The following is a 57671-nucleotide window of genomic DNA, read 5'->3' as shown; positions in this document are numbered from 1 at the left end:
ACGATACGGACAACTGGTTTGAACGCGCAAAAGGGATGGAATGGGAGCCTGAGCGTGGGATCCGCTGCACCATGTGTTTCGATATGCGTTTCGAACGCACGGCGTTATTTGCGGCGGAAAATGGTTTCAGTGTGATCAGCAGCTCCCTTGGCATCTCGCGCTGGAAGAATATGCAGCAGATTAACGACTGCGGTCAGCGCGCGGCAGCCCACTATCCGGGCATGGTCTACTGGGATTATAACTGGCGCAAGCAAGGCGGATCGTCGCGGATGATTGAGATCAGCAAGCGCGAACAGTTCTATCAGCAGGAGTACTGCGGGTGCGTATATTCCCTACGTGACAGCAACCTTCACCGCAAGTCTCAGGGGCGTCCTCTCATCAAAATTGGCAAACTATTTTACGGCAAAGACGAGTCTGACGAGTAAGGCGGCGCGAAGGGAGACATATCCTAAAACGCGCCAGAATCCGCATTACGGCTCTCAGATGTTGAAATAGCGGCTATCCTTTAATTATCCACAAAAGGAGGTAACAATGTCTGATTTCGACGCTGATAAAAACGCACAGTATGCTGGTGATAAAGCCAAAAATAAACTCGACGAACTGACGGGCTCTGCTCAGCAGCAGTTTGGTGAATTCGTTGACTCCCCTAAACATCAGGTGAAAGGGGCAGCACGAAAATATGCTGCGCAGGCCAGTGATGCCGTTTCTGATGTCACTGAGGCAGTCAGAAATAACCCGTTAACCGGCCTGATTGCGGCTGGTGCTGTGGGTATTGTTCTGGGCCTGTTACTCGGCCGTAAATAATCTCAGGCCCCACGGGGCCTTATTTTATTAGCTAAACAATCTTACCATGCGATCTAACTCCTCTTCCTTCACAGCGCGGGAAAGATAATATCCCTGGAAACTTTTTACGCCTAACGCCACCAGCTTTTCAAATTTCTCTTCGCTATCCACCCCCTCTGCAATACATTCGCTGCCGGTCATGTCACTGTATATCTGAATCGCTTTGATAAGCTTGTAATCATTGTCATTAGCGACAAACTTTCCGACAATATCCCGGTCAAGCTTTAAACCATCAAAATGAACCTGCCTCACCGGAAACATGGTTTGATGGCTGGAGAAGCAATCATCCAGGAATAACCGACACCCCGTACTGCGCAGGCGACGCATGGTTTCTGGGATGGTTTTATCTTTGGTCACATCAATATCTTCAGCAAATTCAAAGACCAGGTTCGCGGCCCACTGGGGTTTGAGCAGCATCTTGATGGCTTTTTTGGCCATCTCGGGCAAGGCATTTCCGGCCGCGAGTTCCGGCGGTATATTCACCGAAAAATAATATTTCCCGTTATATTTGTTGATGCCAGAAACAGCGGCATGAAGCACCAGCGCCGTGATATTCAACCATAGTTCACGATTTTTCACCCCGGTAAGAAAATGGGCAGGCTTGATAATTTTACCGTTCTTGTTCCAGCGTAATAAAATCTCAAACCCCACACCCTTTTTATTTTCATCGGTGATGATTTGATACGCAGGAAATATCTCCCTTTTAAGCAGCGCATTAAAGACATCCACCTCAGTACTGGACAGTGATTATATTTTGCCCTGCCGTTCCCCACTCCCTGACGCAGAAAAACCCTGAGAATTTTTATACCACAACTGGATTAATTGCAGCTTTCTTAAACCGGCCTTGCGATGTGTATATACCGTTTTATTCGTCAGCCCAAATTTTTTGCACTGTTTATTTACCGACATGCCCCGGTAGAAATGTAATAAGACATCAAGTTCTCTGTTTGTGAGCCCTTTTTGACGGTCTTTAAAGCTACAGTCCGCCTGATGATCCTGCAATGAGCGAGATCTGTCCCTGCATGCGTCGTTTTTTTTCTGAACACGCGCAATAATATCGCCGCTGTTGGCGATGCGGATCAGAGATAATTTTTGATTGTTATTCAATAAACTACGCAAGGTCCCGTACAGCCAACTGTCAGGTATATTGCCATACAGAGTGACCGGGCGGATGACGGGAAGCGTGTTAAGAAGATCGGCAAGGTGCCTGAGGCTCTGCAAAAGATCCACGATCTCTTCCCCGAGAAAGACCGTAATTTTAGCGTCCTGATTTTTGATAATAGTGTAGACATCTTCCCGATTTGCGACGTCATCCTCAAAACGCACCTGTGACGCCACCCCTCCCTGCTCTTTCAGTAACAGACGGTACCCCTGGAACGTAAAACTGCAGGCTGAAATAACAAATTCCTGTGCATGACAATCATGATTATTGTGAGAATTGTTTTGAATCATAATGCGCTCCTGGGTACAAAAACACCGTTGCCCTGGTCAATAATGACCAGCACATCGAGACTAAAAACATGCGGAAATGTCACAAGCCTGAATATAACCTGCGTAACAGGTTAATTTTATCTTACCCCCGTAGGTTAATAAACCGTTATCAACGTCTCGCCCTGCAACATCTTTGCGTTAATCACCGCCTGGATCCATATGCTGTGCAAATATAACAATCTTTGCAAATAACGACGGAAAATATTTTCCCCGCAAGGTATAATGAAAATTCCGAAAAAGAAGTCTGGACACTTCATTACGTCGGCTTGCTCAAAAAGAGAAAATGCTATGGATAATCATATCTCATCCAGGGCCTTGCTACATCGAAGGGATGTTATTAAGAACAACCCGCGGTTTAGCGAGGCAATAATAGAACACTACAAAATCAATGACAGCATCTATAAAAAACAACCCTTGTTCTACAAAACAATGCTCCAGGAATCACGGTTCAATATTATTCTTGCCATGTGTTGTTTTATATTCGGTAATCAGGCCGAATCTGTTTCAGAGATAAAAGCATTATGTTCGCGATACAAAATCGCCAGTCCCAACAGCGTTATTGCTATCATCACCTTACTGAGAACTACCGGGCGGATTAAGACCTGGCGCTGTATGGAGGATCGCCGAAAGACGCGCATCGCCCCCACGCAAAAAGGACTGGATGAACTAAAACGTTACATGAGCGGCGCATTTATACCCGTCAGTATTCTTTACCCGACATTTAACATCGACCTTAACCTGTTAGATAACGATATTCTGAGAAATAACTTTTTCCGTCGGGCGGCTGAGTATCTGTTTCGCGGATTAACCTTCAAAGCCGTGTTACCGGAAGTGGGGTTATTTATTGATAAAGATGGAGGGCGAATGATTATGCTGTATTTATATTTGCAGGCTATTAAAAACAAAACCGCACATGGCGCGATAATTGATTATTCGCCCGGTACGCTGGCGAAAGCGTTTTTTGTCTCACGTATCCACGTGGCGCGCATAATTAAATCCGCGCAAGAGGCAGGTTATCTTAAAGACAGAGGGGATGGCCGCATGACCATTTATCCTGCATTTATGCAGCTCGTCGAAAATTATGCCGGGTTATATTTTGCCTATGTCACGCATTACATCAACGTGGTTCCGAAGGAGCGACGCCAGGGGGGTGACGTAACCTCCCCGGTATAATCCTGGGGCGTTCGGTTTCCCGAGCGCCCTTTTCTGTTCGTCAGCGTTCCCGCAACGCCTCTTTCGCCTTGTTCAGCGGTTTCAGCAGATAATCCAGAATGGATTTACTGCCCGTTTTAATATCCACCGTCGCAATCATCCCCGGAAACACCGGAAATTCCTTGCCCTGTTTATTGGTCAGGTGGTTACTGTCAGTACGGATATAGACGCGGTAGTAGTACACGTCTCTTTTGACCTCATCCTGAAGGGTATCGGGTGAAATCATGGTCACCTCACCCGTCAGTCCACCATAAATCGAGTAGTCATAGGCGGTGATTTTCACCAGCGCTTTTTGTCCGGGATGGATAAACGCCACATCACGCGGTGAAATTTTCGCTTCTACCACCATCTGATCGTCAAGAGGCACCAGGCTCATCAGTTTCCCATTGGGCGGGATAACCCCGCCGACGGTGGTGACGTCGATGTCCTTCACAATCCCGCGCACCGGCGCGTTGAAGGTCAAACGGGTCAGGGAATCCTCGCGCCCTTTCATGACCGAGCGCTGGGCTTCGATCTCCGCATTCGCTTTCGCCAGCTCTTCACGGGCGCGCACGTAATACTGGTTTTTCATTTCGGTGATTTTGTTCTCTAGCTCGTTTTTTTGCCGCTCCAGACGTAACACCTCCACCTTGCTCGCCGCCCCCTGAGTGACCAGCGGACGGGTTAACGACAGCTCTCGCTGGACCAGTTCAGCCCCCTGACGCAAACCGGCCAGCCCTTTTTCCAGGCTTTCGCGACGGGACTGGAAGAGCGCCGTTTCCTGTTTGACCAGTTCAACGTCGTCATCCAGCTCTTGCGGAAACGTCAGTTCCGTGTCGTTGACTTCCGCTTTCAGGCGCGCAGCCGTGGCCAGCGCGGCATTCAGACGAGACTCACTCTCCAGCACGCTGGATTCTGTTTTGGTGCGGTCAAGCTGAGCCAGCCGCTGCCCACGTTCAACGATGTCACCTTCGCGCACCAGCAGGCTATGGATAATGCCCCCCTCCAGCGACTGAATGACCTGCTCGTGAGAAGACGGGATCACTTTGCCGTTGCCGGTGGTGACTTCATCAAGCTGGAACAGACTCGCCCAGGCGATAAACGCCGCAAGCAGCGCGAACAGCGACCAGGCCACCCACGTTGAGCGCGGCAGGCGCGGCTCTTTCAGGCGGCTGTTATAGCGGGATAGATCATTCATGCCATTCCCTCCTCGGCCACGGCCGCCGGTTTCATGGTCACGGTACGCTGCGCTGCCTTTTGCGGCGCCATACCGTGCTGACGCAGGATCGCGTCGCGCGGGCCATCCATCACCACCTTGCCGTTTTCCAGCACGATGATGCGGTCAACCAGATCCAGAATCGGCAGCCGGTGTGTTGCCACCACCAGCGTCCGGCGCTTGCCCAGCCATTGCTGTAAGTGCTGAATGAACTGCTTTTCGCTCATCTCATCCAGCCAGGCGGTAGGCTCGTCCAGCAGAAGAATATTGGGCGACGTGATCAGGGCGCGCGCCAGCAACAGCGCCTGTCGCTGGCCGCCGGATAACCCGGCCCCCCCTTCATTGATGAGGTAGTTCAGCCCCATTTTCTGCTTACGCACGAACTCCAGCGCACCGCTGTTAACCAGCGCCTGATGGATCTCCTCGTCGGTAGCAAGCGGGTTGCCCATCACAATATTGTCGCGCACGGAACCAAAGAACAGCCGCGCCTGCTGGCTGAGCAACTGCATATCCCGGCGCACATCGGCGGTGTCGAGATGATTTAAGGCAATGTCATCCAGCAGAATGCTTCCCTGCTGCGGTTCCTGCATCCCGGCCAGAAGCTGCAGCAAGGTACTTTTGCCGGAGCCGTTGCGCCCCAGAACCGCCACCCGTTCGCCGGCGCGGATCTGCAATTTGCTGATGTGCAGCACGGTCAGTTTTTCCTCGTCGTCGTACCAGAATCCCACGTCGTCGAGGGTATAGTTCCCGCGCAGATGGGCTTTATGCACCTTTTTACCCTGCTGAGGATCGTCAATCGGGCGCTGCATCAGGTCGTCCAGACCCTTTCTCGCCACCTTCGCCGACTGCCAGCGGGACAGCACGCCCGAAATCTGTGAGAGCGGCGCGATGGTGCGCGAGGCCAGAATCGAGGTCCCCACCAGCGCACCGGTGGTCATGTCACCGCTGATGACCAGATAGCACCCCACCAGCAACACTACCGCGTAAACAATCGACTGCACCTCCTGGGTCCAGGTCAGGAGCAGCCCGGTCAGCCAGCGCTGTTTCATTCCGACGGTGGCCGCCACATCGTTGGTGTTGTTCCACTGATTCTGAAAACGCTGTTCGGCGCGCATCAGCTTGATGTCCTCAATGCCCTGTACCGCCTCCACCAGGGTGGCGTTACGAATGGCGGATTCGCGCATCCCTTCGCTGGAGAGTTTTCCCAGCGGGCGCTGTACCAGCAGGCCCGGGATCAGCAGCAGCGGCACGGCAAGCAGAACCACCAGCACCAGCGGGCCGCCAATCATCCAAAGAATGAACACAAACAGCAGGAAGAACGGCAGATCGGAAATCGCCGCAATGGTGGTGGAGGTAATCAGCTCGCGCACCGACTCCAGCTCGCGGATCTGGGCGATAAACGACCCGGTCGATTTAGAGCGGGCGCCGTTTTTGATCCGCAGCGCGTGAGCAAACACCCGCTCGGAGATCCGCAGATCCGCCCGCTTACCTACCACATCCGAAATATGCACGCGCAGCATACGCATAATGAATTCGAACACGATGGCGAGCATGACGCCGCCAAACAGCACCCACAGCGTGGCTTCAGACTGCGAGGGCACCACCCTGTCGTACACCTGCATGGAGAAGACCATACCGGAGAGCGCCAGCACGTTCGCGACCAGCGCCACCAGCATGATGTCGCTGTAGCGTCGCCAGTCTTTCAGCGCCAGCTGCCAGAACCAGTTTTTCTCATAGGGTTTGATGTAATCATCCACGCGGGCATCCGGCGTGGATTCGAGCGGGCGCAACACCAGCAGTGTTTTCAGCCGTGCGCCGAGCGCTTCCCGCGTTAATGTTGTCTCCAGCCCGCCATCGCCGCTGAACTGCAGGCTGACGTTGCCGTCGTTGTCCATGCGGTTAATAACCGCGATCTGTCCACCGGTGAACTCCGCCAGCAGCGGCAGACGCCACGGGTCGAGGGATACCGCTTCAGCCGCCACCACACGCATCCCGAGCCCAAGCTGGCGCGCCATCTCCTCCAGCACCAGCTGGCGCGGAGACTGACTTTCATGGTTAATCGTGACCCGAACGTGCTCCGCCGAAAAGTCCAGCCGATAGTGCTTCGCGATGGTGAGCATGCCCTGCAGCCAGGGTTCGTACTGTGGATGTGTCTTCATAATGCTACGTCCTGTTCAGGGCGATAATTTCGCACTGAAATGATACCTTCACGGGATGGTTAAGAATCGAACACTTTCTAAACGAGCCCGCAAAATAATCTTGTGAAATATAGGGTTATGGCTATTCATGTAAAGAAACGCAAAAGGCCGCGAGGATCGCTCCCCGCGGCGTAGTTTTACGCAATTAACAGCTGATGGTTCGCCAGCAGCGTCGCCAGATCCGTCTGCACGCCGTTCAGCGTCACCAGGGCGGTTGGCGAGAACTGGCCGCCCGTCCCATCGAGGTCCACCTGGATCTCGGTGTTGCTGCCGTTCTGCACCACGCGGATGTAATCGCTGATATTGCCCGCGCTGCTGTCCAGCGTGGCCACGCCGTTCACGTAGCTCGCCGAGCCGGTGCCGGTATAGCCGCTGCCGGAGAGCAGGTCGCGCAGGTCAATACGATCCGTGTCCGCCGTCCCTTCCCAGGTGCCGACCGTAAAGCCGTTCACCACGTCGTGACCGTTACCGCCCGTCGCATCCGTTGCGTTGATCAGCTTGTAGAGCAACGTATCGTGACCGCCGCTGCCGATGTTGAAGGTGTCGTTCCCGCCGCGGCCTTCGAACTGGTTATCACCGCTGTTGCCGGTAATGACGTCGTCGAAGTTCGAGCCGTTAATTCCCTCAATGTTGAGCAGTCGTGACGTCCCGAACCCGGTGTCCTGCGCGGTAGAGAGGCGCAGGTCAACGGTCACGCCGGAGGTCGCATTGCGGTAATCCACCACGTCCATCCCGCCGGTGTTGCTCCAGGTGTCGTAGTCGGAATGGGTATTCCAGCCGCCGGAACCGTTATAGGTATAGGTGCCATCCTCTGCGATAAAGGTGTCGTTATACCCGGTGCCGGTAATCGTTCCGCTGTGGCCGCCGGTGGCCGCTTCGGCAGTGAGCACGTAGCCCTCCTTACCGTTGCCCGCCTCAAGGCCGCTCCAGGTGACGTTATCCGACACGCCGTTAGTGATCTTGACGATCTCGGCCGAGTAGGACTCATTCGGATCCAGTCCGTAGAAACTCACCAGCGCAGAGGTATCGTTCGAGCCGATACCGGACTGGGCGTTGATGATCTGCGAGGCCACCAGCACACCCGCGGCGTTATACAGATTGACCGTGTTGCCGTAGTAAGCGTTGATACCCTCACTGTCGACAATGTGCAGGTGCATCGCGGTGCCGTCGGCAATGGTTTTGCTGTTTTGCACCAGCACCACCTTGCCGTTTTGCTGCGACACCAGCAGATCCTGTGCGCCGTCCCAGTTGTAATCCACCGCGGCCACGCCAGTGACGTTGGCAAGCCCAGACGCCAGCTGGCTCGAGGTCCAGGTGGAACCGTAACCGTTGTTGGTGAACAGGGTTGCGGTTTGTGACGCGCCGTAGGTGCTGAGCTTGATGATGTCCATCTGCCCGTCACCGTTCCAGTCCACCGCCACGGACAGATACCCCGCCGTGGCGTTAGAAGCTTCTACCGCGCTCTTGGTCGTGGACAGCTGCCCTGCACCGTTGTTGTAGTAGATCACCCCGCCGGTGTTGTTGTAGCTGCTGCCCAGATACAGATCCATGTAGCCATCGCCGTTGAAGTCCGCCCACGTCATGGAGGCTGCCGTGGTGGTATTCGCCGCGTTAACCACAAACACGTTGGTCAGGTTCTGGCCGATGGAGAGCGTGCCGTTGCCGTTGTTATTAATCACCGTTAACGAGTACGCGCCGCTGCGGTTGGTGTGCTGCACAATGTCTACGGTGCCGTCGTTGTTCAGGTCGACGCCGGAGATTTCACGTCCAGAGTCAAACTGACCGTAGAACCCACCTTCACCGCCGGTGCCATCCGGCGACAGGACGCCGTTGTTGTTCACCAGATAGGTCAATGAGTCCATACCCGCATCGCCGTACGCCAGATCCAGGTAACCATCCCCGTTTTTGTCGTACGCCACCACGCCGCCGTACCAGATGGTGGTCCCCATCGCCAGCTGGCTGGCGTTATAGGTGCTGCCATCGTAGGTCCACATCACCTGCGTAGAACCCGCGTAGGTGTTCTCCGTCGCAAAGATATCCTGCGTGCCGTTACGGTCAAAGTCAGCGGCGGTCTGGCTCACCACGTAATAGCCACGGGTGTTGCTCAGCGTATTGCCGGCATAGGTCGAGCTATCGCTGCTGGAGTAAGACTGGCCGTTAGCAATGATATTCCACAGGCCGCTGCTGTTCGTGCCGACGGTCATGGTCGAGTTATTCAGGTTACCCGCCGTGGTCGCCCAGTCGGTATTCACGGTGGTGGTATCAATCACCAGGCTGCCGTTGGCAATACCGGTGGTATTACCGTTGCCCGCACTGCTTTTCACCTGAGCGGTGACGTTATAGCTCGCCACGCCCAGCGCATCGCTGTCCGGGATCTGCAGGTACCAGGTGTTGTGATCCGGGTCGACCACTACCGCACCGCCGGTCTGGGAGGTGTAGGTTTTCCCGTTCACCGTCACCACCAGATATTCACCGTTAACCAGGTCTGCGGATACCGTACCGCTGACAATCGGCGTGGTATCGGAGGTGGTCTGGGCGGTAATTGCCGCCGTGGTGGTCGGCACGCTGGTATCGACGTTCAGCACAAACCCGTCCGATTCCGTGTAGTTACCGGCTTTATCGGTGACGCGCACAATGTAGGTGTGGTTGCCATCGCTCAGGCCGTTGTCCTGGAAGGACCAGCTGGCGCTGCCGTTCATGGTTACCTGACCAAGCAGAATGCCGTCGCGATAGAGCTGCACAATTTCACCGTCGTCCGGGGCGCGGTTCAGCGTGCCGTTGATCAGCGGTGAGGTATCATCCGTCGCCACCGACGTACCGTAAGTGCCCTGACGCTCGCCTTCACCGTCGGTGTAGCTCACCACGGTACCCACGGTGGTTGGCGGCGTAGTATCGACCGTCACCACCTGCGACGCGGTGGAGCCAACGTTACCCGCCTGGTCGATAATCCGCACCTGGTAGGTGTAGTCCCCGTCATCCAGATCGCGGGTATCGGTGTAGCTCCAGCGCTGGTTGGTGACCGTGGTGTCAACCCACGTATTCCCGCCGTCCAGACTGATCTGCACGCGCTCGTCGCCTGCCAGCGCGCTACCGAGCGAACCGTTAATGGTCAGCGTGGTGTCCATGGTGATGAAATCACTGCCGGACTGTCCGGTATCGTCGCTGATGCTGTCGATAGTGACGCCGTACTGCGGCGCCTGCGTATCCACCGTTACCACCTGCGACGAGGTAGCCCCGACGTTCCCCGCCTGGTCGACAACACGTACCTGGTAGCTGTAGCTATCGTCGGTCAGCGTGCGCGTGTCGTTATAGCTCCACTGCGTGCCGCTCACGGTGGCGTAGACCCAGGTGGTGCCGCCATCCATGCTCACCTGAACGTACTCACCCGCTCCCAGTTCAGCACCGAGCGTGCCGTGCAGGGTGTAGGATGTCGAGCTGGTCAGGAAGTCATTATTGTCGAAGCCGGTATCCACGGTGATGTTATCCACGCTCACCGTAATCGCCGCATCCGGGGCCACCGTGTCAACGGTGACCTGCTGATGGGCGCTGGCACCCACGTTACCTGCGGCATCCACCACGCGAACGTAGTAGTCGTAGGTCTGGTTAGCCAGCGTGCGGCCATCCACGTAGTACCAGCTGTTGCCGGTGACAATCACGTTCTGCCAGGTTACGCCGCCGTCAATACTGATCTGGGCATATTCCCCGTCGGCCAGCGTCGCGCCGAGCGAGCCGTGCAGCGTCAGCGAGGTATCGCTGGTGATAAAGTCGCTGCTGCTCAGGCCGGTGTCATCGCTGATGCTGTCGATGGCGATCGTTTTGCTGGCGTCCGGCACAACGGTATCGATGGTCACTACCTGGCTTACGGTAGCGCTGATATTCCCCGCATCATCAATGACGCGCAGCTGGTAGTTGTAATCCCCGTCGGCCAGCGTACGGCCATCCACATAGGTCCAGCTCAAACCGCTGACGCTAACATCGGTCCAGTTCTGGCCGCCGTCGAGGCTGATCTGGACGTGGTCACCGCTGCCCAGCGCCGCGCCCAGCGTCCCTTTCAGGCTGATCTGCGTATCGCTGGTAATAAAGTCGCTGTCGGACAGACCGGTATCCTGGGAGATGGAGTCAACCGTAATGCTCGTTGCCACAGGCGCGGTCAGATCAATCACCACGTCCTGGCTGTCCGTTGCCCCCACGTTGCCCGCGTTATCGATCACCCGCACCTGGTACTGGTACGTATCGTCCGTCAGAGTGCGGCTATCGGTGTAGCGCCAGGTCGTGCCAGTGACGCTCAGATCACTCCACGTGGCCCCGCCGTCCAGGCTGATCTGCGCCTTCTCGTTGTTGCCGAGCTGCGCGGTCAGGGAACCGTTGATGATAATCTGGCTGTCGTTGGTGATGAAATCACTCGCGCTCAGACCGGTGTCGTTTTGCAGGGAATCAATGCTGATCCCCATCGACGGCGCAGTCAGATCCACGGTAACGGTGTGGTTGTCACTGGCGCTGTTGCCGATGGTGTTGCTCACCTGCGCGTTAATGACATACGCGCCGCCGTCTGCCAGCGCGGAAACATCTGCGCTGCCGAGCGTATAGCTCCAGCTGCCGTCATTCTGCACGGTCGTCGTATAGGACTTGCCGTTCAGGGTCACCGTCACCGTCTGGCCTGCTGGCGCGTCGGTAGTACCGCTGATCACCAGCGGCGTACCGTGTTCGGCGGCGCTGACGATGTCGTCCTGGGCAAAGGTGTTAATAACGATCGTCGGTACTTCGCCGTTCAGCGTCACGTCGTGCGTGGCGCTGCCCGGGTTGCCCGCCTTATCGCTCACCGAGGCGGTAAGGGTGTAATCCCCGTCGCTCAGGCCAAGGAAATCTCGGCCCGGTACGAAGACCGACCACGTACCGTCTGCCGCGACGGTCGCCTGATAGCTGTGGCCGTTAAAGGAGACGGTCACTGTCTGGCCCTGTTCCGCCGTAGTGGTGCCGCGGATGGTCTGGCCGGCCAGCTGCTCGGCGTTGTTGACAATATCGTCATCGGCCACGGTGCTGATGGTGACGGCCGGCGCGACGGTGTCCACCGTTAAGGTGTGCGTGGTCTGGCCGTGATTACCGGCTTTGTCATTGACCGACGCGGTCACCGTCAGCGCGCCCTGGCTGAGTGCAGCCAGGTCAGTGGCCGGAACATCCAGCGTCCAGGTGCCGTCATTCGCCACGGTGGCAGTGTAGGTTTTGCCGCCCAGCGTCACGGTGACGGTCTGGCCCGCCTCTGCACTGGAGGAGCCGTGGACGGTCAGCGGCTGCTGCGCTTCCGCTGCGTTCAGCACGTCATCGCCCGACAGCGTTGCAATGCTCACCACTGGCGCAGTGGTGTCCACGCTGATGCTGTGCGTTGCCGAAGCGCTGTTGCCCGCGCTGTCCTGCGCAGAAACCGCTACCTGATAGTTCGCGCCATCGGCCAGCGCACCCACATCGGCCGCCGGTACGGTGGTGCTCCAGCTGCCGTCACTCTGAATGGTGGCCGTATAGCTCTTGCCGTTCAGGGTCACGGTCACCACCGTGCCGCTGGCAAACTGGGCACTGGAGCCGTTAATCACCAGAGACGTAGCGGCTTCTGCTGCGTTGATCACGTCATCGCCGCTGAGGGTATTAACCGTCAGCGCCACGGAGGCGGTATTGACCACCACGTCGTGGGTCTGGGTGCTGCTGTTGCCCGCGCTGTCGGTGATGGTTGCGCTGAGGGTCACGGTGCCGTCATTGAGCGCAGAAATCACGCTCGCCGGTACGCCCACGCTCCAGTTACCGCTGGCATCAACGGTGGTGGTGTACTGGTTTGAACCCAAGGTGATGACGACCTTATCGCCTACGTTCGCGCCGGTGGACGTGCCGCTGACAATCTGCGCCTGCGCATGTTCCACGCTGTTGATGACATCATCGCCCGCCACCACGTTAAAGCTGACGGTCGGCGGTGTGGTATCCAGCGTAATCGCTTTACTCGCGCTGCCCGGGTTACCCGCCGTATCGCTGACGCTCACCTGCACCGTATAGCCATTATCAGCCAGTGCGGACAGATCGGCGGAAGGTACGTTGACGCTCCAGGTGCCATCCGGTTGTACCTGGGCGGTATAGCTGTTGCCGCCCAGCGTCACGGTGACCGTCTGCCCGGCTTCTGCCGTGGTCGTGCCGGAGACAGTCACACCAGCGGATGCTTCGCTGCCGTTTATGACGTTATCGCCAGCAACCGTATCAATGGTGACGCCTGGCGCGGTGGCATCTACGCTGTACTCACGCCCTGCGGACGCGCTGTTGCCGTGCGCGTTGGTGACGCTCACCTGCACGCTGGCATCGCCGTCTTTCAGGCCCGCGAGATCCGCGGATGGCACGGTGGCGGTCCAGTTGCCGTCGGCATCGACGGTGGCGGTATAAGACTTGCCGCCAAAGGTGACGGTAACGGTCTGGTTTTCTTCCACGTTGCTGGTGCTACCGGAGAGCACCAGATCCGCACCTTTCTCCGCCGCGTTAATCACGTCGTCGGTGGCGATGGTGTCAATGCTGATGGCGACCGCGGTCAGATCGACCGTGACGTCATGGCTGATGGTCACCGGGTTGCCTGCTGCGCTCTGGCCTGCAACGGTGACGGTGACCGTACCAGCAGCCAGCGCCCCGACGTCTGCAGCCGGGATCGCCGCGCTCCAGGTACCATCTGCCAGCACGGAAGCCGCATAAGTTTTGCCATTCAGGGTCACGGTGAGCGTTGTGCCCGCCGCCAGCCCGTCGCTGGAGCCGGTGACGATCAGGTTCTGACCATGTTCGATGCTATTGATCACATCGTCGCCCGCCACGGTGTCCACACGCAGACCCGGCAGGTTGGCGTCGATGGTGATATCGCGTTCGCCCGTACCGGTGTTGCCGTGGCCGTTGGTGACGGTCGCTGATACCGTTAAATCGCCGTTGCCCAGCGCGGTCAGGACCGACTCCGGCACGCTCACGGACCAGCTCAGATCGCTCTGCACCGTCGCGGTGTAGCTGTTGCCGCCAATCGTCACGGTTACGGTGTTGCCCGCTTCGGCATTCGCCACGGTACCGCTGATGGTCTGGCCCGCCGCCACTTCCGCCGCGTTAATCACGTTGTCGCCCGCCACGGTATTAATGGTGACGGTCGGCAGTGCGGTGTCGACCAGCAGGTTCGCCGTATTGCTCACGCTGTTGCCCACGCCGTTGGTGGCGGTCGCGTTCAGGGTGTAGTTCGCCTGACCCAGACCGGCCAGATCGGCGGCCGGAACCGTCAGGCTCCAGGTACCGTCTGCCGCCGTGGTGGCCGTGTAGTTTTTACCGTTCAGGGTCACGGTCACCACGGTGCCTTCTGCCAGGTTGGCGCTGGTGCCGCTGACGTTCAGATCCTGGCCTTTCTCCACCGCGTTCAGGACGTTGTCATCGCTGATAGTATTGAAATTAACCGAAGGCAGACCGGTATCCACGGTCACGCTATGGGTGCCGGTGCCGGTATTGCCCGCCGCGTCAGTGACGGACGCCGTGACGGTCACGCTGCCGTCGCTGAGGCCGGAAATGACGCTGGCCGGGACCCCCACGCTCCAGTTGCCCGCCGCGTCCAGCACGGTGGTGTAGCTCTGGCCGCCAATCGTCACGGTGACCTTATCGCCCGCCGCCGCGCCGGTGGCTATGCCGCTGATGATTTGCGCCTGAGCGTGTTCTGCGATGTTAATGACGTCATCGCCCGCGATGGTGCTGATGGTCACCGTCGGAACTGTCACGTCCACCGTCAGATTATGATCAACCGACGCCGGGTTACCCGCCTTGTCGCTGACCGATGCGGTGACGGTCACGCTGCCATCGCTGAGCGCCGCCAGATCCGCCGCCGGGACGTTCAGCGTCCAGTGACCGTCTGAACCGACCGTTGCGGTGTAGTCCTTGCCGTTCAGGCTCACGGTCACCGTCTGGCCCGCTTCCGCGGTGCTGGTGCCGGAGACGGTCAGGTCGGCCTGTGCTTCTGCCGCATTAAGAATGTCGTCCGTCGCGAGGGTGTTGATGGTCACGGATGGCGCGGTGGCGTCCACGCTGTACTCACGCCCTGCGGACGCGCTGTTGCCGTTGACGTTGGTGACGCTCACCTGCACGCTGGCATCGCCGTCTTTCAGACCGGCAAGATCCGCCGCTGGCACGGTAGCGGTCCAGTTGCCATCGGCATCGACCTGCGCAGTATAGATTTTACCGCCCATGCTCAGGGTGACGGTCTGCCCGGCTTCCACGTTGGTGGTGGCACCAGAGAGCACCAGATCCAGGCCCTTCTCCGCCGCGTTAATCACGTCGTCGGAGGCAATGGCATTGATGCTGATGGCCACCGTTGCCAGATCCACGGTGACATCATGGCTGATGGTAATTGGGTTACCCGCCGTACTGTCGCCGGTGACGCTGATCTTCACGGTGCCTTCCGGCCACGTGCTCACGTCCGCCGCCGGGACCGCCGCGCTCCAGGTGCCGTCTGCCAGCACCGTTGCGGAATAGTCTTTCCCGTTGACGGTCACGGTCAGCGCGGTGCCTGGGGTCAGCCCGTCGCTGGAGCCGGTGATAATCAGATTCTGGTTGTGCTCAATGGTGTTGATCACATCATCGCCCGCCACGGTGTTCACACGCAGGCCCGGCAGGTTGGCGTCGATGGTGATGTCACGTTCGCCCGTACCGGTGTTGCCGTGGCCGTTGGTGACGGTCGCGCTCACGCTCAGACTGCCGTTGCCGAGTGCGGTCAGAACATCAGAAGGCACGCTTACGGACCAGCTCAGATCGCTCTGCACCGTCGCGGTGTAGCTGTTGCCGCCAATCGTCACGGTTACGGTGTTGCCCGCTTCGGCATTCGCCACGGTGCCGCTGATGGTCTGGCCTGCCGCCACTTCCGCCGCGTTAATCACGTTGTCGCCCGCCACGGTGTTGATGATGACGGTTGGCAGTGCGGTGTCGACCAGCAGGTTCGCACTGTTGCTCACGCTGTTGCCCACGCCGTTGGTGGCGGTCGCGTTCAGGGTGTAGTTCGCCTGACCCAGACCCGCCAGATCGGCGGCCGGAACCGTCAGGCTCCAGGTACCGTCTGCCGCTGTGGTGGCCGTGTAGTTTTTACCGTTCAGGGTCACGGTCACCACGGTGCCTTCTGCCAGGTTGGCGCTGGTGCCGCTGACGCTCAGATCCTGGCCTTTCTCCACCGCGTTCAGGACGTTGTCATCGCTGATAGTGTTGAAATTAACCGAAGGCAGACCGGTATCGACGGTCACACTATGGGTGCCGGTGCCGGTATTGCCCGCCGCGTCAGTGACTGACGCAGTCACGGTCACGCTGCCGTCGCTGAGGCCGGAAATGACGCTGGCCGGTACCCCCACGCTCCAGTTGCCCGCCGCGTCCAGCACGGTGGTGTAGCTCTGGCCGCCAATCGTCACGGTGACCTTATCGCCCGCCGCCGCGCCGGTGGCTATGCCGCTGATGATTTGCGCCTGGCCGTGTTCAGCCACGTTAATGACGTCATCGCCCGCAATGGTGCTGATGGTCACCTGAGGCACGGTCATGTCCACCGTCAGATTATGATCAACCGACGCCGGGTTACCCGCCTTGTCGCTGACCGATGCGGTAACGGTCACGCTACCGTCGCTGAGCGTCGCCAGATCCGCTGCCGGGACGTTCAGCGTCCAGTTACCGTCTGAACCGACCGTTGCGGTGTAGTCCTTGCCGTTCAGGCTCACGGTCACCGTCTGGCCCGCTTCTGCGGTGCTGGTGCCGGAGACGATCAGGTCAGACTGTGCTTCTGCCGCATTAAGAATGTCGTCCGTCGCCAGGGTGTTGATGGTCACGGACGGCGCGGTGGCGTCCACGCTGTACTCACGCCCTGCGGATGCGCTGTTGCCATTGACGTTGGTGACGCTCACCTGCACGCTGGCATCGCCGTCTTTCAGACCGGCCAGATCCGCCGCTGGCACGGTGGCGGTCCATTTACCGTCTGTCCCCACGGTGGCAGTGTAGCTCTTGCCGCCGAAGGTAATCGTGACGGTCTGGTTCGCTTCCATGTTCGAGGTGCTGCCGGAGAGCACCAGATCCGCGCCCTTCTCGGCCGCATTAATCACGTCGTCGGTGGCAATGGCGTCAATGCTGATGGCGACGCTTGCCAGATCCACCGTGACATCGTGGCTGATGGAGACCGGGTTACCCGCGCTGCTCTGACCTTCAACGGTCACGGTGACCGTGCCTGCAGCCAGCGCCCCGACGTCCGCCGCCGGAACCGCTGCGCTCCAGGAGCCGTCGGCCAGCACCGTCGCCGGGTAGGTTTTGCCGTTCACGGTGACGGTTAACCCCGTACCCGGCGTCAGACCGTCGCTGGAGCCGGTGATAATCAGGTTCTGTCCGTGCTCGATGGTGTTGATCACATCATCGCCCGCCACGGTGTCCACACGCAGGCCCGGCAGATTGGCGTCGATAGCAATATCGCGCTCAGCGGAGCCGCTGTTGCCCACATTGTTGGTTACGCTGGCGCTCACCGTCAGTTCGCCGTTGCCCAGCGCCGTCAGATCGGATTCCGGTACGTTGACAGACCAGGTGAGATCGCTCTGCACCGTGGTCGTGTACGTGTTGCCGCCCAACGTCACGGTCACGGTATTGCCCGCTTCGGCATTCACCACGGTACCGCTGATGGTCTGCCCGGTTGCCAGCTCCGCCGCGTTAATGACGTCGTCACCCGCGACGGTATTGATGATCACGCCCGGCAGAACGGATTCCACGTTCACGGTGTGCGAGATACTGGCACTGTTGCCAACGCTGTCCGTGGCTGACGCGGTGACGTTGTAAAGCGCTTCACCCAGTTGCCCCACCTCGCTCGCCGGAACGGTGGTGCTCCAGAGACCGTTATCATCCACCGTCGCGCTATACGCTTTGCCGTTGAGCATCACGGTAACAACCGCACCTGCCGTCAGGCCGGTGGCCGTACCGGTAATGGTCAGATCCTGCGTTTTCTCGGTGCTGTTGATCACATCATCACCGGACACGGTATCGATGGTCAGCACCGGGGCGGACAGGTTCACCTCCACGTCATGGGTCGCGCTATTGCTGTTACCGGCTTTATCGGTCAACGCGGCGGTGATGGTGTAATCGCCCGCGGTCAGCGCACTGACGTCCGCCGCAGGTACCCCCACGCTCCAGTTGCCTGAGGCATCCACGGTGGCGGTATACGATTTGTTGTTAATGGTGACGGTAACCACATCGCCCGCTTCGGCGCCGGTCACGGAACCGGTCACCATCAGGGCCTGCGCATGCTCGGCGCTGTTGATCACGTCGTCGTCGGACACGGTGTTAATGGTCAACTGCGGAACCGTGATATCCACCAGCACGTCGCGATCCGCAGAGGCCGGGTTGCCTGCTTTATCGGAGACGGCGGCACTGATGGTGTAGTTGCCGTCCACCATGCTGCCCAGGTCCGCAGACGGCACGGTGACGCTCCAGCTGCCGTTGGCCTGTACGGTGGTGGTGTAATCCACGCCGTTCAGGGTCACGGTGACGGTCTGGCCCGCTTCGGCGTTGGTCACGCCGTTGATGTCCAGATCCTGCTGCGCTTCAAGCGCGTTGATGATGTTGTTATCGCTGACAATCTCAATGGAAACCGTCGGCGCGGTGGCATCCACGCTGTATTCGCGGCCTGCCGACGCGCTGTTGCCATTGACGTTGGTGACGCTCACCTGCACGCTGGCGTCGCCATCTTTCAGGCTACCCAAATCAGCCGATGGTACGGTGGCGGTCCAGTTGCCGCTGGCATCCACGGTGGCGGTGTAAGACTTACCGCCGAAGGTGATGTAAACCGTCTGGTTTTCTTCCACGTTAGTGGTGGAGCCGGAGAGCACCAGATCCGCCCCTTTTTCTGCCGCATTGATCACGTCATCGGTGGCAATGGCGTCAATGCTGATCGCCACTGTCGCCAGATCCACGGTCACGTTATGGCTGATAGTCACCGGGTTACCGGCGCTGCTCTGGCCGTCAACGGTCACGGTGACCGTGCCCGCATTCAGCGCGCTGACGTCTGCGGCAGGGATCGCTGCCGTCCAGGTGCCGTCTGCCAGCACCGTGGCCGCGTAGGTTTTACCGTTGACGGTGACCGTCAACGCCGAGCCAGCGCTCAGCCCCTCGCTGGTACCGGTGATAATCAGGTTCTGCCCGTGCTCGATGCTGTTAATCACATCATCGCCCGCCACGGTGTCCACACGCAGGCCCGGCAGGTTGGCATCAATGGTGATGTCACGCTCGCCATAACCGGTGTTGCCGTGGCCGTTGGTGACGCTGGCCGTCACGGTCAGCTCCCCGTTGCCGATGGCGGTTAACACGTCAGACGGCACATTCACCGACTAGCTTAAATCGTCCTGAACGGTTGTCGTATAGTTGTTGCCGCCAATGGAAAGCGTGACAGTGTCACCGCTCGCGGCACCGCTCACTTTCCCGCTCAGCGTCTGGCCAGACGCCACTTCCGCGGCGTTAATGACGTCGTCGGTGGCAACCGCATTAATGGTGACAACCGGCAGCGCGCTGTCCACCAGCACGTTATGTCTTGCGCTCGCGCTGTTGCCTGCCGTATCGGTCACGCTCGCCGTCACGGTGTAGCTGGCTTCACCCAGCGCCGAGACGTTGGCTGCCGGAACGGTCACGCTCCAGTTGCCGCTGGCGTCAGTGGTGGCGGTATAACTGATACCGTTCAGGGTTACGGTGATGGCGGTGCCGTCCGGCTGATTGCTGGTGCCGGAGAGCAGCAGATCTTCGCCCTTTTCGATCGCGTTAATCACATCATCGCCCGCAAGGGTGTTGATGGCGATAACCGGCGCGGTCAGGGAGACCGTAACATCATGCGTGGCGGTGGTGCTGTTACCCGCTTTATCGGTGAGGGTTGCCGAGAGGGTCTGATCGCCGCTTACCAGCGCGCCGACGTCCGTGGCCGGAATGCCGGTGCTCCAGTTCCCGGAGGCGTCCAGTATGGCGGTGTAGTCTTTGCCGTTGAGGGTGACGGTAATCACGTCTCCCGCCTGGGCACCCGTGACCTTACCTGAGACGATCAGCGCCTGGCCGTGTTCGGCGATATTCAGGATGTCATCACCCGCCACAACGTCAAACACGATCTGCGGCACGGTGGTATCCACCAGCACGGCCGCATCGGTGCTCGCCGGGTTGCCGGCTTTATCAGAAACGGATGCCGTGACCGTGGCATTACCGTCGGCGATGCCCGCCAGATCGGCCGCCGGGACGTCGAGCGTCCAGCTGCCGTCTGCCTGCACCTGCGCGGTATAGGTGTTGCCATTGAAGGCCACGGTCACCGTCTGGCCCGCTTCGGCGGTGGAGGTACCGCTGAGGGCCAGATCCTGCGCCGCCTCTGCCGCATTCAGGATGTTGTCACCGCTGATGGTATTGAGGGTGACCGTCGGCGCGGTGGTATCCACGCTGTACTCGCGCCCCGCCGACGCGCTGTTGCCGTTAACGTTGGTCACGCTCACCTGCACGCTGGCATCGCCGTCCTTCAGGCTGCTCAGATCCGCTGCCGGAACGGTGGTGGTCCAGTCGCCGTTGGCGTCTACCGTCGCCGTATACGTTTTCTCGCCCAGGGTAACGATCACGGTCTGTCCCGCCTCAACGTTGGCTGAGGTGCCGCTGAGCACCAGGTCTTCGCCTTTTTCCGCCGCGTTCAGCACGTTGTCAGCGGTCACGCTGTTAATGCTGATGGCGACCGGGCTGAGATCCACATCAACGACGGTGCCAATCGTGACCGGGTTGCCGGAGGTGTCCTGCGCGCTGGCGCTGATGGTCAGTGAACCGTCAGCCCACTGGGAGACGTCCGCCGCAGGCACGGCCGCCTGCCAGGTGCCGTCCGCCAGTACCGAGGCGGAATAATCCTTGCCGTTAATGGTGACAGTAACGGTGCTGCCTGCCGCCAGATCGGTGCTGGTGCCCGACACAATCAGGTTCTGACCGTGCTCGATGATATTGATGACGTCATCGCCTGCGACCGTATCAATACGCAGGCCCGGCAGCTGGGCGTCGATGGTGAAGTCCAGCGAGGAAGAGCCGGTGTTGCCGTGCACGTTGGTGACGCTGGCCGATACGGTCAGTTCGCCGTTGCCAAGCGCGGTTAACTGGCTCTGGGTTAACGGCAGGCTCCAGGTGAGATCGTCCTGAACTGTTGTGGTGTAGGTCTGGCCGCCGAGAATAATGGTGACAGTGTCACCTGAAGCAGCATTAGTAACCTTACCGGTCAACGTCTGCCCCGCGGCCACTTCCGCCGCGTTAACGATGTTATCGCCCGCCAGCGCGTTGATGGTCACAACCGGCAGCGAGCTGTCCACCAGCACATCGTGCGTGGTTGAGGCGCTGTTGCCCACGCTGTCGGTGACGCTGGCAGTCACGGTGTAATGCGCTTCGCCCAGCGCGCTGACCGCAGAGGCAGGTACGGTGACGCTCCAGCTGCCGCTGGCGTCGGTGGTCGCGGTGTAGGTGATGCCGTTAAGGCTAACGGCAATCGTCGTCCCTTCCGGCTGGTTGCTGGTCCCGGAAAGCAGCAGATCCTCGCCTTTCTCAGTCGCATTGATCACATCGTCCGCCGCCAGGGTATTGATAGCGATTTCCGGCGTCACGGTGTTGACCACTACGTCCACTGCGCTACTGCCGGTATTACCGGAGCGATCGGTCACCGAGACGTTAACGGTCCAGGTCCCGTCTGTCAGACCCTGTACAACGGAGGCTGGCAGGCCGAGGCTCCAGTTCCCCGCCGCATCCACCACGGTGGTGTACTCCACGTTATTCAGGGTGATGGTCACCAGGTCACCCGCTGCCGCACCGGTGACCGACCCGCTCAGGATCTGCGCCTGTGAATGCGCGAGCTGGTTAACGGTATTGGTATCGGTGACAAAATCGTTAATGGTTACCTGCGGGACGGTCGCATCCACCAGCCCAACGCGGTCTGCGCTGCTGCTGTTGCCTGCCACGTCACTCACGGTTGCCGTTACCGTGACGGTGCCGTCGGTCAGAGCGCCGACATCCACAGCCGGTACGTTCACCGTCCAGGTCCCGTCACTCTGGACCGTGGTCTGATAGTGCTTGCCGTTCAGTGTAACGGTAACCGTCTGTCCCGCCTCAGCATTGCTGCTGCCGCTTAAGATCAGATCCTGATGCGCTTCGGCCGCATTAATGATGTTGTCGTCGGTCAGGTTATCGATCGTAATGGACGGCGGTAAGGTATCCACGGTCACCACGCGCGACGCGTCGGCGCTGTTGCCGCTGACGTTCGTCACGCTGACGCTGACCTGCGCGCGTCCGTCAATCAGCGTCTCCATGGCGCTGGCCGGCACGGTCAGGCTCCAGGAGCCATCCTGCTGCACCTGCGCGGTAAAGGTCTGGTCGGCGAATTTCACCACCACGGTCTGCCCGGCCTCTACGCCCTGCGTCTGGCCCGACAGCACAAGATCGGTACCTTTTTCAGCCGCATTCAGCATGTCATCGCTGCTGACGGTATCGATGGTCACCGCCACGGCGTTCAGATCCAGCTCGATGGGGTGCTCAGCTGAAACGGTATTTCCCCAGGCATCTGTCGCGCTGACGTGAACGGTGATATCTCCGGCCGTCCAGCCCTGCAGATCGGACGCCGGGACGCCGATTTGCCAGCTGCCATTGGCGTTGACCACGGCGACATACTCGACGCCGTTGATGGTGACGGTGACGTGCGTGCCCGCTGCCAGGTGGGTGCTGGAGCCGGTCACGGTCAGATCCTGCTGCTGCTCGATGGCGTTGATCACGTCATCGCCAGAAATGGTATTTACCCGCAGGCCAGGAAGCTCGGCGTTGATGTTGATATCACGCTCGCCGCTGCCGGTGTTGCCGTGGGCGTTGGTGACAGAAGCGGTAAAGGTTAACGCCCCGTCGCCAAAGGCCTTCAGTTCGGCTGACGAAATGGTCACGCTCCAGGTCAGATCGCTGCCTACTGTAGCGGTGTAGCTCTTACCGCCCACCGAAACAGAGACCGTGTCGCCCGCCGCCGCGCCGGTGACACGCCCGCTCAGGGTTTGATCCACCGCCACTTCAGCGTTGTTGACCAGGTTGTCACCGGCGAAGGTATTGATAATCACCTGCGGCAGTACGGTATCAACCAGCAGCGTCGCTTCGGCGGAGCCGCTGTTACCGGCGGCATCGGTGCCGCTCACGCTGACTGTGTACAGGGTGTTTGCCAGGTTCAGAACGTCAGACACCGGCACCTGAACTGACCAGATGCCGTTATTAACGGAGGCCTGATAGCTCACGTTATTCAGCGTGACGTTTACCACGCTGCCGTCTGGCAGGTTGCTGGTGCCGCTCAGGCTCAGCGGCTGCATCGCCTCCTGCGCGTTCAGCACGTTATCCTGGCTGATGGCATTCAAGGTGAATTCCGGTGGGTTACCGCTCAGGGTAATGCCGTGGGTGGCGTTACCGGTATTGCCCGCCGCATCGGTCACCGAAACCGCAATGCTGTGGTTACCTTCCCCCAGCGCGCCAATGACTGACGCCGGTACGCCTACGCTCCAGCTGCCGTTCGCCTGCACCACGCCGGTAAAGCTCTGGCCGCCAACGGTTACGGTGACCACATCACCTGCTGCGGCTCCGGTCGCCTGGCCGGAAATAATCTGCGCCTGGCCCTGCTCACTGGTGTTGAGAATATCGTCGCCCGCGACGGTATTGATGGTCACGACCGGGGCGACAGTATCCACGGTGAAATGAGCCTGGGTGGATGACCCGTTCCCGGCTTTATCGCTGACGTTCACCGTCAGGGTGTGTTCACCATTCGCCAGCGACTGCACCTCGCTGGCTGGCAGCGTGACGGACCAGGTACCGTCGCTGCCCACCGTGGCGGTATGGTTTTTACCGTTCACTGTCACCGTGACAATCTGACCGGCTTCCGCCGTGGTTTTCCCGCTCAGCGTCAGCGGCTGATGGAGTACAGCGGCATTGATAATATTGTCCTGCGCGACAGTATCGACCGCGATGGTCGGTGCCGCAGTATCCACGCCAATCGTCTGACTGCCGTTCACGGTATTGCCCGCCGCGTCCTTGCCGCTGACGTTCACCGTCCAGGTGCCGTCGCCCAGCGCCTGCGCATCCGCCGCAGGCACCTTCACGCTCCATGCGCCGTTTGCACCCACCTCAGCCGTATAGGATTCGCCGTTCAGCGTAACGGTCAGCTGTGTTCCCTGCGCCAGGTTCTTGCTGGCACCAGAAAGCGTAAAGCCTGCGGACTGCTCGCTGGCGTTGATGACGTTATCCCCCGCCGTGGTTGCCAGCGTCACGCTCGCCACGGCAGTATCAACGGTCACGGTGATGCTGCCTGCGGAGGTCGTTTTACTGCCGTCGATCTGCACGACTGACCAGGTATGTTCTCCGTCTGTCTGGGTCGGCAGTTTTACCGTCCAGGTGCCGTCTTTACTGACCATCGCGCTGGCAAGCGTATTGCCGCTGCTGTCTTTGATCTGAATGGTCGCGCCCGGTTGCCCGGTACCGCTAAAGGTTGGCGTGTTATCGTCGGTGATCGCATCTGCACTCAACACGCCCTGCTTGTCGCCCGCAAGATCGGTGAGCATGAAGGTTGGCGTTGCGCTCTCAACTTCTTTCGTATTATCAATAACTTTTGTTTTTGTTTCGCCGTCACCACCGTGAGCCAGCAGTGCCCCAATAGCACCGCCGCCTAACGCCGCCCCCGCAATCCAGCCCCATGGCGCATCACTCAATATGCTCTCCTGGGTCAGGAAAGGTTCAATGCTGCTAATCGGTGTGGCTTGCGCGGTTAATTCAGTAACGGCTGCGCCTGACGCTTCCCCGGCATCGACAAAAGAGATATGTGTTAATTCCTGATTATCGTTAAATACCAGTTCAGACTGGTTATGGGTTTCAGGATCTTCAACGAAATAGTTATTGCAGCGAATAACGCTGCCATCTTTCATATAAATGAGAAGGTCTTTCCCCTGGCGGACGTAACGCACCACGTCCTGTGCAGAACCCTGGATTTCAATCACGCTCGGAGAGGAAATGGAGACCGACAGATTTCCTTCGCCGGTTAATTTCGTTTTCTCCGCTGTCTTGCGAATGATGACATCTACAACTTTTACGTTACTCATATTTCTCTCCTTGCAGGTGCTCGGATTCCTGTGGATATGTCCACCAGATGGATGTAGCTATCCCTGGGAAATTTCACCCATTATTTTCAGATTTATTTCGCGCAGAAAGGCGCGGCTTTTTTCAACTCAAATCGGGTAATTTTGCGGCAGCGTTTTTCTCTACTCCAATAAGCGTCATGAGATTATCAACAGCAGAGGCGTAATTAATTGCCGCGCTCCAGCCATCATATTCGGCCATTATTTTGGCAGACGTGGCCTGCCAGACATCCTGTTCTACGCTGAGCAAATCATTAATGCTCCGCTTGCTCAGGGTGTATTCGTTTTTGTAGACCGCACGGGCACGTAACGCGTTTTCAAGCTGTAGGCTTCCGGCGGCCATTCTTCCACGCGCGCCGGTCCAGTCTGCCTGCGCGACGGAGGCTTTTTGCAGCACATCAAACCGCGCCTGATCGACCTGAGAGGAGGCCATCGCCCTGGTGCCTTCAGCCTGACGAACGCGTGCCGAAACGGCGCCGCCCTGATACAGCGGTGCATCGATATTGAGCTGGATCTGGTCATCCCAGTAAGCGCGGTTATCCGACTCATAGCGCGTGCGGCCTCCTTTCAGGCTTAACGTTGGCCAGTGCTGAGATTTTGCGGTTTCCACCCCATACTGGGCTGAACGCTCCATATTCTGCGCGGCCATTACCGCCGGTATCAGCGAGTAATCGATCTGGTTGACGGCATTCTGCTCTACGGCAAGCTTCTCAGGGACCGGTGAATAGGCTTCAGCCTGCATGCCCGTCAACACCGCGAGCCTTGCGCGGGCGCTGTTGAGCGCGGCGTTGTACTGCTCCACCGTCGCCTGCATACCGGCGATTCGCGTGCGGGTCTGCAGCTCATCGGAGGTTGAGCTTACGCCTGCATCCGCGCGCAGTTTCGCCAGCTGCTCCACGTTTTTGAGGGCCTGCACATTCTCTTTAGCCGCCTGCAACAGATCGCTATAACGTCTGACCTCCACGTAGCTCAGCGCGGTTTTTTCCGCCACGGCTGTGAGCGTCTCCATCAGCTGATAACGATAGCTATCGCGTCGCGCTGAAGACTGGCTGATGCTGTTATTCGTCTTGCCAAAGTCATAAATGAGCTGCGTAAGGCTTAATCCCCATGCCGCTGAATTTCTCAGTGAACCGCTGGAATCGGTGGTTTGGCTATGGCCCGTACTGCCGTTCAGCGATATTTGCGGCATCCATCCGCTACGTGCTTCATCTATTTGCGCCTGACCAATACCCAATTGTGCCGCCTGCTGGCTGACCGACGGATCGCGATCGATGGCAAAAAGAATACTTTCTTTTAATGTTGTCGTCGGCACCGTGGCAAAACCCAACGGGCCGCTATTGGCATAGGCCGTATTAATGCATGCCGAAATTAACACCAGCACTGCGGATAATCGGACCCACTTATAATTTCGCTCTCTCATCATTTATATCTCCCTGAGTCTGCGAATGGTTTAACCCTTTACCCAAAAAGAGGTATAGATAATCAGAAAAATATTATTAATCCCCCGTACTGAATTTCGGGTAATAGCCCCCTATACCCATTTCCATTGGAGATGAGAGCCGACCTTAGCCTAATATGAATTAAGAATTTACTTACTTCTTAACTGATTCGCAGCATAACAAAATGTGGTATAGGCAACTACACCCACAATGTTAATGTGGTGTTACAATTAAGAAAAATCATGGGGTTTCTGGACAAACTCTTAAAAATGGCCTTTCAAATGAAACTAATAAAGTCATTGTTATTTAAGTGAAATTTAAAAATCCCCGGATGTACATTTTTGCGTTAATTTCCACGCGCGTCAGACACAAAGATTTTCAAAGAAATGTCAACTTAAGTAGCCTCGCCCTATTTATTGGCATAAAAAACCTAGCAAATGCATTTTTTAGGAATTTTGTTGGTTTAAATAGTTTTTTAATAGAACAACAAACCATTAAAGCGAAATTAACTGGTTACAAAGTCCAAACGGCCAGATAAAACATCGTCATAACATATTGATTACCCTTAGAAACCGTTCACTTATATTTAATCAATAACAGCTCAATTATCACGCAACTGAACTAATGTGTGGTTGCCCTTTTCTCTGCGACAAAATGCTGTATTATGCGAACTATTGCGACATTTTGCAGGATTGCTGCCATGCACAAAACCGCGCGTCAAAAATATGTGCTCGACATCATCAGCGAGCAGGGACAGGCCAGCATCACTGAGCTGGCAGAAAAGCTGCAGGTCTCTGCGGATACCATTCGCCGCGATCTCACGGACCTCGAAAAACAAGGGCTGGCGCAGAAGAACCACGGAGGCGCTATCGCGCTCAATCTGTCGGCCATGAATCGCCAGGGCAGAAATACGCTCCTGCCGGCGACCAAGCAGCGGCTGGGAAAACAGGTGGCACAGCAGGTTCCGCCGGGCTCTACGCTGTTTCTGGATGCGGGCAGTACGGTCATGGCGGTGGCCTCTTTTCTTCAGGGGCCGCTGACGGTGATCACCACCTCGCTGGATATCGCCCACGCTTTTAGCGACCGGGAGGATATCGAGCTGATCCTGCTCGGCGGGAAATGGGATCAGAAGCAACGCCTGTTTGCTGGCGGTGCCACCCTCTCCCTGCTTTCACGGTATCGGGCGGATATCGCCATCCTTGGCGCCTGCGCCCTTCATTCATCACTCGGTCTGAGTGCCGGGACGGAAGCCGATGCAGAAGTTAAACGGGCGATGCTTGCTGCCAGCCAGACGCACTGGATCGTCGCAGACCATCTGAAAGTCAACCGCTGTGAGCCGTATCTGGTGTGCGGGTTAGACGAAATTCATCAACTGTTTTTAGATCGTCCCTGGCCTGAGCTTGGGGACCAGAGCACCGTGCCCGTCACGGTTTGCGCTCATTAACGTGGAGAAGGTCATGAGTAAAATGAAGACAATCAACATTGCGCTGATCGGGTATGGTTTTGTCGGTAAAACCTTCCATGCCCCGCTCATCCAGTCTGTGGACGGGCTTACGCTGGCGGTGGTTTCCTCCCGTGATGAGGAAAAAGTTAAGCGCGATCTGCCGGATGTGCAGGTGGTTGCTACCCCGGAAGAGGCCATTACGCACCCGGATATTGACCTGGTGGTGATCGCCTCCCCTAACGCCACCCATGCTCCGCTGGCCACACTGGCCCTGAACGCCGGAAAACACGTGGTGGTGGATAAACCCTTCACGCTCGATATGCAGGAAGCGCGCGATCTTATTGCCCTGGCGGATGAGAAGCAGCTTCTGCTCTCCGTGTTCCACAACCGCCGCTGGGACAGCGATTTCCTGGGCATTAAGGACGTTATCACACAGGGCACCCTCGGCAAGGTGAAACTGTTTGAGTCGCACATTGACCGCTTCCGCCCGGAAGTGCGCGTGCGCTGGAGAGAACAAAACGTACCGGGAAGCGGGCTGTGGTTTGACCTGGGGCCGCACCTGATCGACCAGACGCTACAGCTCTTTGGTCTGCCTCACTCGGTGCAGGGGAATATCGCGACGCTGCGCGACGGCGCAGAAGTGAACGACTGGGCGCATGTGGTCTTAAACTACCCTGATCATAAGGTTATTTTGCACGCCAGCATGCTGGTCGCCGGGGGTACCGCGCGCTTTACCGTCCATGGGGATAAGGGCAGCGTAGTGAAGGCCCGTATCGATCAGCAGGAAGCCCAGCTGCTGACCGGCATCGTTCCGGGAAGTGAAACCTGGGGTGAGGACAGCGACAGTATGGTGTTCTTTGGGGCTGACGGTGCGCCGCAGACCATTACTACGCCGAAAGGCGATCAGCGCCAGTATTACATTAATGTGCGCGATGCTCTGCTTGGGAAGATTGCCAATCCGGTTCATCCTGTCGAGGCGTTAGCGGTGATGGCGGTGCTGGAAGCGGCGGTGAAATCGTCAGAGACCGGGTCAACCCAGGGGCTGGCATTAACAGCTGAAGAGCGTGCTCTGCTGCAATAAAAAACGGGTTTTGTAGGCCGGGTAAGCGCAGCGCCACCCGGCGAGAAAGGCGGCAAAAGTGTTGAGGGCTATTGCCGCTTTTTCGGCATCATGCGCAGCAGCGTATTATCTTTCCAGAAATAGTGATGCATCAGCGCCGCCGCTGCGTGCAGGCCAATGACAAAATAGCCGAGGTTCGCCAGCGTCTCGTGCCACTCTTTTAGCCCATCAGCCAGATCAAAGTTGGATTCCGCCGCGTGCGGCATGGCGATGCCAAAGGCAAACCAGTCGTTTCCACGGTTATACATCATCACCAGGCCAATCAGCGGCAAAGCAATAAACAGCAGATAAATCACCAGATGCCCCAGATGCGAAAGGCCTGTGATCATCGCTTTCGGTTTCGGCTCAATCGGCGGCGCGCGGAACTTCAGGCGCACCAGCAGACGTGTCACCATCAAAACCAGGATAGCGATCCCGCATGAGACGTGGATCATATTGATCAGCGGTCGGTCGGTACGCGGAAAGAAGCCTCTGAACTCCATGGCGCAGTAGGCGACGATAACTAACAGAAACACCAGCCAGTGAATGCCGATTTGCAGGCCTGTATATTTAGTGCGCATGTGATTTTCCGATAAAAAACAGTTACCGCGCCAACATAACGACCTTTCCTTAAAAATTCATTAACTTTTCTGTATGGATTTTCAAATACTTCCCGGGGCATGAATCATCTTCAATTGCTGCCCCGCCCCTCATGGTCTAAGCCTGGATAAGTTCAAACTGTCGCATCGACACGTTTACAGGAGAAAACCATGAGTAAAATTGGCATTAACGGATTTGGACGCATTGGACGCCTCGTACTTCGTCGCCTTCTTGAAACCCAGGACAGCAACACCGTCGTCGCCATCAACGACCTCACCTCTCCCAAAGTACTGGCCTATCTGCTCCGGCATGATTCTAACTACGGCGGCTTCCCGTGGAGCGTGGATTTTACCGAAGACGCGCTGATTGTAGATGGCAAGACGATCGCGGTGTACGCCGAGAAAGAGGCCAGACATATCCCCTGGAAAGCCGCTGGGGTGGATATCGTCGTGGAATGCACCGGTTTTTATACGTCGGAAGAAAAATCCAGAGCGCATCTGGATGCTGGCGCCAAAAAAGTCCTGATCTCCGCGCCAGCAGGTGAGATGAAAACCATTGTGTTTAACGTTAACGACGACACCATTGACGCCAGTGATACCATTATCTCTGTCGCCTCCTGCACCACCAACTGCCTCGCCCCGCTGGCAAAAGCCCTGCACGATGCTTTTGAGATTAAGGTGGGCACCATGACCACCATTCACGCCTACACTGGTACTCAGGCGCTGGTGGATGGTCCGCGCGGGAAAGATCTGCGCGCCTCACGCGCGGCGGCGGAGAACATCATTCCCCACACCACGGGTGCTGCCAAAGCGATTGGCCTGGTGATCCCGGCCCTTAGCGGCAAACTGAAAGGTCACGCCCAGCGCGTACCGGTGAAGACCGGCTCGGTAACGGAACTGGTCGCCATTCTGGGCAAAAAGGTCACCGCTGAAGAGGTGAATGCCGCACTGAAAAAAGCGACGCAGGGGAATAAATCCTTTGGCTATACCGATGAAGAGATTGTGTCGTCAGATGTGATTGGCTCGCACTTTGGCTCGGTGTTTGACGCCACGCAAACCGAAGTGACCGAGGCGGGCGAACTGCAACTGGTGAAAACCGTCGCCTGGTATGACAACGAGTATGGCTTTGTGACGCAGCTGGTGCGCACGCTTGATAAGTTTGCGGCGCTGTAATTCAAAAACAGCCGCCTGAAATGCCCGTTTGCGTGAGTCTTTTCGCAAACGGGCAGCGGATCATAACAACGCGCGGCTCACCAGGGCGTCGGTCAGAACAATGTCATTGCGCAGCACCTGCCACGCCGCCTCGATCTCATCAGGTATCGTCACGTGGGCAATAAAATCACGTCCTGCCGGACCGTAACCGTTAACGTCGTCACGCAGGCGCGGCAGTTCCCCCAGCACCAGCGATAAATAGCGTTCCACCGGCCAGAGCCCTTCACCGGAATCTCTGAACTCCAGTCCATCGTCACCGTTTTGCAGTACGGGCGTAAAGCCCGCGTGGCTCACCCATTCCGGCGATACGGGTTCGTCCCGGCATACGCGGGCGAACGTTGCCATGGTGCGGCGCTGCATGGTTGGATCCTGCACCACCAGCACCCTTTCAGGGGCAAACTGATGGTGCTTCATTAACTCGCGGCTAAAGCGGGCGTTCTCCCCGCAGTTCGTTGACTGATCTTCCATCCAAACCCGGTCTGCCGGGATCTGCCAGAATTCACGGGCGATATCCGCCAGGATGGCCGCCTCTGCCCGGCCCGTGGTGGGAATGGTGTGATAGCGCGGATGTTTCGCAATCGCGGCATAAAGAAATGTCGTGGAGTGTCCGATGCCTCCGCTAATGATCATGGGCACCCCCTGCTCCGCCGCCAGACGGCAGGCAGCTTCGATGGTTGGCATGACGGCATTCCCCGCCAGAATCACCATATCCACGGACTGACCCGGTTGCAGGTCATCCTGCGCCAGCCACTGCCCAACCGTGTTTACGGCACTGAGCGTGCTGCCGGGCAAACAGGGAAAAATTGTCGGTATCATCGTAACCTCCTTACAGCATTTGGATTAGCGTACCGCACTTGCCGCGTCAAAACAGGCGTTGATTCCTAAAGTGCCAGAGATAAGGCCGCTCTTTTTCCTAAAACCTTCAGTTCAACATTTGATTAACATGCGTAAATCATATTCACTTGTATTATGTTTTACGGCAGACGTAGAATCGCCAGCCTGTTAATTCTTCCATTTTATCAAAGGTAAACGACGTTATGCGCCTGCCCGAACGCGACCCTTATGCTCCTCGCGAGTGGCAGCCACACGAGAAACCCGCCCTGCTGGGTTCACCCTCCACGCCGGAGCACAGCACGCCAAAGCGGATTGCCTATGGCGTTGTCGGTCTGCTGGTTTGCCTGACGGGCGCCCTGGGGAATGCGGTGGTCACCGCCAACCTGCAAAATTTGCAGGGCACCTTCGGTGCCTGGTCAACCGAGATCGCCTGGCTACCGGCGGTCTATGTAATGACCAATATCTCCATTAACCTGCTGCTGGTGAAATTCCGCCAGCAGTACGGTCTGCGCGCCTTCACCGAAGGTTTTCTGGTGCTGTATGTGCTGGTCACTTTTTTCCACCTGTTTGTCAACGATCTTAGCTCGGCGCTGATGGTGCGCGCTGCACACGGGATGGTGGCCGCCGCGCTCAGCTCGCTGGGCATTTATTACCAGATCCAGGCCTGGCCGGCAAAACACCGCCTGAAGGCGTTGACCATTGGCATCACCGGCTCGTCACTGGCCATTCCGCTGGCGCGGCTCTTTTCAACCGAGCTGTTGCAGCTTGATGAGTGGCGCGGACTCTATTTCTTCGAGCTGGGGCTGGCCCTCATCTCGCTGGCGTGCGTGATTGCGCTGAAACTGCCGCCGGGCGATCGGCGTAAGGTCTTTGAGAAAAAAGACTTTATCACCTTCTTTTTACTGGCACCGGGTATGGCGCTGCTGTGCGCGGTGCTGTCGCTGGGCCGTCTGGACTGGTGGTTTGAAGCGCCGTGGATCGGCTGGTCGCTGGCGCTCTCACTGGTGCTGATTGTTTCCGCTATCGTGTTTGAACATAACCGCAGTAACCCGCTGCTGAACACCCGCTGGCTGTCGAGCGGCAGTATTGTGCGCCTTGGGTTGATTATGCTGCTGATCCGCATCGTGCTGGCCGAGCAAAACACCGGCGTCATCGGCTGGCTGCAGTACGTGGGGTTACAGAACGAGCAGATGACGCACCTGGCGTGGTCCATATTTGCCGGGATCGTCTGCGGGATCGTCACCAGCTGTCTGACCATTAAGCCGACCAAACTGGCGTGGCCGATTATCACCTCCCTGGTGCTAATGATTGTCGCCTCGCTGCTGGACAGCCAGTCCAACAACCTGACCCGCCCGGATCAACTGATGCTCAGCCAGTTCCTGCTGGGCTTTGGTAGTGCCTTCTTCCTCGCCCCCGCAATGCTGGCCGCCATTGGCGGCGTCATCGCCGACCCGCGTAATCTGGTGAGCTTCTCGGTAATGTTCGGCATGAGCCAGAACCTCGGCGGCCTGCTGGGCTCGGCTATTCTCGGTACCTTCCAGACCTGGCGCGAAAAGTATCACTCCAGCCTGCTGGCGGACCAGCTCACTACGCTCAATCCGCTGGTTAACGAGCGGATTCAGCTTTATACCCAGATGTACAAAAGCCTGATTGGCGACAGTGCCCTGCTGGGCACGCAGGCGATCACCCAGTTGCAGACGGTGACCGCGCTTGAGGCAAACATTCTGGCTTACAACGACACCTATTTACTGACCGCGAGTATTGCCGCGGCCACGCTGATCTGGATTTTATGGCGCTTGCTGCGCCTGCGCATCACTGCCCGTATGGCGCTTAAGAACGCCACCGGCAACAAATAATTGAAATATTTCTGGAGAGTTTATGAGTCAGCAGGATGCCGCCAAAGAGCAGGCCAACACCCGCAAAAATGTACGCATTGTGTCAATTTTCACCGCCGCTGCCATCGGTATTGTCGGCGTGCTGGTGATCCTTTACGCGTGGCAGCTCCCCCCGTTCACCCGCCACGCGCAGTTTACTGACAACGCTTACGTACGCGGCCAGACCACGTTCATCAGTCCGCAGGTCAATGGCTATATCACCGACGTGAAGGTGCAGGATTTTGTGCAGGTGAAAAAAGGCGACCTGCTGCTGCAGATTGATGACCGCATCTATCGCCAGCGCGTGCATCAGGCCGAGGCGCAGCTGGCGATGAAAATTGCCACCCTGAATAATAACCTGCAGCAGCGTAAAAGCGCGGAAGCGGTGATTGCCCGTAACGAGGCGGCCCTGAAAAACGCCCGCGCCCAAAGTCTGAAAACCCAGGCGGATTTAAAACGTGTAAAAGATCTGACGGCGGACGGATCGCTCTCCATCCGCGAACGCGACGCGGCGCTGGCCAGCGCGGCCCAGGGCAGCGCCGATATTGAGCAGGCAAAAGCGACGCTTGAGATGTCGCGCCAGGATCTGCAGACGGTAATTGTGAATCGCGGTGCGCTGGAGGCGGATGTGGAAAACGCCAAAGCGGCGCTGGAGCTGGCACAAATCGACCTGCAAAACACCCGCATTGTGGCGCCGCGTGACGGCCAGCTGGGGCAGATCGCGGTGCGTCTGGGCGCGTATGTCACGGCCGGGACCCATCTCACCACCCTGGTACCGCCGCAGCACTGGGTGATCGCCAACATTAAAGAGACCCAGCTGGCGGAGTTGCGCATTGGCCAGCCGGTGAAATTTACCGTCGATGCGCTCAACAACAAAGCCTATCAGGGCCGCGTGGAGAGCATCTCCCCGGCGACCGGCGTCGAATTCAGTGCCATCACGCCGGATAACGCCACCGGGAACTTTGTCAAAATCGCCCAGCGTATTCCGGTGCGTATCGAAGTGCTGGGTAAACCTGAAGAGTCAGCACTGCTACGTCCTGGCATGTCGGTACAGGTGACCATTGATACGCGGGAGGCGAAGCAATGACCCTTCGCCCGCTAGCCAGCCTGCTGGTTGCCGTTCTGCTTGCCGGATGCCAGTCGGTGGATGTAAAACCTGCCCAACCATCACTGCATATTCCTGCCCAGTGGCGGGCGGCATCCGGCCCCGTCAGCGCGCCTGAACAGCTGTGGTGGCGAAATTTTCACGACAACAACCTCAACCGCTACGTGGATCAGGCGCTGAAAAATAACAGCGACGTGCTGATCGCCCGCGAACGGATCAATGAGTATCAGGCAAGAGTCTATGCCGCTGACGGCAGCCTGTTTCCGTCGCTGGATGCGGGCATAACCGGCACCCGCGCCCGGACGCAATCGGCCGCCACGGGGTTACCGGTATACAGTACGCTGTACAAAGGCAGCCTCACCGCCAGCTATGATGTGGATATCTGGGGCGTCAACCGCAGCACGGCCAATGCCGCGCAGGCCTCACTGGAGGCGCAAAAAGCCGCCGCCGCTGCCGCGGATTTAACTGTCGCCTCGTCGGTGGCCTCCGGGTATGTCACCCTGCTCTCGCTTGACGAACAGCTTCGCGTCACCGAGTCCACGCTGAAATCACGCGAAGAGGCATTTAATCTTGCTAAACGGCAGTTTGAAACGGGCTACAGTTCGCGCCTGGAGCTGATGCAGTCTGACTCTGAGCTGCGGGCCACCCGGGCGCAGGTGCCGCTGCTGCAGCATCAGCTCGCGCAGCAAGAGAATGCCCTGAGTCTGCTGCTGGGCAGTAACCCGGGCGAGGTGGCGCGCAGTGAAAGCTTCAGCACGCTTACCCCGCAGAGGCTGCCTTCACAGCTGCCGTCATCGTTGCTTAACCGACGACCTGACATCGTTCAGGCCGAGCATCAGCTTATTGCGGCCGATGCCAGCCTTGCCGCCTCGCGCGCCAGCCTGTTGCCGTCGATCAACCTGACGGCGACCGGATCGATTCAGGATCGCACTCTTTCCGGCCTGCTGGACAACCCGTTACAGCTCTGGAGCGCAGGCGGCAGTATTCTCGCCCCGCTGCTGAACCGCCAGGCATTGAATGCGCAGGTGGATATCTCCCAGTCGCAGCGTAATCAGGCGCTGTACGCCTATGAGAAAACCGTGCGCAATGCGTTTGCCGAAGTGAACAACAGCCTTGACGCCATTACGCGTTATCAGGAACAGCTGAGCGAACTGCTGGCCCAGCAGGAGGTGGCCCAGGAGACGCTGCGCATTGCGCAGAACCGCTATCGCAACGGCTATTCGTCTTATCTGGATGTGCTCGACGCACAGCGTACACTTTACTCGGTACAAACCAACGTGGTGCAGGTGAAAAATAACCTGCTGCTGGCGCAGATTGATTTGTATAAAGCGCTGGGCGGCGGTTGGGAGAGCGTGTGAACCCGGTTTGCACGCTGATGCCCTCACCCCGGCCCTCTCCCTGTGGGAGAGGGAGTAAAACCCAAGGAGACAATCTATGCAACAACAGTGGTCTGCAGTTGATAATTTCATGATTTCGTCGCTTATTCCTGAAGATGAGGTACTGAGCAAGGTACTGGAAAACAACCAGCGCGCCGGACTCCCCGAACACGATGTTGCGGCCAATCAGGGGCAACTGCTGGCACTGTTCGTGCGCATGACGCAGGCGCGGCGCGTTCTGGAGATCGGTACGCTGGGTGCTTACAGTTCAATCTGGATGGCGCGCGCCCTGCCGCCGGACGGAAAGCTGATTACGCTTGAGGCCGATTCCACGCATGCCCGCGTGGCGCGGCAGAATATTCAGCTTGCCGGTCTCAACCAACGCATTGAACTCATCGAAGGCCCGGCGCTGACTTCTCTGGAAAATTTTGGCGACGTTCCGCCGTTCGACCTGATCTTTATTGATGCTGATAAGCCAAACAATCCCGGCTACCTCGAATGGGCGCTGCACTACTCCCGCCCCGGCACGGTGATTATCGGCGATAACGTGGTGCGCGATGGCGAAGTGATTAACGGACAAAGCGACGACTCGCGCGTGCAGGGTGTTCGCCGGTTTATCGAGATGATGGGGGACAATCCGCGCTTAACCACCACCGCGCTGCAAACGGTCGGGGTTAAGGGGTGGGATGGGTTTACGCTGGCGATGGTAAACGGCTGAGACCTGTATGGACTATCCATCAGGGTTGACAACAAAAAAGGGACGCCATGAGTCCCTTTTTTTATTGCGAATACCACTACAAAAAATTAAAGATATTTTAGCGTGATCGTAGCCTGACCATCGAGAGACGTATCATCGATAATACCCAAAGATGTCGTATCTTTAATCGCTAATGCTGTCACTAACGGGAATACCGCTGTGGTGAAGGCAACAGGTTCTAGCGTACCTGGATCCGCGACACTGACATTAGTGATCGTATCATTGCGGACGGCAGTTCCGTCATTAGCCCATGTAGAAGTATTCCAGCCTGTATTATGAATGATGACATCTTTCGATTCACCATCTACTGTAGCTTTAAAATCTTTGATAAATAAAGAGTAGTTACCGATGTTTACACCCGTGCCTGTTTTACCAACACCATATAGGAAATAACTTTCAGAAGCATCTGCACCGCCATATCGCCCATTTTTAACGGTAATATTTGCGCGAGAATCAGTACGATCGTCTGCTGCGCTCCAACTTACTTTTGTGGCCGCAGTGCAATTAATTGAAAAATTAATCTCCTTTTGCCCTAATTGGTTATTCGTGTCAGGAGACAATTCACCAAGATGAATAGTGCCATAATCAACAACTCCGCCGTTGCTCAATTCTGGCGTGCATGCGGAATTAGTGAGCGTGCCCGTTACCTTTAAAACAGCGGTTTCACCTGCATAAGCAGATGAGATACATAAAGATATAGCCGTAGCTAGAATAACTTTTTTGATCATTGACTCGTCCTTTTCGTCAATATGATAATTAAGCGCAAAACGCGTTCTCTGAGTATAATCCCCTCATTGAATGCAGATTATAATATCATACCCACAACAAGCATAATTAAATTTACTTAAACTAACTTGAAGTATAGTTCATATAGCGCATCGCTTTCAGCATCTAAATTTATTACTGAAAGTTATATTCTGTGCAAAATGTTTTTTCAATGAATTATATATTAGCAATTGCCATTATTTTTCTTCACTTAAGTAGAAATAAAGTTGTTGTTGATGTCCTTACATTGGAATCGCATGCATATATATGAGTATTTTTTAATCTTCCCCTCCCCCACTCTGGGGAGAGAATCAGGGGGAGGGAAAACACTTTATCATTATGCTGAAATCTGCTCCATCGCCTGCAAAATACGTTTATCCGAAATCGGATACGGCGTACCGAGCTGCTGGGCAAAGAAGCTGACGCGTAACTCTTCGATCATCCAGCGGATCGCCTGAACGTCTTCATCGTCACGACGTGCCGGTGGCAGTTTGTTTAACCACTGCTGCCACGCCTGCTGCACGTTTTCCACTTTCAGCATCTGGGCACGGTCACGATGCGGATCGATGGCCATTTTCTCCAGCCGTTTTTCAATCGCCTGCAGGTAACGCAGCGTGTCGCCGAGACGGTTGAAGCCATTGCCGGTGACAAAGCCTCGGTACACCAGGCCCGCCATCTGCGCTTTGACATCCGACAGCCCCAGCGCCATGGTCATATCCACGCGCCCTTTCAGGCGTTTGTTGATATTGAACACGGTGGTGAGGATCTGCTCGACCTGTTTGGCAATATCGACCACGGTGTCGTTCAGCTCCGCGCGTACCTTTTCATGAAGCTGAGCAAAGCCCTCTTCTGACCAGACCGGACCGCCGGCCTCGTGGATCAGCTTGTCCACGCCGCAGGAGATGCAGTCGTCAATCAGATCCAGCACTTTGCCGTACGGGTTAAAGTACAGCCCCAGCTTGGCTTTGTTCGGCAGCTTCTCGTGCAGATACTTGATCGGCGACGGGATGTTGAGCAGCAACAGGCGGCGCAGCCCGCGCCACATCATCTGCTGCTGTTCCTGCGGGTTATCAAACAGCTTGATCGCCACGCTGTCGCGCTCATCCACCAGCGCAGGCCAGGCCTTCACTTTGTAGTTGCCGCGTTTTTGCTCGTAGCTTTCGGGGAGCTGACCAAAGCTCCAGATGTGCAGCCCGCTCTGCTCAATCCCATCATCCGCCACCGCGGACAAGGTCTCCTGCACTTTGCCTTTCAGCGCCTCTTTCAGCGCGGTGAGCGAACGGCCCTCCTGCAGCTTCTTGTTTTTATCGTCCACCACGCGGAAGGTGATTTTCAGGTGATCGGGCACCTGATCCCAGTTCCAGTCTTCGCGGTCAATGGTGGTACCGGTCATGCGGCGGAACTCACGCTCCAGCGCATCCAGCAGCGGCATCTCCAGCGGCGTGACGCGGCCTAAAAACGCTTCGGCGTAGTTAGGGGCCGGAACAAAGTTACGCCGCACCGGTTTCGGCAGCGATTTGATCAGCGCAATCACCAGCTCGCGGCGCAGGCCGGGAATTTGCCACTCAAAGCCGCTCTCATCCACCTGGTTTAGCAGTGGCAGCGGGATATGAACGGTGACACCATCCGCGTCCGTTCCCGGCTCAAACTGATAGGTCAGCCGCAGCTTAAGGTTGCCCTGATGCCAGAAGTTCGGGTAGTCGAGCTTACTGACCGACTCCGCCCCTTCTTTAATCAGCATGCTCTTTTCAAAGTTGAGCAGATCCGGCGTCTCTTTGCTGGCCTTCTTCCACCAGCTGTCAAAGTGACGGGCGGAAATGACATCGTGGCTGATGCGCTGGTCGTAAAATTCGAACAGCGCCTCGTCATCCACCAGAATGTCGCGACGACGGGATTTGTGCTCCAGCTCTTCCACTTCAGCACGCAGCTTGAGGTTTTCACGGAAGAAGGCGTGACGCGTCTGCCAGTCGCCCTCCACCAGCGCGTGGCGGATAAACAGCTCGCGGCACAGCGCCGGGTCAATCTGGCTGTAGTTGACCTTACGCGCGGCCACCACCGGCAGGCCGTAGACGGTCACTTTTTCGGTTGCCATCACCGCCCCCTGCGCGCGCTCCCAGTGCGGTTCACTGTATGAGCGTTTCAGCAGGTGTTGCGCCACCGGCTCCACCCATTCCGGATCGATACGCGCGGCAATACGCCCCCACAGACGGCTGGTTTCCACCAGTTCAGCAACCATGGTCCACTTGGGTGGTTTCTTGAACAACCCGGAGCCGGGGAAGATGGAGAAACGGGCGTTGCGCGCGCCGGTATACTCCTGCTTTTCGGCGTCCTTCATGCCGATATGGGACAGCAGTCCGGTCAGCAATGCGATGTGAATCTCTCGGTACTCCGCCGGTTCACTGTTCACCGGAATACCGAGCTCTTTCACCACCTGGCGCAGTTGGGTGTAAATATCCTGCCACTCGCGCACGCGCAGGTAGTTGAGGAAATCCACGCGGCACTGACGGCGGAACTGGTTAGATGACAGCGCTTTCTGCTGCTCGCCGAGGTAGTTCCACAGGTTCACGAAGGCAAGGAAATCCGACTCTTTGTCGTGGAAGCGACGGTGTTTTTCATCCGACGCCTGCTGTTTGTCCATTGGCCGTTCACGCGGATCCTGAATGGAGAGCGCCGAGGTGATGATCATCGCCTCGCGCACACAGCCGTGTTTTTGCGCTTCCAGCACCATGCGCGCCAGACGCGGGTCCACCGGCAACTGGCTGAGCTGCCGTCCCAGCGGCGTCAGTTTATACGCGGTGGACTGCTCGTCGGTGGTGATCGCCCCCAGCTCTTCCAGCAGGCGTACACCGTCCTGAATATTGCGTTTGTCTGGCGCTTCGACAAACGGGAAAGCGGCGATATCGCCCAGCCCCAGCGCGGTCATCTGCAGGATGACGGAAGCGAGGTTGGTGCGCAGGATCTCCGGGTCGGTAAACTCCGGGCGGGAGAGGAAATCGTCTTCCGAATAGAGACGAATACAGATCCCCTCCGACACACGTCCACAGCGCCCTTTACGCTGGTTGGCCGACGCCTGTGAAACCGGCTCAATCGGCAGACGCTGTACCTTGGTGCGGTAGCTGTAGCGGCTGATACGCGCCGTACCCGGATCAATCACATACTTGATGCCCGGCACGGTGAGCGAGGTTTCCGCCACGTTGGTTGCCAGCACGATGCGGCGCCCGCTGTGTGGCTGGAACACGCGGTTCTGTTCGCTGTTGGAGAGACGAGCGTAAAGCGGCAAAATTTCCGTGTGGCGCAGATCGCGCTTGCTGAGCGCGTCGGCGGTATCGCGGATCTCACGCTCGCCGCTCATAAAGATCAGAATGTCGCCCGCGCTCTCATTGCCCAGTTCGTCAACGGCGTCGAAAATTGCCTGCAACTGGTCGCGCTCGGTATCCTCCGCCTCCTCCACGATCGGGCGATAGCGCACTTCTGCCGGATAGGTACGGCCGGAGACTTCAATAATCGGTGCGTTATTGAAATGTTTTGAGAAACGCTCCGGGTCGATGGTCGCGGAGGTGATGATAATTTTCAGATCCGGGCGACGCGGCAGTAGCTCTTTAAGGTAGCCGAGCAGGAAGTCGATGTTCAGACTGCGCTCGTGCGCCTCATCAATAATGATAGTGTCGTACTGCATCAGCAGACGATCCTGCTGAATTTCCGCCAGCAGGATACCGTCGGTCATCAGCTTGACCATGGTGTTATCGCTCACATGGTCGCTGAAACGCACCTTATAACCGATGCAGCCGCCCGGCTCCGTTTGCAGCTCCTCGGCAATACGGTTCGCCACGGTACGCGCCGCCAGACGACGCGGCTGGGTATGACCAATCAGGCCCTTCACCCCGCGGCCGAGCTCCATACAGATTTTCGGCAACTGTGTGGTTTTCCCCGAGCCGGTCTCCCCCGCCACGATCACCACCTGGTGGTCGCGCACGGCGTTGAGGATCTCCTGCTTCTTCTGACTGACGGGCAGATTTTCCGGATAGGTAATTGCCGGACGAGTCGCTTCGCGCAGCACAACTTTCCCTGCCGCCTGTTCAATCTCTTTCGCCATCTCCTGGAAAATGGCCTGTTGTGCATCAGGATTTTTAACCTTCTTCACCCCGTGCAAGCGGCGAGCAAAGCGCTGTTTATCGCGCAGCATCAGTGAATCAAGCTGTTGCAGGAGCATCGGGAAGGTCAGTTTTTGTTGTTCTGTCATAGCATTAACGGGCAGTGCACTGCCGGATAAAATCTCTTTGTAATGATTGCTATAGAGTACCACATCAGCGCTTTCCACGCCTTATTCAAAAAATTCGAACATAGGCTTCGATATATTGCGCTATCTCTGTGGCAGGATTGTGAATAAAGTGTCAACAAGCAACGGGGCAACCCCCTTCAATCAAATGCAAAACAGGAATCACCCATGAGCAAAGTATTAGTTTTGAAATCCAGTATTCTGGCAGGGTACTCTCAGTCTGGTCAGCTGTCTGATTACTTCGTTGAACAGTGGCGTGAACACCATTCCGCAGACCAAATCACCGTGCGTGACCTGGCTGCAAACCCAATTCCTGTGCTGGATGGCGAGCTGGTTGGCGCGCTGCGTCCAGGCGATGCACCGCTGAGCCCACGCCAGCAGGAAGCCCTGGCGCTCTCTGATGAGCTGATTGCTGAACTGCAGGCGCACGACGTTATCGTGATCAACGCCCCAATGTACAACTTCAACATCCCAACCCAGCTGAAGAACTACTTCGACCTGGTGGCTCGCGCTGGCGTTACCTTCCGTTACACCGAAAATGGCCCGGAAGGTCTGGTGAAAGGCAAGCGTGCCATCGTGCTGACCAGCCGTGGCGGTATTCATAAAGATACCCCAACCGACCTGGTTGCGCCTTACATGAGCCTGTTCCTGGGCTTCATCGGGATCACCGACGTGAACTTCGTGTTTGCAGAAGGTATCGCTTACGGTCCTGAAGTGGCGACCAAAGCACAGACCGACGCGAAAGCCGCGATCGACAGCCTGGTGGCTGCCTAAGATTTCCCCCTCTCACCGCCCGGTGAGAGGGTTTTTCTTTTCTCCCGCATTTCGTTATCATCCGCTCCCACTCTCCAGCCGGGCGGCCTGATGTCTGCGATTATTGATTCTTTTATTGCCCCACCGTGTCATGACAACATTGAGATCCTCTGGCAGGATGAACATCTGCTGCTGATCAATAAACCTTCCGGTCTGCTTAGCCTCTCGGGCAAGAATCCGCAAAATCTCGATTCGGTGCACTATCGTCTGGTTCAAAACTTTCCTGGCTGCACGCTGGTGCATCGCCTGGATTTTGGCACGTCCGGCCTGATGGTGATTGCACGTAATAAGTCGATCAACGCCGCGCTGTGTCAGCAGTTCAGCCAGCGCAGCGTGGAGAAAGTCTACAGCGCCCTGCTTTGCGGCCACGTGGAAAACGATGAAGGGGTGATTGATGCGCCGATTGCCAAGGACCCGGCGCTGTTTCCGCTGATGTCGATCTGTGCCGTTAACGGCAAACCCGCCCGTTCCCGCTATCGGGTGGTGGAACGCCTGCATCAAAACGCGGCGATGCCGCTCACGCGGGTAGAACTGACGCCTGAAACGGGGCGAACCCACCAGTTGCGCATTCACTGTCAGCTGCTGGGCCACCCGATTTTAGGCTGCGATTTATATGGAGGACGGACGTGGCCTGGCAGCGGAACAACGCCGAGGCTGATGCTGCATGCCAGTCAGTTGAATTTTATTCATCCGGTGAGCGGCGAGCCGGTTAACGCCCGTCACGCCGCACCGTTCTGAGCCGTATTACCACATCAAATCGTCAGGGATTTTGAAATCGGCATACGGATCGTCTTCATCCTGCTCTTCCTGACTCAGGGCGCTGTTTAACACAATACTGTCGGCATCGCGCTGGGCAATTTTATCCGCCACCACCGCCGGGATAATGGCGTATTCGCAGTCGCCATTAGCGTTAATCACCAGACGTGCGATGGCCAGACGACCGTTAATCAACTGGGTCTGGGTTGCCTTATCCACCTCGATTTTTTTGATCAGATTGCCGTCGGTGAAGTTAAAGGTGATGTTGCCTTTTGCCACCGTGATGCGGTTCATCTCAATCAACTGCTTCACCTGCGCCTTAAACTCTTTGGCGAGCACCGCCTGTTTTTGCTGCTCGCTCAACTGTTTGTCACGCTCAAGCTGCGCTTTTTTGTTCTCTTCTACCGCCTCTCTGGCCTCACGCGCCTGCACGCGGGATTTCTTGGCCGTGCGCTGAACTTTGGCCATTTTCTTGCTGGAGACTAAGCCCGCTTTCAGCATCTGCTCTTGTAAGGTGAGTTTTGTCATGAGTGTGTTTAAACCGGTTGGAAATTTTGGGGATTATAGCGGGAATTGCGGAGCGTGTGTTAGAGAAGTAGGCATGGCGTTTAGTTGCCTGAGGCTGGTTCATTATTCATTCAGCATTTATTAACGTTAACGCCTAACGAGTGATTAAAAATTGTCAGGTCATTTTCTTAAAAAAAATGAGCAACTCATAAATATGATGTGAGTTCAGTATCTGTACCCTCTACAGGCGTAGGCTGCCTTTCTCTTATTATAAGGGTACGGAGAAAATATGGCCTTAAAAGGAACAATGCTGCTTAACGGTGCTGACTATGCGCCTTTTAACCTGCACGGCGTAGGCGTGTTTATGGCGCATTCCGGGCAGGGAATCTATCGAAACAATGGACTATGTGGCGCTGTTAAAGGCTCGGGACCTATTCCTCCGGGAAAATACTGGATAGTTGACAGAGGAACCGGAGGCTTCATATCAGGGTTAAAAGCTAAGTTGCAGGACCAGTGGAACAAAGTCCGATCCGGTGCAGAGTTTGGCCGTGATGAGTAGTTTGCTCTGTACAAGGATGACTGGGGTATCGACGATGGAACCTGGATTGATAACGTATATCGTGGATTATTTCGTCTGCATCCGGGTACGCAATCAGAAGGATGTATCACGATTGCCCATAATTCTGATTACGCATTGATCCGCAATGCTCTGATGAGTACCGAACTTATTCAGGTTCCCTGTATGCGTTCACTTATGGCACGCGGCTGGGTTGAGGTGATTAATAGTGGCTATACCAACACCTGCCCGTAAATGGAGCATCAGACTATTCAAAACGATCGGGTTTCTACTCATTAGCCTGATGGTAGGTCGCACGCTGGAGCCTGCTGAATTCTATCTTAATCATGACGTGGCTTCTTCCGTATGTGATTTTATTTATGGTGATGTTAATGCTGAAACACTATATGACACATATACGTATATCGATATTTTAACTGTATTTACCCTTACTACGGTTATTTACCGATTAACAATGCTGCTAATCAATAGAATAAGGAAATAAAGAATGCCCCCCCCTATATATGGCTAAAAGACGATGGCGGAGCACATATTAAAGGATCCGTAGACGTTCAGGACCGTGAAGGTAGCATTGAGATCATAGGGCTAAGTCATGGTCTAAATCTCCCGGTAGATAGTGCTAACGGTAAGATCACCGGCACGCGTCAACATTCATCCATGCGGATTGAAAAGGAAGTTGATAGCTCCACGCCCTATCTCTATAAAGCAGCTTCTACCGGGCAAGCGCTAAAAAGTGCTGAAATTAAGTTCTATCATATTAATGATGCTGGACAGGAGGTCTGTTATTACACCGTATGAATGGAGAATGTAAAGGTCACCGGTGTTAACTGCAGCGTGCCGAACGTGAAAATCGCGGCCAACGATAAAATGAACCATGTTGAAAGCGTAAGCCTGCAGTATGAAAAAATTACCTGGCGTATCGTCGATGGGAACATCATGCACAGCGACGCCTGGAACGAACGCCCTTCAGCCTGACATCAAGGGGTGCATGCCCCTTGAGCCTTCATGAAGTTCGCTCATGTTGCTGTGAAATTAAGTCACTTCCCCTGCGCCACCGCGTCAGGCATAAATTATGCATTGATAACTTCCTGGCAACATGAACTTAGGATGCATAACCAAGATGAGCAAAGCTTTTACATTTACCCTTAAGCGCAGTTGCTTCGATGAAAATTATAACCCGTCAGAGAATACGCGTACGACCACCAACTTTGCCAACCTCGCCCGTGGGGAAAAGCGTCAGGAGAACCTGCGTAATACCCTGGTGATGATCAATAACCGCTTTAACGCCCTGGCGCGCTGGGATAACCCCAATGCCGATCGTTACGCGGTCGAGCTTGAGATCGTCTCTGTGGATCTGAATATTGGTGCGGAGAAAACCTTCCCGGCCATTGAAATATTGCAAACCACAATCGTCGATAAAAAAACCAACGAACGCATCGACGGTATTGTCGGCAATAACTTCTCCTCTTACGTACGCGATTACGATTTCAGCGTCCTGCTGCTGGAGCATAATAAAAACCAGCCCCATTTCACCATTCCGGAGAAGTTTGGTGTCTTGCACGGCAATATCTTCCGCCATTTTGTTAATTCGCCTGAATACCGTGAGAATTTCAAAAAAGCACCGGTGATTTGCCTGAGTGTGTCCAGCAAAGACACTTATCGTCGCACGGGTAACCAGCACCCGGTGCTGGGCATTGAGTACACGCCGGATGGCGAGTCATTGACGGAGCAGTACTTCGCGAAAATGGGCCTGAAGGTACGCTATTTCATGCCTGAAAACAGCGTGGCGCCGTTTGCCTTCTTCTTCACCGGCGATTTGCTCAGTGATTACACCAATCTTGAACTGATCGCCACCATCAGCACGATGGAGACGTTCCAGAAGATCTATCGCCCGGAAATTTATAACGCTAACTCGGCGGCAGGACACTGCTATCGCCCCGACCTGAATCAGCAGGATCACTCCTTAACCAAAATTGTTTACGACCGTGTCGAACGCAGCCAGCTGGCCATTGAGCAGGGTAAATTCACGGAAGAACAATTTATCAAACCTTACAAACACGTACTCGAGCAGTGGTCTGATAACTACGCGCGTTAATTAATCGAATTTAAAAGGGTTATACATATGAAAACATTGCTCCCGACGTCAACCGCTGGCAGCCTGCCTAAGCCAACCTGGCTTGCACAACCTGAAACGCTGTGGTCACCGTGGAAATTACAGGATCAGGAGTTACTGGCCGGTAAGCAGGATGCACTGCGTTTATCGCTTGATGAGCAGATCCGCGCGGGGATTGATATCGTCAGCGATGGGGAACAGACGCGCCAGCACTTTGTGACCACCTTTATTGAACACCTCAGCGGCGTGGATTTTGAAAACCGTCAGACCGTGCGCATTCGTAACCGCTACGATGCGAGCGTGCCGACGGTGGTCAGCGCCGTGGCGCGTCAAAAACCGGTGTTCGTGGACGACGCAAAATACTTACGGCAGCTCACGGATAAGCCAATCAAGTGGGCCCTGCCGGGGCCGATGACCATGATCGACACTCTTTACGACGCGCACTATAAAAGCCGCGAAAAGCTGGCCTGGGAGTTCGCTAAAATCCTCAATCAGGAGGCAAGAGAGTTAGAGGCCGCAGGTGTCGATATCATTCAGTTTGATGAGCCGGCATTTAATGTCTTTTTTGATGAGGTCAACGACTGGGGGATTGCGGCGTTGGAGCGTGCCATTGAAGGGCTGAAATGCGAAACAGCGGTACACATCTGCTACGGATACGGCATCAAGGCCAATACCGACTGGAAAAAGACCCTTGGCTCAGAATGGCGCCAGTATGAAGAGGCGTTTCCTAAGCTTCAGACATCGAATATCGACATCATCTCGCTGGAGTGTCACAACTCCCGCGTGCCGATGGATCTGCTGGAACTGATCCGCGGCAAAAAAGTGATGGTAGGCGCCATCGACGTGGCAACCAACACCATTGAAACCGCGGAAGAAGTGGCTGACACCCTGCGTAAAGCGCTGCAGTTTGTCGATGCCGACAAGCTTTACCCGTCAACCAACTGCGGTATGGCGCCGCTTTCCCGTCAGGTTGCCAACGGTAAGCTGAAGGCGCTGAGCGCCGGAGCCGCGATCATCCGCAACGAACTTGGCGCGTAATCACCTGCCCTGCGTTTGCCAGTAGAGCGGTGTACCGAAACACCCGACGTAATGATCAATCACCGCCCTGACGTTAAGGGGCGGATGCCGCGCGTTCGGGTAGATCGCCGCAATATTCAGGGGCTCCGTATGAATGGCGCACTCCAGCCCTGGCAGGAGTGCGACCAGTTCGCCCTGCTGCACGCGGTCGCCAATCAGCCAGTCCGGAAACAGCACAATTCCCATCCCACCCAGCGCGGCAGCAAGCAGCGATTCCGCATTATTTGACGTCATTAATGGCACCACCGGATAGTGCACCCACTCCTCCCCCGCACCGCGCAACAGCCAGCGGTTAGGCCCCGACGAACCACGGTAGACCAGGCATTTATGATGCGCCAGATCGTCCGGCCCTTGCGGCGCGCCGTGCTGTCGCAGATAGTCCGGCGAGGCGGCCAGATGGTAGCGCTGCTGACCAAAAATGCGTGCGTGAAAGGTGGAGTCCGTCAGCACGCCGATGCGAAAGATCACGTCGGCGGCATTCTTGTGCGGGTCGATAAAATCATCGGTCAGCGTCAGCTCGATATTCAGCCTCGGATAGCGCGCCGTCAGACCAGGCAGCCCTGGCGCAATGTGCCGCTGGCCGAAAAAGACCGGTGCATTAATGCGGATCGTGCCGGAAGGCTCCGTTGAACGTGCATCCAGCTCCCGACGCGCATCCTCAAAACTCGTCATCATCTCCCTGGCATAGCGGATAAACAGATGACCACTTTCTGTGGGGATCACCGCCCGGGTATTGCGGTAAAAAAGCTGCTGGCCGAGTGCGTCCTCAAGCTGGTGGATAATGCGCGAAACCTGCGAGGCGGAAAGGCCCTCGCGGCGCGCGACCACGGAAAAATTTTCGGCTTCAAAAACCGCGATAAAAATCTTCAGCGAACGGAGGTTCATGCTCCCGGCGTCGTACATTCGTGCATATCCTGCAAAGGTGTTTCCTGCATTATGGCATTTTTCTCATGACCAGACCGACGTAATCTTCTCCGCCTGCAAAACGGAGGAATAACAATGCAGCTTGTTTTGATTTTACTGGTGATTGCCGGGGGGATGGGGCTTTCCGTAGAGGCTGGCCTGCTGGGGCCGCTGGGTGGAAAAGTCGGTGATTTATGGGCCACGTTCAGCATTTTTGGCGTCGGCGCCGCGCTGACGTTTCTGCTGATGCTGTTCTTCAGCCCGCGCAACAGCCCGTCGTTTTTTGCCCAGCCTGGCTGGCAGTTGCTCGGCGGGGTTCTTGGCCCGGTTTACGTGGTGATCCTGACCCTCGCCACCCCGGCCATCGGCATCGCCCTGACGATGATTGGCATTCTGGCGGGGCAGGTTTTTAAAAGCCTGCTGATCGACCATTACGGTCTGCTGGGCACACCGCACAGGAAGATCAACGCGAAACGGATCGTCGCACTGGGTTTTATTATTGCGGCACTGATTCTGGTCGCACAGGGGTAACACGATGACACTGATGATGATTATTCTGGCCGTGTGCGGCGGCGCAACGCTGAGCGTTCAGGCTGCGATCAACGGGCAACTCGGCAGCCGCGTGGGCGTATTCAAAAGCGCGTTCCTGACGTTCTCCGTTGGCGCGCTGGTCACCGCCTTGCTGATTTTTTTTTTGAACCAAAACAGACAGTCACCCTGCTGGACGTGCCGAAATGGCAGCTTCTCGGGGCGATGTTTGGCGTGCCGTACATTGTGATCATGGTGTTGGCGGTGCAGCGCATCGGCACCGCCGTCGCCACGGTCGCGGTGATTTTTGGTCAGCTCACCATGAGTATGCTGATTGATAACTTTGGCTGGCTGGGCAATGCGGCCATTCCGTTTTCGATGAGCCGACTGGCCGCCGTCCTCTGCCTGGGTATTGCGCTGTTTTTCATTTACTCAGGCAGTAGAACCGTCCCTACCCGCGAGTAACGTTACGCCTTGCGGGTAAAGAACAGCGTCACCGTGGCGACGGTGACGCCAAATTTCTTCATCTCGGTTTTATTAAACAGGTGTGTGCCATCCTGCAGGTACATCCAGTCGTCAAAGTGCAGCAGCCAGGTGCTGCCGTTGGCCTTCACGTTCATGCTGTACCGCCAGTTGAAGGCATTGCCCGCCGCCTGCCCTGTCGCCACGCCGTCAATATCGCCCGCCGTGCCCTCATAACGATCGGTCGCCACGCGGCGGATATGCCATACCCGCTGCTGTTTTTCGCCATCGTCGTAGACAAAATGTTCATTCAGCGTCAGCGTGTCGCCAATCACGTCCCCGGCAATCTCCACGTGGAAGCGGCGGATCTGCTTCCCGCTGCGATCCTGCACCATCCCCCACGCTTCCGTTTTGCCCTGGAAATAGTGGAAGATATCAAGCCGCGGCTGCTGCTGGCGGTACTCCGTCACGTCCGTACTGCAGCCTGCCAGCAACATCGTCACACCCAGCGCCATGATCAAAAAACGTTTCATTGTTGTCCTCCGATTAACTGCTGACGCAGCTCAGGGTATTGCGTGCGGGGATCCAGCCAGATCCCCAGAAAACGGCTACTGAACGCTTGCGACTGAGGCGGACCCAGGGGTCTGAAAGTTCCCGATGCGGCAGGCGCGCGGTACCAGAACTGTCCCTGCTTGTCGTTGAGCACGAACGCCAGCTGCGCGCCCGGCCGGACATCCGGCCACAGCGAGGCAAGCATCCGCAGCCAGGCTTCGCTCTGCGGCTCCTGCTGCAAAACCCCCTGTGCTCGCCACTGGTCGCGGGTTGCCTCGACCAGATCTTCACTGTCGATGTCACGCGCGTAGGTGATAATGAGCGCCTGATCCTGCATCTTGCCGGTGTAGCGCCCTTCAGGGGTGCGCAACTGGGAGGTATAAACGGTGAAAGGCCCCCAGGTGAGCGTGGCATCCCCCACCTTACGCCAGTTCAGCCAGTCGGCTGCCTGGGCCAAAGGCGTGAGGGTAAGGAGTAAGAGGAACAGTCGCGCGGCTCTCATTGTTCTCTCCCCATCAGCAGGTGATAAAACAGCATGAGCACCAGCCAGCCCGGCGCCATCCAGCTGACGACGATAAAGGTCGGCACCAGAAACGTGATCGCCCCCAGTCGCTCACCTATCAGGTACGCCACCGGACCGCCCACGGAAGCCAGCAGCATCAGCAGCCAGCCGGGTAACGTTGTGGTGCGCGTCAGCTGCGTCCAGACCGTAGCAAACATCAACCACAGCGCCACCATCCACAGGGGCATCAGCGACTCGCCGGTAAAGGCGATCAGCCCCGTCAGCGCCCAGAGCGCATCCAGCAGACTGCCCGCCGCGGCCAGCAGAATGGCATAAACACGGTGTGCAGGCGGCAACATCAGGCAGGCGAAGATCGCCAGCGCGCACCAGATAATCAGGCCACGTTCGCGAAACAGCACCACCAGCGTCCAGTAGAGATCGAACGCGATAGCCATGGCGAAAACCTGCACGTAACGTTTCATACGCGCTCGGCGGTTAGTTGCACCACGCTGATGGTGCGGGCGTTAAACCCGGCTTCGCAGTAGCCAAAGTAATAGAGCCACATCCTGCGAAACCGCTCATCAAATCCCAGTTTTTCAATCTCCTGCCAGGCATGGAGAAAGCGCTGACGCCAGTGTGCCAGCGTGCGCGCGTAGTCCGGCCCCATATCAAACAGGTTGCGCACCACAAAATCGGTGTGGCGCGTCATCAGCGCGTTCATCGCCGTTATGCTCGGCAAAAAGCCGCCGGGGAAGATATACCGCTGAATAAAATCCACGCTTTTGCTGTAATCGCGATACCGCTGATCCTGAATGGTGATGGCCTGAATCGCCATGCGCCCACCCGGACGCAGACGCGCCTGACAGGTGCGGAAGAACGTTGGCAGATAGCGTTGCCCGACGGCTTCAATCATCTCAATCGACACCAGCTTGTCGTACTCGCCGGTTAAATCGCGATAGTCGCAGAGCAACACCTCAACGCGGTCCTGCAGACCGGCCCGGGCAATCCGCTCTGTCGCCCAGCGATACTGCTCCTGCGACAGCGTGGTAGTGGTCACCCGGCAGCCGTAGTGACGGGCCGCGTATTCCGCCATCGCCCCCCAGCCGGTGCCAATCTCCAGCAGATGATCGCTGGGGTTCAGCGCCAGCTGTTCGCACAGACGCGCCATTTTCGCCCGCTGCGCGTCGCCAAGATCCTGCTCCTCCCCGCTAAACAGCGCGCTGGAATAGAGCAACTCCTTGTCCAGAAAATGGGCATAAAACGCGTTACCCAGATCGTAATGCGCCGCAATGTTTTCCCGCGCCTGCACCCGGGAGTTGCGCCGCGTCCAGTGACGAAGCCGCTCCAGCGGTCTGCCGAGCAGGCGGAACCCTTTTTCAATCCGCCCCAGTACCTGGCTGTTTAGCGCAAGCAGTTGCAGAAGGGGCGTGAGCTGCGTGGTTTCCCACTCGCCGTCAATCCAGGCCTCTGCTGCGGCCAGACTGCCCCCGGTCAGGACGCGCCAGTAGACGCCCGGACTGAGGATCTGCACGTCGGCATGCAGCGCGGCAGACAGCTCACCGAAATGAAAGGTCTGCGCCCCTTCACGTAGCGTGAGCGAGCCGCCACGAAGGCCGCTCAGCACGCGAAAGAGCAGCCAGCGCGCGACGCGGACGTTGCGCGGGATATCGGGTTCAAGCGCAAAGACGGGATCGGTCATGAGCGTTCACTCCTGCTGACAGGATGGTTATACAGAGGCACGCGCTTAAGCCACAGCCGCAGCGCCTGCCAGTAAATCGCGAAAACGGTTTTGAGCGTCATCAGCGGAATACGCAGCAGCAGTCCACGCAGCGCCGGACGGGTCAGCGGCGCGCGGCGAAGCGCCAGCGTGGCATCAAATACCTTTGACGCCTGATGATTTTCAATGTGCATATGCAGCGTGTTATCCGGGTTGTTGAAGCGCCAGTGGTAAATCATGTCCATGGGGTTAAACGGAGAAACGTGAAAGGCTTTCTCCGTGGGCTGCGCATCCTGACCATTGACGGCGTAATAATGACGTTCGTTCCAGGGGGTATTGCGCACTTCGGCCAGCACCCAGCGCAGCGTCTCTGCCGGGTCATAGCAGTAATAAAAATTGACGGGATTAAAATGAAAGCCGAAGTAGCGTAGCTGCGTCAGGAGCATCACCCGCCCCTGCGGACGTTCTCCGGTGAGGCTTTCCAGCCGATTCAGCACGTTCTCTTTAAGCGGCGAACCCAGCGGATAATCCGCATCATGGAACGATGCGGCGGCAAACCGGTTGCGCCGCACGCCAACGGTGGGCAACTTCTCCAGCTCGTCGAGATCGAGCCAGGCCATAAAGACGCCGTAGCTGAACTCATGCGTTTTCGGCTGGAGACGGCGGTGGCGTAATACGCCGTGATAGAGGCAACTGTTCATCGGTTTCCCTCCCCGGCGGTTATCGCATTAACGACGTCCAGCGCGCTGCGCACACCATCTTCATGAAAACCGTTGTACCAGTACGCGCCGCAGAACCAGCTCCGCTGGTGACCGTTGATTTCGCTGCGGCGTGCCTGTGCCCGCCAGCTTTGCGGGTTAAACAGTGGATGTTCATACACAAAGCGCCGCAGCACGAAGCGTTCGTCCACCGGCGTCTCCGGGTTTAAGGTGACGCAGAACAGCGGGCTACCGGCGGGCAGCCCCTGCAAGATATTCATGTTGTACGTTACGCAGGCGCTGGCCTGATCCTGGTCGCTCAGGCGGTAGTTCCAGCTGGCCCAGGCGCGCTGACGCACCGGCAGCCAGCGCGGATCGCTGTGCAGTACCACCTCATTACGCTGCCAGCCTATATCGCCCAGCACCTCCTGCTCAGCGGCGGAAGGTGCGTCGAGGATGGCCAGCGCCTGGGCTGAGTGACAGGCAAAAATCACCTGATCAAAACGGTGGCTCGATTCTTCAAGATGGAGGGTGACCCCCTGTGCATCACGGCTTACCCGCTGCACCGGCGCGTTGAGGCGCAGCGTTAACCGGTCGCCAAGCTGGTGCAGAATGGCGCGGATATACTCCCGTGAGCCGCCGGGCACCACGTACCACTGCGGACGCTGAGTGATATCCAGCAGACCATGATTCTCAAAGAAGCGTAAAAAGAGCGGCAGCGGAAAACGTTTCATCTCCTGTAGCGACGACGACCAGATGGCCGCCCCCATCGGGAGAATATAATGACGCGCAAAGAACGGCGTAAAGCGATGCTGTTCCAGGAACGTTTGCAGCGTCGCGCCGGGCTCCAAGACCTCTTTCAGCGCCTGTTTCGCCAGGCGGTTAAAACGGACAATCTCCCCAAGCAGACGCCAGAACGCCGGGTTCACCAGGTTACGATGTTGTGCAAAGAGCGTCGTCAGGGTGTGGCCGTTGTACTCCAGCCCACTTTGCGGATTGTGTACCGAGAAGCTCATCTGCGTTTTTTGCCCGCTGATGCCCAGCTCGCTAAGCAGCCCCATAAAGCGCGGATAGGTGCGGTCGTTGTAGACGATAAAACCGGTGTCGATGGCGTAGGTACCCTGTGGCGTCGGCACGTCAACCGTGGCGGTATGGCCGCCGGGGGTGGCACCGGCTTCAAACAGGGTGACCTCATGATGCCCGGCAAGCCGCCAGGCGCAGGTCAACCCGGCGATGCCGCTGCCGATTATGGCGATCTTCATGAGCGCACCATCCTGCGCAGCAGTGCACGCTGTAAGAACACTGGCAGCCCGGAAAGCAGCCGCAGTGTCAGACCAAATCCCGCTGGAAACGCGATGTGGTTTTTCCCTTTTTCCAGGCCACGGCGAATGGCTTTTACCGCCTCTTCAACGCTCACCCTGCCCGGCATGGCAAAATCATTTTTGCGGGTCAGCGGGGTATCGACAAAACCGGGCGACACCACCGTGACCGCAACCCCTTTCGGCTCCCAGTCGAGACGCAGACTGTCAGCAAACCAGGTGAGTGCGGCTTTCGACGCGCCGTACGCTTCAGCGCGTGGAAACGTCAGCCAGTGCGCCATAGAGCTCACCAGCACCACGCGGTTACCGGCCACAAGCAGCGGTTGCAGCGCGGCGAGGCAATTGACTGGCCCCTGAAAGTTAGTGGTCATCACCCGCTCCACCAGCGCGGCGTCCACCACGCCGTGTTCCAGATATTCGCAGGTTCCGGCGCAGAGGATCGTCAGGTCGGCCGCGCAGCCCGTCAGCGCCTGGCGACAGGCGTCCCTGTCTGTCATATCGAACAGGCGTACCGTAATGTTTGAGCTGTGCTGATGCAGGGCTTCCAGACGCGCCGGATCCCGCCCGCAGGCGATGACATGGTGACCGTCACGGGCAAAAGATTGCGCCAGCCCCGCCCCAATGCCTGAACTGGCGCCGGTGATCAAGACCGTCATCATGATTTCACCCTCCGCTTCACGCCGCGGACCGCCCAGCCGAGCAAGGGAAGATGTTCGTAGATCATCTCTCCGGCATCGTAGTAGTCCCGCTGGCGAATAATCCGAGCCTGTTCCACGTCTACCACGGAGCAGCCAGGCAGTTCGAGGGGCTCGCCACCGGCAATGCGCGGGTGCGACCAGTGCATGGTCCAGGTGACAACAAAGCGTTGTTCGCCGATCAAAGTGGAATCAAGCGTGAAACGGCAGTGTTCGACATTCGCCAGCAGATGGGTGAAATAGCGTTGCAGGGCGAACAGGCCGTTGTGCTCGCCAAACGGATCGATAAGCGTGGCATCGGGATGGTAAAGCCCCGCCAGCGCCGAGGGCGGCTGCGAATCCAGCGCGGTGTAGTAATCAACAAACCGACTGATGACGTCAGGCAAAAGATTCATGGGTCACATCCTGGCGGTAAACAACGTAGCGTAAGCGCATATTTAAAACTTACACAATTCGTGTTATTTGTCCAAGTTTGTCCGGAAATATATTTTTATTTAGTTAATTATCATGTGGTTAGCTAGTCACTTTCTTGCAAGGATCTGAGGCGAAATAAGGTCTGACCGCCATCGGGCTTTTTTTTCAGGTTAACCTTAAGGTAAATTCCCCCGTTCTCTTCCAGGCTTATCCTTTTTATTCATAAGGATGCCATGCGATGAGACGTTTCTTTCTCTCCCTTTTCTCCAGCCCGGAATCGTTACTTCAGGTGATGAGTCAGCAGGAAATTATTGAAGCCGTTGAGGATGGCGACCGGATTATTATCGACCAGGATGGCAACGCCTCGGTGAACTACAAAAGCAACGAGGTACGCCAGGATTTTCTGCGCCACGTCAACGCGTTAAAGAGGGCGTAATATGGGAACGGCGATATTTATGGTGCTGATGGTCTGCGGGTACTGGTACACCAGCCGCGACCTCTCTACCCGCTTCAAAATCAAGCGATCCTTCGGCTGGGATGTCTATTTTCTGGTTGCCCTTTACGGCTCGATCTTCGTTCTGCAAGGTGTGATCGCCACCGGGCTGCTCTGGCTGCTGCTGCTCGCCCTCTCCGCGGCTGACAACACCTTCCACTTTACGTCAGAGCGTTATGCCGACTGGCAGATGGACTTTATGAACTGGAGTTTCCTGGGCATCCAGGCGCCCGTAGTGGTGATGCTGGCCTTCGCCATCCTGTTTTGTCTTTACCGCTCAAACTGGGCGGGCAGCGCCCGACTGGACGGTGAAGGCAGGAAAAAGCTCTATAAGCGCCTGGCACAGGCGAGCGGGATTGAACAACTGCTTTATCAGTGCATGGAGCAAGGCGAGCTGGCGCAGGTGACGCTACGGTCGGGGCGTATCTATGTCGGCATGATCCATACGGCGACGCTGGAATATGAGAAAACGGCCAATATCGTGCTTATTCCCATGCTGAGTGGCTATCGCGATCGCCAGACGATGAATTTTCGCATCGAAAATAACTACAGCAAATGGTATGACGGGCATGACATCACCCTCGACTCTGAGCCCAGAAGTGCGATGGATTTCAGAAAGGTGATTATGCTCAACCAGATTGAGAGCCTTGCGCTGTTCGACCCGGCAAGCGCCAGCGTGCTCGACATGGCTCAGCGGGAAAAAGCCTCGCAATGAGCTTCTCATCCGTTCAGTAAGACGTGTAAACTACCTTTAGTAGTTAACTGATTTGAGGAAAAGATGGTTGTTAAGCGCTTAAGAAAAGAAGAACGCCGCGCACAGCTGCTGGAAGTCGCGCGCGGAATTGTGCGCCAGCAAGGCACTGAGGCCCTTACGCTGGGTTTCCTGGCCGAGCGCGCCAACGTCACCAAACCCATTCCATACGATCATTTTGGCGATCGTGAAGGGCTGCTGATGGCGCTCTATCAGGACTTCAGCGACAGGCAGCTTAAGAAATTCCGCGAGACGTTGAGCAGAGACAATAAAACGCTGGCACAGACGATCCGTTTTTTCAGCGCCGCGTATATCGACTGCGCGATCTCTGCGGGCCCCGAAACGGGCCCCATAGCGGCGGCTCTGTCCGGCTCGCGGGCGCTGCAGATTTTCCGCGAGGCCTGCGTGGCCGACTGCGCAGACTGCCTGCGGATGGCGCTTTCCCCTTTTATTGTGCTGCAAGGAGTAACAGGTGAAGCGGCCCTGACGGCCATTATTGGGGCCGCGGATGCGCTCAGTACGGCTGCCGGAAATGGGATCCTCGCGCGTAACGTTGCCGAAGAGATGCTCAGCGGCGCGATGACTGGCGTCCTCAATACCTACCTGGACAGCACAAAATGAGTGCCCTGCCAGATTGACAGCCAAGTTACCAATAGTAACATATAGACATCTTCACTGACCCTGTTGAGGTCTCTATGTCTGCATCAAACGTCATCAATACTGCCCTGATCGTGACGGCTCACCCGATCGAAAATTCGTTATCCCAATCCCTCGCGCAGCGAATTGCCGGGAAGTTACAGGAACAGGGTACGCAGGTTGAAATAGCCGATCTGCATGCCGAAGGTTTTTCCCCGACCATGATTCGACCCGACCTTGACCTCTACCACGGCGATGTC

At 56.9% G+C, this 57671-nt stretch carries 36 protein-coding genes and 6 pseudogenes (2 of these 42 only partly in view); 22 read left to right on the top strand and 20 right to left on the bottom strand.

Going from position 1 to position 57671, the window contains the following annotated elements; all coding sequences use genetic code 11:
• Together PUZ33_RS02385 and PUZ33_RS02380 are read left to right on the top strand one after the other, a co-directional pair.
• Positions 1–425, top strand: partial view of an epoxyqueuosine reductase QueH gene (locus PUZ33_RS02385; protein ID WP_058680474.1) — the 3' portion only. The gene continues 244 nt to the left of window position 1, outside the view; 425 of the gene's 669 nt are visible here — the last part of the coding sequence; the start codon falls outside the window, past its left edge; it ends in the stop codon at positions 423–425.
• Between the two features lie 106 nt (positions 426–531).
• Positions 532–804 (top strand): DUF883 family protein, encoded by a 273-nt coding sequence (locus tag PUZ33_RS02380; RefSeq protein ID WP_013096686.1) that lies wholly within the window; start codon positions 532–534, stop codon positions 802–804.
• A 27-nt stretch (positions 805–831) separates the two neighbouring features.
• Here the strand turns inward: PUZ33_RS02380 and PUZ33_RS02375 are convergent.
• A pseudogene (locus PUZ33_RS02375) lies at positions 832–2295 on the bottom strand (EAL domain-containing protein).
• A 327-nt stretch (positions 2296–2622) separates the two neighbouring features.
• Between PUZ33_RS02375 and PUZ33_RS02370 the strand changes: the two are divergent.
• Positions 2623–3507, top strand: a complete 885-nt coding sequence (locus tag PUZ33_RS02370) for a hypothetical protein (protein WP_013096689.1) — start codon at positions 2623–2625, stop codon at positions 3505–3507.
• Positions 3508–3547: 40 nt separating this feature from the next.
• Here PUZ33_RS02370 and PUZ33_RS02365 read toward each other — a convergent pair whose 3' ends face one another.
• The 5 genes and pseudogenes from PUZ33_RS02365 to PUZ33_RS02350 form a co-directional block, all read right to left on the bottom strand.
• A complete protein-coding gene (locus PUZ33_RS02365; protein WP_013096690.1) occupies positions 3548–4723 on the bottom strand; it encodes an HlyD family type I secretion periplasmic adaptor subunit in 1176 nt (391 codons plus the stop codon).
• A complete protein-coding gene (locus tag PUZ33_RS02360; protein WP_058680476.1) occupies positions 4720–6900 on the bottom strand; it encodes a type I secretion system permease/ATPase in 2181 nt (726 codons plus the stop codon). Before PUZ33_RS02360 ends, PUZ33_RS02365 begins: the two co-directional genes overlap by 4 nt.
• Before the next feature lie 176 nt (positions 6901–7076).
• Positions 7077–8942 (bottom strand): annotated as a pseudogene (locus PUZ33_RS25190) (FG-GAP-like repeat-containing protein); the annotation flags it as partial.
• A 621-nt stretch (positions 8943–9563) separates the two neighbouring features.
• A pseudogene (locus PUZ33_RS02355) lies at positions 9564–25082 on the bottom strand (Ig-like domain-containing protein); the annotation flags it as partial.
• A 121-nt stretch (positions 25083–25203) separates the two neighbouring features.
• Positions 25204–26538, bottom strand: coding sequence for a TolC family outer membrane protein (locus tag PUZ33_RS02350; RefSeq protein WP_376739895.1), 1335 nt, complete (start codon positions 26536–26538; stop codon positions 25204–25206).
• Positions 26539–27257: 719 nt separating this feature from the next.
• Here PUZ33_RS02350 and PUZ33_RS02345 point away from each other — a divergent pair.
• Positions 27258–28001 carry a DeoR/GlpR family DNA-binding transcription regulator gene (locus PUZ33_RS02345; protein WP_020688693.1) on the top strand — a complete coding sequence of 248 codons (744 nt, stop codon included), beginning with the start codon at positions 27258–27260 and terminating at the stop codon, positions 27999–28001.
• A 13-nt stretch (positions 28002–28014) separates the two neighbouring features.
• Positions 28015–29082, top strand: a complete 1068-nt coding sequence (locus PUZ33_RS02340) for an oxidoreductase (RefSeq protein WP_029882470.1) — start codon at positions 28015–28017, stop codon at positions 29080–29082.
• 68 nt (positions 29083–29150) lie between these two features.
• Here the strand turns inward: PUZ33_RS02340 and cybB are convergent, their stop codons facing one another.
• Positions 29151–29681 carry a cytochrome b561 gene (cybB, locus tag PUZ33_RS02335; RefSeq protein WP_013096695.1) on the bottom strand — a complete coding sequence of 177 codons (531 nt, stop codon included), beginning with the start codon at positions 29679–29681 and terminating at the stop codon, positions 29151–29153.
• Positions 29682–29870: 189 nt separating this feature from the next.
• Between cybB and gap the strand changes: the two genes are divergently transcribed.
• On the top strand, positions 29871–30872 hold the full coding sequence (gap, locus tag PUZ33_RS02330) for a type I glyceraldehyde-3-phosphate dehydrogenase (RefSeq protein ID WP_058680367.1): 1002 nt from the start codon (positions 29871–29873) through the stop codon (positions 30870–30872).
• Between the two features lie 60 nt (positions 30873–30932).
• Here gap and PUZ33_RS02325 read toward each other — a convergent pair whose 3' ends face one another.
• A complete protein-coding gene (locus PUZ33_RS02325; RefSeq protein WP_062676651.1) occupies positions 30933–31727 on the bottom strand; it encodes a YdcF family protein in 795 nt (264 codons plus the stop codon).
• Between the two features lie 221 nt (positions 31728–31948).
• On the opposite strand from PUZ33_RS02325, the gene PUZ33_RS02320 reads away from it, so the two are divergent.
• The 4 genes from PUZ33_RS02320 to PUZ33_RS02305 all read left to right on the top strand — a co-directional run bounded on the left by PUZ33_RS02320 (position 31949) and on the right by PUZ33_RS02305 (position 36818).
• Complete coding sequence (locus PUZ33_RS02320) at positions 31949–33601, top strand: MFS transporter (RefSeq protein ID WP_032618457.1); 1653 nt, start codon at positions 31949–31951, stop codon at positions 33599–33601.
• A gap of 22 nt (positions 33602–33623) precedes the next feature.
• Positions 33624–34706, top strand: coding sequence for an HlyD family secretion protein (locus PUZ33_RS02315; RefSeq protein WP_058680369.1), 1083 nt, complete (start codon positions 33624–33626; stop codon positions 34704–34706).
• Entirely contained in the window at positions 34703–36082 is a 1380-nt protein-coding gene (locus PUZ33_RS02310) for an efflux transporter outer membrane subunit (protein WP_058680370.1), read from the top strand. The genes PUZ33_RS02315 and PUZ33_RS02310 overlap by 4 nt, the downstream gene beginning before the upstream one ends.
• Positions 36083–36158: 76 nt before the next feature.
• Complete coding sequence (locus PUZ33_RS02305; RefSeq protein ID WP_058680371.1) at positions 36159–36818, top strand: O-methyltransferase; 660 nt, start codon at positions 36159–36161, stop codon at positions 36816–36818.
• Between the two features lie 86 nt (positions 36819–36904).
• Here the strand turns inward: PUZ33_RS02305 and PUZ33_RS02300 are convergent, their stop codons facing one another.
• The gene (locus PUZ33_RS02300) at positions 36905–37585 is read right to left on the bottom strand and encodes a DUF1120 domain-containing protein (RefSeq protein WP_286087638.1); all 681 of its coding nucleotides are present in this window, start codon (positions 37583–37585) and stop codon (positions 36905–36907) included.
• Positions 37586–37959: 374 nt separating this feature from the next.
• Positions 37960–41862, bottom strand: coding sequence for an ATP-dependent RNA helicase HrpA (gene hrpA, locus PUZ33_RS02295; RefSeq protein WP_252107571.1), 3903 nt, complete (start codon positions 41860–41862; stop codon positions 37960–37962).
• Positions 41863–42066: 204 nt separating this feature from the next.
• Between hrpA and azoR the strand changes: the two genes are divergently transcribed.
• Both azoR and PUZ33_RS02285 read left to right on the top strand, forming a co-directional pair.
• A complete protein-coding gene (gene azoR, locus PUZ33_RS02290; protein ID WP_020688121.1) occupies positions 42067–42672 on the top strand; it encodes an FMN-dependent NADH-azoreductase in 606 nt (201 codons plus the stop codon).
• Between the two features lie 90 nt (positions 42673–42762).
• Entirely contained in the window at positions 42763–43449 is a 687-nt protein-coding gene (locus tag PUZ33_RS02285) for an RluA family pseudouridine synthase (protein ID WP_058680372.1), read from the top strand.
• Between the two features lie 6 nt (positions 43450–43455).
• Here the strand turns inward: PUZ33_RS02285 and PUZ33_RS02280 are convergent, their stop codons facing one another.
• Complete coding sequence (locus PUZ33_RS02280; protein ID WP_013096708.1) at positions 43456–43995, bottom strand: DUF2058 domain-containing protein; 540 nt, start codon at positions 43993–43995, stop codon at positions 43456–43458.
• A gap of 268 nt (positions 43996–44263) precedes the next feature.
• Here PUZ33_RS02280 and PUZ33_RS02275 point away from each other — a divergent pair.
• The 4 genes and pseudogenes from PUZ33_RS02275 (at position 44264) to PUZ33_RS02260 (ending at position 47702) form a co-directional block, all read left to right on the top strand.
• Positions 44264–44785: pseudogene (locus tag PUZ33_RS02275) on the top strand (DUF2778 domain-containing protein).
• A gap of 246 nt (positions 44786–45031) precedes the next feature.
• Positions 45032–45526: pseudogene (locus PUZ33_RS02270) on the top strand (Hcp family type VI secretion system effector).
• 145 nt (positions 45527–45671) lie between these two features.
• Entirely contained in the window at positions 45672–46646 is a 975-nt protein-coding gene (locus PUZ33_RS02265) for a DUF1852 domain-containing protein (RefSeq protein ID WP_013096709.1), read from the top strand.
• Between the two features lie 27 nt (positions 46647–46673).
• Entirely contained in the window at positions 46674–47702 is a 1029-nt protein-coding gene (locus PUZ33_RS02260; RefSeq protein WP_045295212.1) for a methionine synthase, read from the top strand.
• On the opposite strand, the gene PUZ33_RS02255 is transcribed toward PUZ33_RS02260, so the two are convergent.
• The gene (locus tag PUZ33_RS02255) at positions 47703–48644 is read right to left on the bottom strand and encodes a LysR family transcriptional regulator (RefSeq protein WP_058680373.1); all 942 of its coding nucleotides are present in this window, start codon (positions 48642–48644) and stop codon (positions 47703–47705) included.
• A 96-nt stretch (positions 48645–48740) separates the two neighbouring features.
• Here PUZ33_RS02255 and PUZ33_RS02250 point away from each other — a divergent pair, with 96 nt between their 5' ends.
• Together PUZ33_RS02250 and PUZ33_RS02245 are read left to right on the top strand one after the other, a co-directional pair.
• On the top strand, positions 48741–49175 hold the full coding sequence (locus tag PUZ33_RS02250) for a DMT family transporter (protein ID WP_013096712.1): 435 nt from the start codon (positions 48741–48743) through the stop codon (positions 49173–49175).
• Positions 49176–49179: 4 nt separating this feature from the next.
• Positions 49180–49637, top strand: a pseudogene (locus PUZ33_RS02245) (DMT family transporter).
• A 2-nt stretch (positions 49638–49639) separates the two neighbouring features.
• On the opposite strand, the gene PUZ33_RS02240 reads toward PUZ33_RS02245, so the two are convergent.
• Genes PUZ33_RS02240 through PUZ33_RS02205 form a run of 8 tightly spaced genes read right to left on the bottom strand, consistent with a single transcriptional unit; the run spans position 49640 to position 55512 of the window.
• Positions 49640–50167: a DUF3833 domain-containing protein gene (locus PUZ33_RS02240; protein WP_020688129.1), complete on the bottom strand. Its 528-nt coding sequence runs from the start codon at positions 50165–50167 to the stop codon at positions 49640–49642.
• Positions 50164–50688, bottom strand: coding sequence for a hypothetical protein (locus PUZ33_RS02235; protein ID WP_058680375.1), 525 nt, complete (start codon positions 50686–50688; stop codon positions 50164–50166). The genes PUZ33_RS02240 and PUZ33_RS02235 overlap by 4 nt, the downstream gene beginning before the upstream one ends.
• Complete coding sequence (locus PUZ33_RS02230; RefSeq protein ID WP_058680376.1) at positions 50685–51170, bottom strand: DUF2878 domain-containing protein; 486 nt, start codon at positions 51168–51170, stop codon at positions 50685–50687. Before PUZ33_RS02230 ends, PUZ33_RS02235 begins: the two co-directional genes overlap by 4 nt.
• Positions 51167–52387 (bottom strand): SAM-dependent methyltransferase, encoded by a 1221-nt coding sequence (locus PUZ33_RS02225; RefSeq protein WP_058680377.1) that lies wholly within the window; start codon positions 52385–52387, stop codon positions 51167–51169. Before PUZ33_RS02225 ends, PUZ33_RS02230 begins: the two co-directional genes overlap by 4 nt.
• A complete protein-coding gene (locus PUZ33_RS02220; RefSeq protein ID WP_046887515.1) occupies positions 52384–53106 on the bottom strand; it encodes a DUF1365 domain-containing protein in 723 nt (240 codons plus the stop codon). The genes PUZ33_RS02225 and PUZ33_RS02220 overlap by 4 nt, the downstream gene beginning before the upstream one ends.
• Complete coding sequence (locus PUZ33_RS02215) at positions 53103–54365, bottom strand: NAD(P)/FAD-dependent oxidoreductase (RefSeq protein ID WP_058680378.1); 1263 nt, start codon at positions 54363–54365, stop codon at positions 53103–53105. The genes PUZ33_RS02220 and PUZ33_RS02215 overlap by 4 nt, the downstream gene beginning before the upstream one ends.
• Positions 54362–55081, bottom strand: coding sequence for an SDR family NAD(P)-dependent oxidoreductase (locus PUZ33_RS02210; RefSeq protein ID WP_058680379.1), 720 nt, complete (start codon positions 55079–55081; stop codon positions 54362–54364). The genes PUZ33_RS02215 and PUZ33_RS02210 overlap by 4 nt, the downstream gene beginning before the upstream one ends.
• Complete coding sequence (locus PUZ33_RS02205) at positions 55078–55512, bottom strand: nuclear transport factor 2 family protein (protein WP_058680380.1); 435 nt, start codon at positions 55510–55512, stop codon at positions 55078–55080. The genes PUZ33_RS02210 and PUZ33_RS02205 overlap by 4 nt, the downstream gene beginning before the upstream one ends.
• Before the next feature lie 257 nt (positions 55513–55769).
• Between PUZ33_RS02205 and PUZ33_RS02200 the strand changes: the two genes are divergently transcribed.
• From PUZ33_RS02200 to PUZ33_RS02185, 4 genes are all read left to right on the top strand, one after another.
• Positions 55770–55967 (top strand): hypothetical protein, encoded by a 198-nt coding sequence (locus PUZ33_RS02200; RefSeq protein WP_013096722.1) that lies wholly within the window; start codon positions 55770–55772, stop codon positions 55965–55967.
• Position 55968: 1 nt separating this feature from the next.
• Positions 55969–56739 carry a hypothetical protein gene (locus PUZ33_RS02195; protein ID WP_058680381.1) on the top strand — a complete coding sequence of 257 codons (771 nt, stop codon included), beginning with the start codon at positions 55969–55971 and terminating at the stop codon, positions 56737–56739.
• Between the two features lie 63 nt (positions 56740–56802).
• Positions 56803–57396, top strand: a complete 594-nt coding sequence (locus PUZ33_RS02190) for a TetR/AcrR family transcriptional regulator (RefSeq protein WP_058680382.1) — start codon at positions 56803–56805, stop codon at positions 57394–57396.
• Positions 57397–57470: 74 nt separating this feature from the next.
• Positions 57471–57671, top strand: partial view of an NAD(P)H-dependent oxidoreductase gene (locus PUZ33_RS02185; RefSeq protein WP_058680383.1) — the 5' portion only. It continues 396 nt past the right edge of the window; the window shows 201 of its 597 coding nt (coding positions 1–201); the start codon lies at positions 57471–57473; its stop codon lies beyond the right edge, outside the window.

This window comes from Enterobacter cloacae complex sp. 2022EL-00981 (assembly GCF_028737495.1).
Lineage (GTDB): Bacteria > Pseudomonadota > Gammaproteobacteria > Enterobacterales > Enterobacteriaceae > Enterobacter > Enterobacter cloacae.
This window is presented reverse-complemented; position numbering and strand designations above follow the sequence as displayed.

Coding starts and splice junctions, on each gene's coding strand:
- azoR (WP_020688121.1), top strand. CDS start 42,067: ATGAGCAAAGTATTAGTTTTGAAATCCAGTATTCTGGCAGGGTACTCT.
- PUZ33_RS02325 (WP_062676651.1), bottom strand. CDS start 31,727: ATGATACCGACAATTTTTCCCTGTTTGCCCGGCAGCACGCTCAGTGCC.
- PUZ33_RS02250 (WP_013096712.1), top strand. CDS start 48,741: ATGCAGCTTGTTTTGATTTTACTGGTGATTGCCGGGGGGATGGGGCTT.
- PUZ33_RS02315 (WP_058680369.1), top strand. CDS start 33,624: ATGAGTCAGCAGGATGCCGCCAAAGAGCAGGCCAACACCCGCAAAAAT.
- PUZ33_RS02230 (WP_058680376.1), bottom strand. CDS start 51,170: ATGAAACGTTACGTGCAGGTTTTCGCCATGGCTATCGCGTTCGATCTC.
- gap (WP_058680367.1), top strand. CDS start 29,871: ATGAGTAAAATTGGCATTAACGGATTTGGACGCATTGGACGCCTCGTA.
- PUZ33_RS02285 (WP_058680372.1), top strand. CDS start 42,763: ATGTCTGCGATTATTGATTCTTTTATTGCCCCACCGTGTCATGACAAC.
- PUZ33_RS02220 (WP_046887515.1), bottom strand. CDS start 53,106: ATGAACAGTTGCCTCTATCACGGCGTATTACGCCACCGCCGTCTCCAG.
- PUZ33_RS02310 (WP_058680370.1), top strand. CDS start 34,703: ATGACCCTTCGCCCGCTAGCCAGCCTGCTGGTTGCCGTTCTGCTTGCC.
- PUZ33_RS02200 (WP_013096722.1), top strand. CDS start 55,770: ATGAGACGTTTCTTTCTCTCCCTTTTCTCCAGCCCGGAATCGTTACTT.
- PUZ33_RS02280 (WP_013096708.1), bottom strand. CDS start 43,995: ATGACAAAACTCACCTTACAAGAGCAGATGCTGAAAGCGGGCTTAGTC.
- PUZ33_RS02210 (WP_058680379.1), bottom strand. CDS start 55,081: ATGATGACGGTCTTGATCACCGGCGCCAGTTCAGGCATTGGGGCGGGG.
- PUZ33_RS02350 (WP_376739895.1), bottom strand. CDS start 26,538: ATGAGAGAGCGAAATTATAAGTGGGTCCGATTATCCGCAGTGCTGGTG.
- cybB (WP_013096695.1), bottom strand. CDS start 29,681: ATGCGCACTAAATATACAGGCCTGCAAATCGGCATTCACTGGCTGGTG.
- PUZ33_RS02265 (WP_013096709.1), top strand. CDS start 45,672: ATGAGCAAAGCTTTTACATTTACCCTTAAGCGCAGTTGCTTCGATGAA.
- PUZ33_RS02205 (WP_058680380.1), bottom strand. CDS start 55,512: ATGAATCTTTTGCCTGACGTCATCAGTCGGTTTGTTGATTACTACACC.
- PUZ33_RS02260 (WP_045295212.1), top strand. CDS start 46,674: ATGAAAACATTGCTCCCGACGTCAACCGCTGGCAGCCTGCCTAAGCCA.
- PUZ33_RS02340 (WP_029882470.1), top strand. CDS start 28,015: ATGAGTAAAATGAAGACAATCAACATTGCGCTGATCGGGTATGGTTTT.
- hrpA (WP_252107571.1), bottom strand. CDS start 41,862: ATGACAGAACAACAAAAACTGACCTTCCCGATGCTCCTGCAACAGCTT.
- PUZ33_RS02370 (WP_013096689.1), top strand. CDS start 2,623: ATGGATAATCATATCTCATCCAGGGCCTTGCTACATCGAAGGGATGTT.
- PUZ33_RS02225 (WP_058680377.1), bottom strand. CDS start 52,387: ATGACCGATCCCGTCTTTGCGCTTGAACCCGATATCCCGCGCAACGTC.
- PUZ33_RS02195 (WP_058680381.1), top strand. CDS start 55,969: ATGGGAACGGCGATATTTATGGTGCTGATGGTCTGCGGGTACTGGTAC.
- PUZ33_RS02380 (WP_013096686.1), top strand. CDS start 532: ATGTCTGATTTCGACGCTGATAAAAACGCACAGTATGCTGGTGATAAA.
- PUZ33_RS02305 (WP_058680371.1), top strand. CDS start 36,159: ATGCAACAACAGTGGTCTGCAGTTGATAATTTCATGATTTCGTCGCTT.
- PUZ33_RS02255 (WP_058680373.1), bottom strand. CDS start 48,644: ATGTACGACGCCGGGAGCATGAACCTCCGTTCGCTGAAGATTTTTATC.
- PUZ33_RS02235 (WP_058680375.1), bottom strand. CDS start 50,688: ATGAGAGCCGCGCGACTGTTCCTCTTACTCCTTACCCTCACGCCTTTG.
- PUZ33_RS02300 (WP_286087638.1), bottom strand. CDS start 37,585: ATGATCAAAAAAGTTATTCTAGCTACGGCTATATCTTTATGTATCTCA.
- PUZ33_RS02190 (WP_058680382.1), top strand. CDS start 56,803: ATGGTTGTTAAGCGCTTAAGAAAAGAAGAACGCCGCGCACAGCTGCTG.
- PUZ33_RS02360 (WP_058680476.1), bottom strand. CDS start 6,900: ATGAAGACACATCCACAGTACGAACCCTGGCTGCAGGGCATGCTCACC.
- PUZ33_RS02345 (WP_020688693.1), top strand. CDS start 27,258: ATGCACAAAACCGCGCGTCAAAAATATGTGCTCGACATCATCAGCGAG.
- PUZ33_RS02365 (WP_013096690.1), bottom strand. CDS start 4,723: ATGAATGATCTATCCCGCTATAACAGCCGCCTGAAAGAGCCGCGCCTG.
- PUZ33_RS02215 (WP_058680378.1), bottom strand. CDS start 54,365: ATGAAGATCGCCATAATCGGCAGCGGCATCGCCGGGTTGACCTGCGCC.
- PUZ33_RS02320 (WP_032618457.1), top strand. CDS start 31,949: ATGCGCCTGCCCGAACGCGACCCTTATGCTCCTCGCGAGTGGCAGCCA.
- PUZ33_RS02240 (WP_020688129.1), bottom strand. CDS start 50,167: ATGAAACGTTTTTTGATCATGGCGCTGGGTGTGACGATGTTGCTGGCA.